We start from the raw sequence: 57214 nt of genomic DNA on the forward strand, positions 1-57214 counted from the left end.
ATGCAGACCAATACCCCAACGCTCGCCATACGCCCCGTGGAAGCGCAGGACAAGAAACAGTGGCTGACCTACTGGGCGCAGTACCAGGCCTTCTACCAAGTCACGCTGAGCCAGGAAACCACCGACAAAACCTGGGCCCGCTTCTTTGACCCCACCGAGCCCGTGCACTGCGCCGTGGCCGCAGACGGCGAGCGCCTCCTGGGCTTTGTGACCTTGGTCTATCACCGTTCCACCTGGGGCCAGAATGACTTTTGCTACCTGGAAGATCTCTATGTCTGCCCAAGCACCCGAGGGCAGTCCGTGGGCAGGCGGCTGATCGAATACGTGCAGCAACAGGCACGCGAAAAGCAGTGCGACCGACTCTACTGGCATACCCAGGAAAGCAACCACACTGCACAGCGCCTGTATGACTGGGTGGCAGAGAAACCCGGAGTGATCGAATACCGGATGACCTTGGACGCTGCCGCATAGCCAGTTGACCCATCCGGCACTTGCAGTGTTTGTTCTTGTCCCGGCCTTCGAAGCAGGATCGATCTCCGTGCTCACAGGCCGGTCGCGGCAGGCGAGATGCAGTACCTGAGGCAATCAGCTGGATATCGGCCTCCCCCAGGGGCAACGCGCAGCACCAGCTGCGCTTTTTATTTGATAGCTGCCTGCGCTTTATGGATAAGCGCGGCAAGCAATTTCCGTGCTCTTCATACGCGGACCTGGCAAACCTCGATCCAGCAAGCCGGCCGGCTTTCGGCCAGGCCACTCCATCCGGCACGCGATCTCTGCTGCGCGACGTCGACTACGATGAAACCATCTATCTCACCTCAAGGAACGCAGCAGAATATGAACCGTCTTACCCGCATTGGAGTCACTCTGGCTGCTGCAGCCGCATTGATGGCCGCCGAAGTACAGGCCTGCACCCGCGTCATCTACGAAGGCCCCAACGGCACTTACCTCACGGGCCGGTCGATGGACTTCAAGGATCCCATGGTCAGCAATCTCTGGGTTTTTCCTCGGGGCATGCAACGGCACGGAGCAGCCGGCCCCCGGTCGGTGCAATGGACTTCCAGCTATGGCAGCCTGATCGTTTCCGGTTACGAGATTTCTGCAGTCGACGGCATGAACGAAGCCGGCCTCAACGCCAACCTGCTGTGGCTGGCCAATGCCAAATACCCTGAAGATGATGGCCGCACACCTCGCATCTCGCTGGCCATCTGGGCACAGTATTTTCTTGACCAGTTCGCCACCGTGAGCGAGGCCGTCAAACATGCACAGGCCATGCCCTTGCAGGTAGTCAGCGGCGAAGTGCCCGGCCGCCCTGGCAGTCTGGCGCCGCTGCACCTGTCGCTGTCCGACGCCACAGGCGACAGCGCCATCCTCGAATGGATCGATGGCAAGCTGAACATCCACCACAGCCGCGACTATCGCGTGATGACCAACGAGCCGGCCTACGAAGACCAGCTCGCCATTCAGCGCTACTGGAGCGGGGTCAACGGACGCACCTTTCTGCCCGGAAGCAACCGCGCCTCCGACCGGTTCGTGCGCGCCAACTACTACACCGATGCGGTCCTCAAGAGCGACGACCCGCGCACAGCCGCCGCCGCCGTGTTCAGCGTGGTGCGCAATGTCTCCGTGCCCTACGGCATCAGCCAGCCCGACGCGCCCAATCTTTCGACCACCCGCTGGCGCATCGTCGCCGACCACAAGAACCGGCTGTTCTATGCCGAATCCGCCATCTCCCCGAATGTGCTGTGGGTCGACATGAAGCGCCTCGACTTCTCCAAAGGAGCACCCACACGCGTCCTGGATCTGGGCGTCGACATGGCCCGCACACTCTCCGGAGAAGTCTCGGGGCAATTCGTCGCGGCCAAGCCATTTACCTTCATGGAAGCACAATAAAGGCCTGCTGCTCCTCGTTGATGCGAAGCCTTGCCTGCTGGGGCAAGAGTGCTTGTAAAGGACTCTCTTGATCTCCACCCGCCCCATCGCCCCTCACGAATGGGCCCCATACCGGGACCTTCGCCTGCAAGCACTGCGAGACGCACCCCATGCCTTTGGCAGCACCTGGGAGGCGGAGGCCAAAAGAGCGGATGAAAGCTGGTCCACACAAATCACCTCCGCGACCTCGGGCGAAATGGACTTGCCACTTTTTGCCTTTAACGAAGCACAAGCCTGTGGCCTGATCTGGTGCAAGCTGTCCGCCACCGAGCCCGGCGTGGCCTACATCTACCAAATGTGGGTACACCCCGCCGCGCGCGGCCAGGGCGCGGGTCGCGCCCTGCTAGTGCAGGCACTGGCCTGGGCTGAAGGCCGCGGTGCACGCTGTGTGCGCTTGGGCGTCACCCATGCAGACTCCCCCGCCATGCGCTTGTATCGTGCGCATGGTTTTCGCCCTGTTGGGGATATAAAGCCACTGCGCGAAGGCTCCGAGCTGATGGCGCAGACCATGGAGCGGGTATCGAGCGAGCCTGTTGCACGTTGACGAAGAAGCTGGCCTGGCACCAGCCGCCCTCAGAGCGTGTTCACGCCCTCAAGGCAGACTCAAATCCATACCGAGCATCCTGGCCAGACCGAAGGTGAAAAGCACGACGACCAGAACCCCCAGCATGAAGATGATCATCAGCTTGCCGCCTGTGCGCAGCAAGGCGCGTTTGTCCGCCCCCTTCTTGCCCTGGTCGTAATGCCATTTGATGGCGAAGAACATGCAGGTGCCGAAAATGAGCACCTTGAACGTAAGAAAGACGACGGGGACCCAATCGATCATTTGAAAATTTCCAGCCTATGACTTGACACTGTCCATCGTGACGGCGCATCAGCCCCAGATGAGAGACAAAACGTCAGCAGCGCCATACAAGAACGGTTTGGCTGTACGTTCTGGTCCATGTTACTCAAAAGCAATTTCCATACATCGAGACAAAATGTCCTCGCCAAGAACCCTGCTGGATGACAGTTTGCCGCTTTGGCTGCCGCGATTGGCCATGCACGGCGGCCCCCGCTTTCTGCAGATTGCGGATGCCTTGCAGGCCGCGATGGCGGACGGGTCCCTGGCTCCGGGTGACCGCCTGCCTCCGCAGCGCTGGCTGGCAGCACAACTGGGCATCGATCTGACGACGGTCACACGTGCCTATGACGAAGCCAGACGCCGCCACTTGCTGGAGGGGCGCGGCGCCCGGGGCACTTATGTGGCAGCGCCCAAGGTCGAGTTGACCACGGTTCTCGATCTGAGCATGAACACTCCGCCACCGCCGGATGGCGTGGACTTCGACGACATGCTCAAACAAGGCTTGTCCCAGGTACTGATGAGGACCGACGCGGAATTGCTGATGGCCTACCACCTGGGTGGCGGAAGCGACGTTGGACGCAAGGCCGGCGCCCACTGGCTTGCGCCCATGTTCGGTCACCTGGATGCAGAGCAGGTACTGGTCTGTCCGGGGGCGCAGGCGGCGATTGCGGCCTTGATTCTGGCGCTCACCGAGCCTGGCGATGCGATCTTTGCCGAGCCCGCAAGCTACCCCGGCCTGCATGCAGCAGCCACCCAATTCGGCCGGCGCCTGGTTGTGGTGGAGGCGGACCAGCACGGAATGCGGCCCGAGATGCTGGAGCAGGCATGCCGCCAGCACCCGCCTGGGCTGGTCTACCTCAATCCGACCTTGCAGAACCCGACCGCCATCACCATGCCCGAACATCGGCGCAAGACACTGGCCAGCGTCGCCCAGCGCTGCCGTATACGCATCATTGAAGACGACCCCTACTGGTTGCTGGCCGAGGCACCGCCGCCGCCGATTGCCCATTGGGCGCCGGAACAGGTGTGCTACATCTCCACCCTGTCCAAATGCCTGACGCCGGGTTTGCGCGTTGCCTTTGTGCTCCTGCGTAACCCGCAGGAACGCGAGCGTTTTCTGGTTGCGCTCCGATCATTTGCGCTGATGGTGGCGCCGATGACGGCGGCACTGGCCACGCAGTGGATTTTCGACGGCTCGGCAGCGGGATTGATGGAAGGCGTGCGCAAGGAGGCTCGCCTGCGTCACCGGATGGCCTGGGATATTCTGGCGGGCCGCTACAGCGGCGCTGGAGACGGCCTTCATGTATGGCTTGAACTGCCGGGATACTGGAGCTCTGCACAGCTTGCGCAGGCAGCCGGGCGCGAAGGCATTGCGGTCACGCCGGCGCAGGTCTTCGCCACAGACGCCACACACAGCGCATCCGTGAATGCCATCCGGATTTCCCTGGGCAGCATCAAGAACCGTGCTGGCTTGCAAGCCGGTCTTCAACGGCTGTCCCAACTGCTGGCGCGGCAGCCCTAGCCGTTCAATGCTTGGTGATGTAAGCCTCCAGAAGACACGGCCGCCATTCAGGCGCTCTCCCAATGCCATCGCACCTGGGCTGCCTGCCTCGGCGCCGATGTGCCCAGAAGATCACGCGAAAAATTGAACCACCAGCAAGAGCACTACGCAAGCCGTGCAGGCAAGACCTGCTTTGGCCCACGGCCCCCACCTCCAGCATTCAACCCGGCCCAAGCGCAGATCCAACTTCACTTTTTTGATAGCATCCAGCGCTTTCCACATAATCGCTACAGCCAATTTCACTCATAAACAGCCCTCAGCCCACTGAGCGAATGCCAGTTGGCTCACACAAATCACATCAACGACTTCTGGTGATATGGAGCTGGCAATTTTTGCCTTCAACAAAGCACAAGCCTGCGACTGGTACAAGCTGCCCGCCACCAAGCCCGGCGTGGCCGGTACATCCCGCTGCGCTTGGCCTGGGGGCCGGCAATGCCCTGCTCACGCAGGCGCTGGCCTGGGCGAAAAGCCACGGTGCGCGCCGTGTTCGGCTGGGGGTCACCCACGCAGACTCCCCTGCCATGCGCTTGTACCGTGTACATGGCTTTCGCCCTGTGGGAGACATGGAGCCGCTGCGCGAAGGCTCTGATCTGATGGCGCAGGCCATAGAACTTGTGTGCGGCGAGCCGGTTGCAGGCTTAAGCTTGGGAATGGGCTCAGGGGGCTGCTTCAGGCTGTAAGCTGCCCTTCGATATGCAGGCCCAGATGGCGGCTATCCTAGCGCCGCACGCGCGTAGGTGACGCTCTGTGCAGAACGGGAGCAACTAGAAAAACCATGTACCTGAAGACACTTCGCATCCAGGGCTTTCGTCGCTTTGACGACCTATCACTCAGTTTCAAGGATGGCCTGAACGTTATCGTTGGCCCCAACAACGCGGGAAAGACCGCAGTTGTCGATGCGCTGCGCGTACTTCTGGCGGCAAGCGACGAGGGCAACCTCCGCCTCACGGAGCTGGACCTACACGAGAGGCCAGGCGAACCGCCGAGCCCAACAGCAACGTTCACGTTCGTGTTCAGTGGCCTATCCGAGCAGAACGAGGCAGACTTCTCCAACGCCCTCATCGCCATAAAGGGCACAGACGGCAAAGCGATAGAGCGCTACGACGCGCAGTTCTCCGTGCAGTACACCCAAGCCGAGCCCGGTGGTCGACTCCGCCTACGTCGTTGGGTTGGCCTGCACGAAGAGAACTCGATGACTACCGAGATGCTTGAAGAACTTCGGGCCATCTACCTGCAACCGCTGCGGGACCCAGAGCAGGGGCTCAAACCTGGTCGGCTGAGTCAAATTTCAAAGCTCATACAAAACATGATGCCTGACAAGGCGGCTCGGAAGGAGTTGGTCGAGAAGCTAACAGCCATCGATGAAGAACTGGCGAAGAACGAGCCCATTTCAACGACCAACACGGCCATATCGACCAAGCACGAGTCGATGCTCGGGGCAGTGCTTTCCCAAGACCTCAAGCTTGACCTGACGACTAGCGACTTCAACAGGTTCGCAGCGCGGGTGGGCATGGCAGTCGGCGGCCGAGATGTCGCGCAGAACGGTCTTGGATTCAACAACCTCATTTACATGGCAGTGGTACTCAGCGAACTGGCCTTCAACAAAACCGCGGCTTACTGCGGATTGCTTGTCGAGGAACCCGAAGCGCATCTCCACCCGCAGCTACAGGCCATCCTTCTCGACCATCTGAAGACTGTCGAGCAACCGGTCGCCAGCGAGCGGCCAGTTCAAGTTTTCGTCACAAGTCACTCCCCAAATTTCGCAGCACTCGCAGACATCGACTCGATTTGCTGCGTCTACGACGGCCCAAACGGGCCAGTCGCTTTTGCGCCACGTGACGTGGAATTCGGCAAAGGCAAGAAAGAGAAGTTGCAGCAGTACCTCAACGTGACCCGCGCGGAACTGTTCTTCGCTCGTCGCATTGTCTTCGTCGAGGGTGCGGCAGAGCTGTTCCTCGTTGAGGCCTTGGCTAAGAAGACGGGGTACGACCTGCGCAAGCACTCCATCAGCGTCATCAGCACCGACGGTTTGAACTTCGATGCATTTCTTCCACTGTTCGGAGACAAGGCGATACAGATTCCTGTGGCGATCGTCACCGACGCCGACCCGGCCGCGCCAGACCAGTTCCCTGCAGCCGAGGACGCACTGAAGCTCTCCGCAGCCGCCACCGCAATCTCAAAGGCTGAGGACGAGTACGTGAAGTGCTTCTTCGCGCAGAAAACCCTGGAGTACGACCTCGCCTTGGACGCGACGCGCAGGGGGCTCATGGTCGAAGCCTTGACTGAGATTCACCCAATGATTGGTGCCGACCTAAAGGTCGTTGTCGACAGCGCCGCTACAGACCAGGAGAAGGCAAAGCTTCTCTTCACCGGGATGTTCGACCGACCGGAAGGCAAGGCCAATGTGAAGAAGGGCCAGTTTGCTCAAGCGCTTGCGCAGGGCATCTCTGAGTCGAACACCGCGATAGAACTGCCGGCCTACCTGAAGTCCGCGCTAGACTCAGTGACCGGCATCGTCTCGAAGGGGCCTGCTGGTGTCTGAGTTCCAGGCTACGCCCGAGCAGCAAGCAATCATCGATGCGCCCCTTAAGCCCCTTGCGGTTGTTGCCTGCCCTGGAAGCGGAAAGACCGCTACTGCGGTCCGTCGCGTAGCTGAGATACGTCGCCGGCTTGAGGTGGCGGGCTCGCGCGGTCACGTTGCCTTGCTTTCTTTCTCCAACATCGCAGTCGACACTTTCCGAGACGAGTATCGGCAGTTACGAGGACGGTGTGGCGATTCAGACCGAGTTGTCATCCAAACCGTCGATTCGTTCCTCACTACCTTCATCCTGCGCTCACATGGCTCCCGCACGATGAATTGCCCTCGAACGCCATACTTGGTGCTGGGCACTGAGCCCTTTCTTTCCAGCTTCCGCTTCGGCGACCCGAAGCATCCCATCGGAGTGGATGAACTTGCGTTCGACCTCGAGAACGGAAAAGTCGTAGTTCACCGTAGGTTCAAGAGCGGCGGGGCTCAGCGTCTTGATGACACCCTTGCTAAGGTCGCTAAGCAGAAGGTTGTCGCACTTGCCGCGAAGGGCGCTTACACCTACGGAGCCGGGCGCATCTGGGCGTTGCTCCTCCTCAAGAATGAGCCGCCAATTACCAAGGCCCTCGCGCGCAGATTTCCTCACATCCTGGTAGATGAAGCACAGGACATCGGACCATTTGAAGGTGCCTTGCTCGATAGGCTGAGCGCCGCAGGAAGCACCATATCTCTCGTCGGAGACTTTCATCAGAGCATCTACAGCTTTAACTTCGCAACAGGCGAGTACCTCCGCAAGTTTGCTGATAGCGCCGATGTCCTCAGGCTGCCACTCACACAGAACCGTCGTTCGGTGAAATCTATCGTCAGTGCCGCAAACTTGCTCGCGGGGACAGATTCGACCCACTCCCGAACACCGCCCGCACGCCTGACCGGGGCGTATTTCTGGCGTTACGACGTGAAAACCCTCCCTGAGTTCATGTCGTCCTGGGTATCTACCCTGAATACTGCCGGCTACTCCATCGACGAAGCTGCCGTTCTGTGCCGCGGCAGTGGCCTGCTGGCTAAGCTAACGACTGAGACCAGTGAGATTGGCCGGTCGGCGGTCAAACACTTTGCGAGCGCTGCCATCGAACGAGAGCAAGCCGCTGATATTTCGAAGGTCTTGGAGCACTGCGCAAAAGGCGTCCTGGCTATCGTGTCGGGCCTGCCGGATAGCTTCATCTCCGATCTCAAGAACATGCGTGGCGACGCTGATGTGAAGACGCTTCGCCGACTCATGTGGCCTCTGATTCGGACGCCTGCAATCGGTATCCCCCGAGCAACACTAGCGGCCAGGACCTCATGGTTAACCGGGCTGAAGAAGAACTTGAACAATTGGCTGACGCTGGTTGAGCAGAGAACCACCTTCAAGCGTGAGCCGACCTGGAGCAAACGAGTAACTGCTGCGGAACTCCCCAGCACAGGACCACTCATCGCTGTCGACATCGGCCAGCACGATTGGTCTGCGTTGCGGTGCGGGACGGTTCACTCGGCGAAGGGTGAAGGCATACCCGCGGTCATGTATCTGACCAACAAGGGAGACCTCGAAGCACTCGTGGCCGGCACGGGCGATGAGGAGGGCCGCATCGGCTTCGTGGCCGTCACACGGGGCCGAGATTTGCTCGTGGTGGCTATCCCTTCTAGGACGCCCGATGAGACCAGCGAGAAGCTGAAGATGCGTGGCTTTACGGAGTCAGGGCCTGCGCAATTAGCGGCTGCAGCTGCAGCGATGGCTACGTCGGTGGTCCCCGGCACTGCTGTAGCCGTTGCTTGACTAGAGCCGCGCTTCAACTTGGCATGAAATCACGCGTGCATGTGCTGACGCGTCCGGCGTTCGACTAAAGCCCGCCCACGCTGCACAGCAGGCATAGCCCGACAGCCTTCAAACACCCACAACAAGCCCCTCCCCCACAAAGAAAAAGCGCAGACCCCGTCTGCGCTTTTTTTGATAGCTTCCAGCGCCCGCTACACAAGCGCTACAGCCTTTATTTACCCTAAACCGGCCCTCACCGCGCCGTGGTGTCCGAGGCGATGGGGATGTAGAAATCCCCTCCCGCCTTGTTGAACTCGGCGGCCTTGGCCTGCATGCCCACGGCAATGCCTTGCTCGGCGGCCACACCTTGTTGTTTGGCGAAGTCGCGCACTTCCTGGGTGATCTTCATGGAGCAGAACTTGGGGCCGCACATGCTGCAGAAATGGGCCACCTTGGCGCTGTCCTTGGGCAGGGTTTCGTCGTGGTAGGCCTGGGCGGTGTCGGGGTCCAGGCCCAGGTTGAACTGGTCCTGCCAGCGGAAGTCGAAGCGGGCCTGGCTCAATGCATCGTCGCGCGAGCGGGCACCCGGGTGGCCCTTGGCCACATCCGCAGCGTGGGCGGCAATCTTGTAGGCAATGATGCCTTGCTTGACGTCATCACGGTTGGGCAGGCCCAGGTGTTCCTTGGGCGTGACATAGCACAGCATGGCGGTGCCAAACCAGCCGATCATGGCGGCGCCGATGGCCGAGGCAATGTGGTCGTAACCGGGGGCGATGTCGATGGTCAGCGGGCCCAGGGTGTAGAACGGGGCCTCGTGGCAGTGCTTGAGCTGCTCCGTCATGTTCGCCTGGATCATGTGCATGGGCACATGGCCGGGGCCTTCGATCATGGTTTGCACATCGTGCTTCCAGGCGGTTTGCGTCAGCTCGCCCAGGGTCTTGAGCTCGGCAAACTGGGCTTCGTCGTTGGCATCGGATGCGCAGCCGGGGCGCAGGCCGTCGCCCAGCGAGAAGCTGACGTCATACGCCTTCATGATGTCGCAGATGTCTTCGAAATGCTCGTAGAGGAAGCTCTCGCGGTGGTGGGCCATGCACCACTTGGCCATGATGGAGCCGCCACGCGAGACGATGCCAGTGCGTCTGCTCGCCGTGAGGTGGATATAGGCCAGGCGCACGCCGGCGTGGATGGTGAAGTAGTCCACGCCCTGCTCAGCCTGTTCGATCAGCGTGTCGCGGAAGATGGGCCAGGTCAGGTCTTCGGCAATACCGCCCACTTTTTCCAGGGCCTGGTAGATGGGCACGGTGCCAATGGGCACGGGCGAGTTGCGCACAATCCAGTCGCGCGTGGTGTGGATGTTTTTGCCGGTGGACAGGTCCATGACGTTGTCCGCACCCCAGCGAATGGCCCAGACCAGTTTTTCCACCTCTTCTTCGATGCTGGAGGTGACGGCCGAGTTGCCGATGTTGGCGTTGATCTTGACCTTGAAGTTGCGGCCAATGGCCATGGGCTCGATTTCAGGGTGGTTGATATTGGCCGGGATGATGGCGCGGCCGCGTGCCACCTCGTCGCGCACGAATTCGGGGGTGATGATTTGGGGGATGCTGGCGCCCAGGCTGTTGCCGGCCAGGCGGGCCTCGCGGGCCGCGTCCTGCATGTACTCGGCCATCCACTCGCGGCGGCCGTTTTCACGCAGGGCCACGTATTCCATTTCCGGCGTGATGATGCCGCGCTTGGCATAGTGCATCTGGGTCACGTTCTGGCCGCTCTTGGCGCGGCGCGGCTGGCGTTGCAGGGCTGCGGCCTCGGCGCGCAGCTGGGCCACGCGGGCATCTTCCTCGCCGCGCTTGCCGCCGTCGTCCAGGGCCACGCGCTGGCGGCCCACATAGAGCTCGCTATCGCCTCTGGCCTCAATCCAGGCGCCGCGCACGCTGGGCAGGCCTTGGCGCACATCGATGTTCACCGCCGGGTCGGTATAGGGGCCGGAGGTGTCATAGACGCTGACCTGCTCGCCGTTGGTGAGCGCAATATCGCGCACCGGCACGCGCAGCTCTGGGTGCACCTGGCCCTGCAGATAGCTCTTGGTAGAAGCCGGAAACGGCTGGCGCGACTGGGCCAGCAGCTCCGCAAAACGGGTGGCGTCCGGCGCATTGCCAGCGGCGGGGGTGAAGATGGAATCAGGGGCGTTCATCGCGGTCTCCTCAAAGCGGTGGAAATGCATCAACGCTCCGTGGAGTGCTGGACCGCTCTGATTGGGTGTGCCAGGGCTGTTTGCCATTGCACACCACCACCTGGGTCCGGCGCTGCAGCAGATCCAGAGATCCATCTGTGCTGCGCTTTTCCTCTGCCATACAAGATGACAGCCATGGCCGACACGCCCCAGGGTCAGCCCATCAAAGACAAAACCCCAGTGCGCGAGGCGCCTGGGGTGGGCAAGGCAGCGCGGATGGGGGCATGTGCAGCGGTTTCTCCAAACCCACTTTGCCTGTTGTCCTTGCGCCCTGCTTCAGGGTCCCGCTCTTCTTCCGCCGGTATGAACCGGATCAAGTTCGTCGGGTTCGTTTGCAGCCATTTTTCAATGGCTGCTCACATCTCAGCGCTTTCGCACACCCCGGAGCAGTGGGCAGTATAGGACATGAACTCATGCGCCAGGACAAAGACCCGTTTGTGCAACCCGCCTATGCGGTGGCAAGCCAGGGTTGTCGCGATGCCGATTTGTCCCCCGCCCGAAGAAGGCGGGGGCAGCGTCCAGCCGCTCAGCGCGTGTTCACGATCTCAGAACGTGTTTACGTTTTCAGAAGGCGAAACCTTTTAGCTCGCCCCACTGCTCCATGGACGCGCGCGAGGAGCGCCAGCTGTTGATGGGGGCGCTGCAATCCTCATAGCCCAGGGCCATGCCCACGGCTATTTGGTAGCCCTGGGGCAACTCCAGCCTTTCGGCCAGAAGATTGCTGTAGCGGCGCCAGAATCCCTGAGCGCAGGTGGCCAGGCCCTTGGCGCTGGCCAGCAGCATGAAGGACTGCAGGTAAATGCCCAGATCCATCCACTGAGCCGGGCCCATGCGCTGCTCCATGGCCACGAACAGGCCGACGGGGGCGCCGAAGAAGCGGCCGTTCCTGGCCAGTTGCTCCAGGCGCGCAGGTTTGTTGTCGCGCCCTATGCCGATGGAGCGGTACAGGTCTTCGCCGTTCTCGAAGCGCCGGCTGCGATAGGGCTCCCATAGCTGGGGCGGGTAGCTGATGCTGGACTCTTCGGGCTCGGCTGCGGCCACGGCAGCCAGCACCTCGGCCAGGGGCTCGCCCGTCAGCGCCAGCACGCGCCAGGGCTGCATGTTACCGCCCGATGCGGCCTGGGCCGCCTTTTCCATCAAGTCGCTCACCGTGGCCGCATCGGGCACCCGGGGAAGAAAGGCACGCACCGAATGGCGCGCCTGCAAAGCCTGTTCTACGTTCATCACTTACCGTCCATCAATCAAGCAAACACTGCGAGCCATCTGAGTCTGCAACGCATAAAATTGGCGTGCCCCAAAACGAAGGACAGCAAGCAAGGGCCGCCCCGCAGCGTGGCTGTCGTCCCCCTTAAGAACGTGTTTACGATCTAAGAACGTGTTTACGATCTCCTCAGTGCCGCGCCAGTGTCTTTGCGGGATGGGATACAAGGCGCGACACCGCAGCAATAGCCGTGCTATTGCGAGGATTCGCAACGCTGTAGACCACCCGCAAAGGCACTGGCCCCAAGAGTTGGAGCGAAATCGGGCGATTTCTTCGCGCTGGCCCTTGCTTGCACCCCGGTGCAAGCTGCAGCCCATCGACTCGAACTCATCCCGATTGCGCTCCAACGCGGCAGCGTAGAGATCGTAAACACGTTCTAAGGGGGAAGGCGCGTAAGCGACTCAGGGGGTCTCATTTATTTCCCCATGATCTTGTCTATGTTGTCCTTGTCAAAGGCCTGGGGCCGTTGGGATTCGCAGGGCACGCAGTCCTCGACCTTGCTGCGCTCGGAGAGCTTGGCAATGGCTTCCCAGAGCAAGGCGATCTGTTGCTCGTGCGCCAGCGTGCCTTCGCTGAGACTCTTCATGGCCTGGGCCACGGGGTCCAGGTCCTGGGTGATGCCGTAGGCGGTAAATGGCGTGGGCACAGCCTGGGCGCTGCCTGCCTGCTCCTGTGCGGGGCCGGCCTTGTGCGCGGGCTGGGCATCGCTCTCGGTCACGTCGGCGCTGTGGCCGTTCTTGCTGGGGATGATGCGCGCAGGTATGCCCACGGCCGTCGCACCTGCAGGCACGGGTTTGATGACCACGGCATTGCTGCCGATCTTGGCGTCGTCGCCCACCTCGAAACCGCCGAGCACCTTGGCCCCGGCACTGACCACCACGTTCTTGCCCAAGGTGGGATGGCGTTTGGCGCCCTTGTACAGCGAGGTGCCGCCCAGGGTCACGCCCTGGTAGATGGTGCAGCCGTCGCCGATCTCGGCGGTCTCGCCCACGACCACGCCCATGGCATGGTCGAAGAAGACGCGCTCGCCGATCTTTGCGCCCGGATGGATTTCGATTCCTGTAGCCCAGCGCGCCAGATGCGAGATGAAGCGCCCCAGCCACTTGAAGCCCCTGTTCCAGCACCAGTGCGCAGGCCGGTGCAGCCAGATGGCATGCAGGCCCGGGTAACAGGTAATCACCTCCCAGGTGCTGCGGGCCGCTGGGTCGCGGTCAAGAATGCACTGGATATCGGAGCGCAGGCGTTCAAGCATTAATCGACGGCAAAGTTATATGTTTCTAGGGGCGCCCAGTCTAACGGCTCGGCGGCTGGCTTTGCAGCATGGCCTTGGCAACACCGCGCAGGATATGGATTTCCTCGGCCGTGAGCTGCGCGCGATTGAAAAGCTGGTTAAGCCGCGGCATGAGCTTCTTGGGCGCGGCCGGGTCCAGAAAACCGATATGCGCCAAGGCCTGCTCCCAGTGACCGAGCATGCCGCCCACTTGGGCTGCATCCGCACGCTGGGCCTGGACCGCAGGCTCTGGTGCGGCAAAGCCACCCAGAGCCTGGCGCCACTCATAGGCCAGCACCTGTATCGCCGCTCCCAGGTTGAGGGAGCCGAACGCGGGGTTGGACGGAATGGAGAGCGCCACATCGCAGCGGTAGACATCCTCGTTGCTCATGCCAAAGCGCTCGCAGCCAAACAAAAAGCCCACGCCGCTCTGATTGCAGCGCGGTCTGTTTTCAGCATTCAAATCAGCCTCTAGCGCTTGCTCATCAAGCGCTTCCAGCTCTCCTTTCAGGAGCATTTCGAAATGCTGGCGTGGCCAGCGCGTGGGCGGTCCGAAGTCGCGCGGCGTCATGGCCGTGGCGCACAGATGGCTGATGCCGTCCAGTGCCTCGTCCAGTGTCTCCACCACACGCGCCTGGCCCAGCACGTCCAGGGCACCGCTCGCGCGCTGGATGGTCTCTTCCTTGCGCAGCACATTGGCCCAGCGCGGACGCACCAGCACCAGATCATCAAACCCCATGGTCTTCATGGCGCGCGCCGCCGCGCCCACATTGCCAGCGTGGCTGGTTTCTATCAGTACGAATCTTGTCTTCATGGACATGCAAGCCGCCACCCTGTGCGCACAGACTTAAAGCCCCTTTCTGGGGCTGGCCTCGCGCACAGCGCAGCAAAAAAATGATCAAGCCGGTTAAAATCGCGCGCTATTGTCGCCGCCCCGTATCGCCGGACGCGGTTTTTGCGCTCTTACCCGCGTTGCACAGCCCACTTTGGCGGCTGATACCTCCACGCCTCACAATTTATGTCGTCTACCCTGCACCCCATGCTCAACGTGGCCATCAAGGCTGCCCGCGCCGCCGGCGCCATCATCAACCGTGCCGCTCTCGATGTGGAATCCGTGCGCGTTGCGCAAAAACAGGTAAACGACTTTGTGACCGAAGTGGACCGCGCCGCCGAAGAAGCCATCATAGAGACGCTTTTGGGCGCCTACCCAGGCCACGGCATTCTGGCCGAAGAGTCGGGCCGGGATCACGGGGCCAAGAATTCCGACTACGTATGGATCATCGATCCGCTGGACGGCACGACCAACTTCATCCACGGCTTTCCCGTTTACTGCGTGAGCATTGCCCTGACCTTCAAGGGCAAGGTCGAGCACGCCGTGGTCTATGACCCCACGCGCAACGACCTGTTCACTGCCACGCGCGGACGCGGCGCCTATCTCAACGACCGCCGCATACGTGTCTCCAAGCGCACCCAGCTCAAGGACTGCCTGATTTCCACGGGCTTTCCGTTCCGCCGTGGCGACAACTTCCGCCAGTACATGCGCATGCTCGGCGAGGTCATGCAGCAAACTGCCGGCGTGCGCCGCCCGGGCGCTGCAGCCCTGGATCTGGCCTATGTGGCAGCCGGCTTTGCCGATGGCTTTTTCGAAGCCGGCCTGTCCATCTGGGACGTGGCCGCAGGCTCGCTGCTGGTGACCGAGGCCGGCGGCCTGGTCGGCAACTTCACGGGCGAAGCCGACTTCCTCGAGCAAAAGGAATGCCTGGCCGGCAACCCGCGCATCTATGGCGCCCTGGTTCCTCTGGTCGGCAAATACAGCAAGTTCGCGGCCGCCGGCGAAAAGGCTGAAGTGCGCCAGGCCCTGGCCGATGAAGCCGGCCAAGCCCATGAGGGCCAGGCCTCCGAGCCCGAAACCGGGGCCGGCGAGCAGCCCCAGGCCTGACAGCCCCAAAACTAAATCCAGAGCCGGTACGGCCAGAACGATTCGTCCTGCTCGTACCTGCGTGCGAATTCGGCCGGAGAAAACCCCGTAATCCTGCGCACGGCCCGGCTCATATGGGCCTGGTCGGAGAAACCGCCCTGCAGCGCCATGTCGGCATAGTCCAGCGCCAGGCCTTGCTGCTGGCGCCGCACGCCCTCCTCGAACAAGGCCTCGGTGCGCACAATCGCCTGCCACTCACGCACCGAGCGCCCGCTGAACCGCTTGATGCGCCTCTCCACCTGGCGCGGCCCCAACTCGCTGCGCCAAGCCCGTGCCTTGAGCCCCAGACGCATCAGCCAATGCCGGCCAAACATGGCCAGCGCCGGCAACGCATCCGCCTCGCGTCCTCGCAACTCGCACCAGCACGGTGCCAGATGCTCGACCAGGACGGCCATGGTGGCCGCATCGTCCTGTACGGACAGCACGGCTTCGCACAAGAGCTGCCAAGCAGGCCCCAGCGCCTGAACGGCCGGCACAAAGCGGTCCTGCGTGACCTGCAGGTCCAGGCCGAACAGCTCGCGCGCCGCATCGGGTGAAAAGCAGGCCATGCAGCCGCGCCCCGCCTGCGGCATCCAGCTCACCGTCGGCCGGGTCTGGCTGCCCGAGAGCATGACGGGGCTTGCATCTTCCAGCCATAGGCTGCGCGCCCCCTCCTCCTGCACCACCCGGCCGTTGCGGCCTTGCTGAGTCCAGGAAAGACAGACCATGGGTGTGGCCGGGAAGTGGGAAAGCCTTTGTGCATCGCCGAGCTCCAGCCCTCTGGTATCCCGGCACACCAGGGCCAGCAAGCACCCCTGCAAGACTGGTGGCGGCAGATACAGCCGCGCATGCGGGGCGGACAAAGACAGGCGTGGTGCCCTGGCCTGGGCCTGGGGACAGGCCGATAAGAGATGAGAGGCAGCGCTCATGGGCCGAGTGTAGAGGCCTGTGCGCAGCCTGGCAGCAAGCACTGCGGATGACGTTTTCGTTCAAGACCTGGGCTCGCACCAGGCCCAACATGAGGCCATGCAACACAACCCTCACCCCGGCGATGACGCAGAACGGCACTGCCCTTTTTCCGCCCATCCACCTTCGGCGATCACCGCCAATCCAACAGCGACCTGGCCGCCTGGCCCGCCTTCGGGACTTACGGGCTGGGGCCTGCTCAGGCAGATGGAGCGCGATCTGCTGGGCACGCTGGCCGCATGGCAGCGGCTCTATGGCGATATCTTTCATGTGCGCACCTGGCCCGAGCACCAGATCATGGTTCTGGATCCAGCCCTGGCCCGGGAGCTGCTTGCAAGCAGACATGAGGAGCTGATCCGCTGGGAACACGGACTCAAGGTGCTTTCCCAGCTTCACGGCAGCAGCGTTCTGATCAGCGAAGGCCAGGCCTGGCGTGCCAAGCGCCAGGCCCTGCTGCCGGCCTTTGCACCCAAGGCCGTTCAAGCCGGCCTGCCCGACCTGGTCGCCACCGCCGAAGCCGCACTCAAGAGCTGGCCTGCGCAAAGCGAGGACTGGCCCATGGAGGAAGCGCTGACCACCTTGACCATGGACATCATCATGCGCCAGGTCTTTTCCCTGCCCATGGGCAGGCATGAGCAACAAGCCCGGCACAGCCTGCGCACGCTGAGCCAGGCGGCCGACCGCGAGTTCTACCACCCGCTGCGCTGGCCCGATTACATGCCCTGGAAAAGATCCAAGCGCCAGGCCAAGGCCTGGCTGCATGGCTTCATAGACCACCAGGTCCAGACACGCCTGGGCCAGGAGGGCGGGCCCGAGGACCTGCTCGGCCGCCTGCTGGGCCTGCACCGCGAGCAACCACAAGTCTGGAGCCTGCAAGCCGTGCGCGATGAATGCATGACGGCCTTCCTGGCCGGCCATGAAACCGTGGCCAGCACCCTGACCTGGTGGGCCTGGTGCATGGCCGCTCATCCTGAGGCCCAGGAAGCTGCGGCCCAGGAAGTGCTGGATTCCCTGCAGCACAGCCCACCCATGGCCCAGGGCCTGGGCCAGTTGCGCCAGCTCGGTCTGGGCCTGCAGGAGACCATGCGGCTCTACCCCGCAGCCCCCGTGCTCATCAGCCGGCGCAACACCCGGCCGCTGAAGCTCGGGTCCTGGCACTTTCCCGCACGCACCATGTTCATGGTTCCTCTAGGCCTGATACAGCGCGATGCACGCTGGTTTGCCGAGCCCGAGGCCTTCAGGCCCCAGCGCTTCGAAGAAGCGGTGGAACGCGGCAGCCATATGCCGTTCGGCACAGGCCCCCGCGTCTGCCTGGGTCAGCACCTGGCCAGCACGGAAATGAGCGTGATCGCAGCCATGCTGCTGCAGCGCTTCAGGCTGCTCCCCCTGCCCGGGGCTCGGCCACCACGACCTCTGCTGCACATCACGCTGCGGCCCGCCACGGCCCTGCACCTGCGGCTTGAGCCGCGCCAGCCGAAGAGCTGCTGACCCGGGACGACCTGAGCCGGCTCCATGACCGGTGCACACGATCTCCATGCGGGCATGTTTGAATCCGGGTTTTGACGACTGTTTTGTACTTCCCGCTTCAAGCATGGCCCGATTGACCGATTTGTGGAGCTCAGCCATCGACTGGCTAGCTGCCCATGGAGTAGCCCCTGTTGTGCACTGGCTGGATGTCGCCCCCCTGGTGGGCGACGTCCGGGAGATTGCCGAATCCGTGCTCATTGCAGCCTTGCAGTTGTTCCTGATTGCCTGCGTGATGCGGCCGCTGGAGCGGCCTGGTCCCGGCCGAGCGCTGGAGCGACCGGCGCCTGACGACGGTGGACCGCAATTACACGCTGCTCATGCTGCTGGGGTTGTTTCCGCTGTTCAGCTTCTTGGTGCTCATGCCCTTTGCCAGCCTGCTGGGCGGCGGCCCGGCATCGGGCGAGCCCTCCGGGCTGATCCGCTGGCTGCCCTGGTTTGCAGACCATCCGCTGGCCGCGTTTGTGGTGTATTACCTGGTCTACGACCTCTGCTATTACTGGATGCATCGCGCCCAGCACGTGATTCCCTGGTGGTGGGCCATGCACAGCATGCACCACAGCCAGCGCCAGATGAGCTGCTGGACCAACGACCGCAGCCACTACCTGGACGGCATGCTGCAGTCCTTCATCCTCGCGGGCGTGGGCCTGATCATGGGCGTAGAGCCTTCGGAATTTGCGCTGCTGGTGCTGCTCAGCGAGCTGGTGCAGAACTTCTCGCATGCCAACATCCGGCTCGACTTCGGCCGCCTGGGCTGGCTGGGGCGCGTGGGCCAGCGCCTGCTGGTCGGCCCCCTGTTTCACCGCCACCATCACATGCTGCGCGACCCCGAGCGCCCCGCGCGCCACAACTGCAATTTCGGCCAGGTCCTGCCCTGGTGGGACATGCTGTTCGGCACCGCGCTCTACACCGACGAGCCCGTGCGCCCTACGGGCGTGAGCGACCCCGAGGTCGATGCCGACAACGAGCGCGGTCTGATTGCCATGCAGTGGTTCACGCTCAGGCGCTTCTGGGGCGCGGTGAGCTGCAAGGCCGGCTGGCGGCTGGGTGACGTATCCTTTGGCCCCGGCTACAGACCCATCCACGACGAGCTGCCCCGCCTGCACACCCCAGACCAGGAAGTGCCCCAGCCGGACTCGACAGCCAGGCAGTCACGCAGTTGATGGCAAGAGGCGCAGTGCAGGCCGCCGCAAGCCTGCCCGCATGCAACGGCTCTTCAGTTTCAGGCGCGCTCATACATATAGCGCCGTGACCAGGGGATCTGGCTGGCACTGCGCCCGGCCTTGCGGCACAGCACCTGGAAGATGGAGATCTCGTCGCTCTCAAACGCATGCGCGCAGCCTGCGAGGTAAATGCGCCAGATGCGGTATTTCTCCTCCTCCACCAGATTCCTTATCTGCTGGTCGTGGGCCTCGAAGTTCTCCACCCACAAGGCCAGCGTGCGCGCATAGTGACGCCGCAGACTCTCCACATCCAGCGCCTCCAGCCCGCCTTGCTGCATGGCCTGCAAGGCCAGGCTGATGTGCGGCAGCTCACCCTGGGGAAACACATAGCGGTCTATGAAGCGCCCGCCGCCCAGGGCAGTCTCCCCGCCGCTGGCATCGGTGGAGGTGATGCCATGGTTGAGCACCAGGCCTTCGTCGCTCAGCAACTCGTTGATGCGGGAGAAATAGCGGGGCAGTTGCTTGCGGCCCACATGCTCGAACATGCCGACGCTGGTGATGCGGTCAAAGCGCCCCTGCACCTCGCGATAGTCCTGGAGGCGGATCTCCACACGATCCTCAAGACCTGCGGCCCTGACTCGCTCGGTCGCCAGATCGAACTGGTTCTGCGACAGCGTGACTCCCAGGCAGTGGGCACCGAACTTCTGGGCGGCACGCAGCACCAGCGCCCCCCATCCACAGCCGATGTCCAACAGGCGCTGACCGGGCTGCAGCCGGACCTTGGTGAGTATGTGGTCTATCTTCTTGATCTGGGCACTGGCCAGATCCTCATCGCCGTTTTCGAAATAGGCGCAGGAGTACACCATGGCCGGGTCCAGCCACTGCTGATAAAACGCGTTGGAGACGTCGTAGTGGTACTGGATGGCCTTCTTGTCCGACGCCTGGCTGTGCCTGAAATGGCGCACCAGGCGCTCCATGGGGCTCTGGCCCGCCGCCTTGCGCGCCAGCGCATAGCCCATGTCCACGATGTCCGTGAGCCGCCCCTCGATATCGAGCAGGCCCTTGACATAGGCCTCGCCCAAGCGATCCAGACTCGGGGAGAGCAAAAAGGGCAGGGCCGAAGCTGCGCGCGCCTTCAACGTGACCCTGGGTGAGGCAAAGTGGCCCAGGTCCAGTTGCTGCCCGTTCCACAGCACGAGCCGCAGCGGGAGATCGAGCTTGGCTCTCACCTCGCCAGCCCATTGCTTGAGCCTTTGTTCCCCTAACATGACAAGTCCTCCTTGAATTCCGGGCATGCCCGTAAAGCCTTGCTGGTTCTGTCTGCTGCACTTGCCGATGACGGCTCAGCCTTCTCCAATTCCCAATCGTTTCATGACAGCCCCATGTCCGGACCACGGCCCTGGGACTCGAGCAGACTCGCCACTCTGAGCTGGTTGTTCTCATGGGCTTGCTGCATGTCACCGAGCTCCTGGCGCAGGCCCGGGTCTTCGACCATGACCAGCAGCTCGCACAGCTTGCGGATCACCCAGTTCTGCCCATGGTTCAACAAGGCCAGGCGCTTGTGCAGGTCGGGAACGGCCATGGCCTGTTCATAGAAAGCACCGGTGCGCATGCCAGGCTGGCCTTTCAGCCTGCGTATGGCCTGCATGAGCATGGCGCACCAGCGTACGGCGTCGCGATGCATGGCATCCAGCACCTTGCGCAGCACCGGGTCGGAAGACTCGGCCAGGCTGCGCAAGGCCACGCGCGCACCCGCGCGCTCGGCCGCCAGCAGTTCATCGAGCCGCACGATCAGCGAAGCATTCCTGTCACGCTCCACATCGGCGGCATAGCAGACCGGGGAAGACAGCTCCATCTCGTCCTCATGAATCAAACGCCAATGGGCGACGGCCTCGCCCAGAATGCGCTGCAGGCAGCGCCCCGCGGGCTCCAGCTGGTTGATACGGCCTACGCCCTGCCCCGCATACAAGGCCATGGCCTCGAAATCGCCCGTCGTGGAGCGCAGCGGCGAATCCGTGCCGAACAAATACACGGGGCGACCAGACTCCTCACCAATCACCTGCAGTCTGGATGCTCGCGAATCGCCGCGCTCGCCCCGGGTCACGCTACTGGCCAGAACACGCACCCGCGCATGCGACGGCCAGTTCAGATGGAAGTCTTCGCTGAGCACGGCGTCCTCCGCACGGGCCTGTACCAGGCGCTGCTTGTAATAGTCATGCGCATAGGATTCTTGCGTGGCCACGAACACCGTTCCCAGCACGGCGGCCTGCGCCCCCTGATCCAGCACCCTGGCCACATCGCGGCCATCGACCAACCCGCCTGCCGCTGCCACGGGGACATGAGCCACGGCCAGCACTTCGGGCAGCAACTGGCGCAAAGGCTTTTGTCCACGCACATGGCCGCCGGCCTCCACTCCCTGGGCAATCAGCAGTTGGGCCCCGGCCTCCTGGGCCAGCAAGGCCTCGACTGCCGAGCCCACCTGGTGCACCACCACAATGCCCGCAGCCCTGAGCCTGGCAACAACCTCCTGATCCACGTCCCAGAACAGGCCGACCACGGGCACGGCCAGCTCCACGCACAAGGCCAGTTGCTCGCGCAGCAGCCGGGCCGGGGTCGCAGCCGGCACCAGGCTGACGCCGAACAAGGCTCTGGTCCTGCTGCGTACCAGCTCGAGCTCGGCGCGTATCAGCGCCGGAGATTCACGCGCCATGCCCAAAAAGCCGAACCCCCCGGCCTCGCTCACGGCCACCACGAGATCCGATCGCGAAATACCTCCCATGCCGGCCAGCATCAAGGGATGGCGGCAGCCTAGCAAGTCGCATAACGGGGTATGCAAGGCGGAATCTGTAGCTAGTGCCCGGCTCGGCATATCTGGACTCCTTGGGAATCACACAATGATGCGCATCCCCCAGGATTAATGCAAACAGAACCCATTTATTCCCGGATTTTCATTGGCAGTGCAGCACGTCCAATACAAGACCGCTGAAGCATTCAAAGCATCCAGCCCTGCTGTACCCGGCCCCCATCAAGGCATGCAAGCGGTTGGGCGGCACCCTTCACGCGCGACATGCGCTGGCGCGCAAGACCGCAGGCAAGCATCAAGGCTGTCAAGAATGGATTTCCTCGGCAGGCCAACTCAAGAATGCTGCCGGCAGATACCGAGGAGTCACTGAGCGCCAGCGGGCGCATGCATGCGTTCTCCTGAGTTTCACACGGCCATGAATGCCCCGCAATTGGGCAGGTAATCACTGCGCACGGGATGGGGCAGGGATTCGTCCATGCATTGGTTCAGGAAAGGGTGAAGTATGGATTCGGCATCAAACCGGTGCATGGGTTCAATCCATTTTGAATTCTGGCTCTTGAATAAATGTTTTCTATTAAAAGATTGGAATTGATCGCATTAATTCAAGGAAACAAAAAATTTCCATGTTACCGAGACAAGCTCTTTCGAGAGGTATCTCTAGAAGAGACTTCTTCCGGAGCACCTGAAGTTTTATAACATTTTTTTTCGAAGGTTAATTATTTTTTTTATAGATTTATCCGAACACATAAGACATATCCGTATCCATTTTTTCCATGAGTCTGGATCGGCATATAAAGCAGCGCCATTCATGAAGCGGATTTCATGAATGGCATTTATCTCAATCCCTTTGTGGGAGGTGCCTGATCATGAAACCATCCATCATTTCCATTCTGACCTTTGCAAGTCTGGCCAGCATCTCGCAACTGACGCTGGCGGCTGGCGGCATGATCTCGTTCGCGGGCTCGGTCACAGGTCAAACCTGCACCATCAATGGCAATGGCAGCGGCTCCAAGGATTTCACCGTCTCCCTGCCCACCGTGCTCACGACCCAGCTTGCAGCTGCGGGCAATACGGCTGGCCAGATGCCGTTCAGCATCGACCTGACGGATTGCATGCCAAGCGCCGGCAAGGTCCATGCGTTCTTCGAGCCCGGGCCAACGGTCTCATTGGCCAGTGGCCGTCTGATGGTCAGCGGTGGCGCTGGCAATGTGGAGATAGGCCTGCTCAACAGCGACCGATCCGTGATCAGAATCGGCGCCCAGGAAGCTGCGCAGAATGCCAAGCCCGTGGCCATCGACGCCAAGGGGCGCGCCAACCTGCCGTTCTATGCGCAATATGTGGCCACGGGCCGCGCGACCTCGGGCACGGCCAATTCCAGTGTTCTCTATACCCTCGTCTATCAATGAGCTGACCGCCACGCTCAGCACCAGGGGCTCAAATGCCCCTTTTTCTCGCCCATGGCTGGCTGCCATTCATGCAAAAGCTCGAATGGGGCATTGACCATCAAAAAGGCAGTGCACACCAATTTGCATCACTGCCAGTCTTTCTACGCGTCAATTGGGGAATAATGATTTTTATCGGGATATTTCAACAATGGAAATCCCAGATATTCATTTTTCATTCATTCCCCATTAATTACCCACTCATATCCACGCCAAAAATGGAAATTGCTTTTTGATGCATGTCAAAGAAGCGTTCTTTGCAATGAAAATTCCCTCTTCGCCAGGGTTCAGATGAAATAATCTTGACTCCAGGCTGAAGGCCCGGATCCGCACTGCCCGTGGACAACATGAATCTCTCCAAAGCTCGGCCATGCACTTCCTCGGATCGACTTGATTGTCGTGTTCACAATATTTTCAGCCGCTGTTTTGCAGGATATATCCTACGCACGCATCATCCTCTGGACTCTTTCCTCTATGGCGGCCATGAAGATATTCAATCGCAAGCAGCTTGTTCAAAAAATCCAATACACCAATAATAAAAGCAATTACAAAAAGTTATTGATTGAAAAATTAGAAGCCTCTACCAGCCTCCCCTCACCGCTGTCTAACCAGGAGACCCCATGACACACAAGCTCACCACCGCTGCCGGCGCACCGGTCGCCAACAACCAGGATTCACTGACGGCCGGCCCTCGCGGTCCCATGCTGCTGCAGGATCTGTGGCATCTGGAAAAGCTCGCGCACTTTCACCGTGAAGTCATCCCCGAGCGCCGCATGCACGCCAAGGGCTCGGGCGCCTACGGGCAGTTCACCGTCACGGGCGACATCACCCGCTATACGCGCGCCAAGCTGTTTTCCGAGATCGGCAAGAAGACCGAGGTTTTTGCGCGCTTCTCCACCGTGGCCGGCGAGCGCGGCGCGGCCGATGCCGAGCGCGACATCCGCGGCTTTGCGGTCAAGCTCTATACCGAGGAAGGCAACTGGGACCTGGTGGGCAACAACACGCCGGTGTTCTTCTTTCGCGATCCGCTCAAGTTCCCCGACCTCAACAAGGCCGTCAAGCGCGACCCCTATACCAATCTGCGCTCGCCCGAGAACAACTGGGATTTCTGGACCGGCCTGCCCGAGGCCCTGCACCAGGTGACCATCGTCATGAGCGACCGTGGCATCCCCACGGGCTACCGCCACATGCACGGCTTTGGCTCGCACACCTACAGCCTGATCAACCACCAGGGCGAGCGCCACTATGTGAAGTTCCACTGGGTCTGCCAGCAGGGCATCAAGAACTTCAGCGACTCGGAAGCCGCAGCCGTGGTCGCCCATGACCGCGAAAGCAGCCAGCGCGATCTGCTCGAGGCAATCGAGCGCGGCGACTTTCCCAAGTGGAAGCTGTGCGTGCAGATCATGACCGAGGAGCAGGCCAAGACCTATCGCTTCCACCCGTTCGATCTGACCAAGGTCTGGAGCAAGAAGGACTTCCCGCTGATCGAGGTCGGCGTCATGGAGCTCAACCGCAACCCCGACAACTACTATGCCGAGGTCGAGCAGGTCTCGTTCGCGCCCTCCAACTTCGTGCCCGGCATCGGCCCCTCGCCCGACCGCATGCTGCAGTCGCGCCTGTTCTCCTACACCGACGCTGCCCGCTACCGCCTGGGCGTGAACCACCACCAGATCCCGGTGAACGCGCCGCGCTGCCCCGTGCATCACTACCACCGCGATGGCGCAATGCGCGTGGACGGCAACTTCGGCCGCACGATTGCCTATGAGCCCAATACCAAGGGCGAGTGGCAGGAGCAGCCCGAGTTCGCCGAGCCCGTGGAAAAGCTCTACGGCGATGCCAACCGCTGGAATTACCGCGAGGACGATGCCGACTACTTCACCCAGCCTGGCGATCTGTTCCGCCTGATGACGCCCGAGAAGCAGCAACTGCTGTTCGAGAACACGGCGCGCAACATCGCTGGCGTCTCCGAGCACATCGTGCAAAAGCACATCGAGCACTGCACCAAGGCCGACCCGGCCTACGGCAAGGGCGTGGCCGATGCCATCGCACGCCAGAAAGCCGGCAAGCTCTGATAGAGAGCAATTAGATAGAGAGCAATTAGATAGAGAGCAATTAAAGTGAGCTGCCAGCGCTTGCTGCTATTGGATTTCAGGCATGAAGACACCTGAAATCCATGTGTACCAAGCGCTGGCAGCTTCTTTTTTGATATTTCCTGCGCTCTTGCCATCCTGCCCCTGCAACCGCAGGCCCAGGACATGAAGGTCTTGCTTTCGCCCAAGCCCGTGCAGAGACATTAAACTGCTGCCCTTGCGTGATTTGCGCGATGGCTGGCCGTGCCGGCCATCATGGCTTTACGACGTTTTGAGCAACCGCTTTCACAGGCGGTTTTTTGTTTTGACCCATGCCTTCGAGGCTGCTCAAGACCCCCAGACCAACAACGGATTTCCATGGCAGCTGACAACTCCAGCACCGCAGCCCCGGCTCCCTCGCTGCGGCGCGACCTCAAGGCCCGGCACTTGTCCATGATCGCCATCGGCGGCTCGATAGGCACCGGGCTGTTCGTGGCCTCGGGCGCCACCATCTCCCAGGCCGGCCCCGGAGGGGCGCTGCTCGCCTATATGGTGATCGGCCTCATGGTCTATTTTCTGATGACCAGCCTCGGCGAGATGGCCGCCAACCTGCCCGTCTCGGGCTCGTTCGCCACCTATGGCGCGCGCTATGTGGACGAGGGCTTTGGCTTCGCCCTGGGCTGGAACTACTGGTACAACTGGGCCGTGACGATCGCCGTGGACCTGGTGGCCGCCCAGCTGGTCATGCAGTACTGGTTTCCCGACATCAACGGCATGTACTGGAGTGCGGGCTTTCTGGCCATCATGTTCGGCCTCAACGCGATCTCGGTCAAAGGCTTTGGCGAGGCCGAGTACTGGTTCGCAGCCATCAAGGTGGTCACGGTGCTGCTCTTCATCGGCATCGGCGTGCTCATGATCTTCGGCATCGTGCGCGGCGGCGCGCCCGAAGGCATCTGGGGCAATATCGCGCTCTGGTCGCATGGCGATGCGCCGTTTGCAGGTGGCTTTGCGGCCCTGATCGGCGTGGCCATGATCGTGGGCTTTTCCTTCCAGGGCACGGAGCTCATAGGCATTGCAGCGGGCGAGTCGGAAAACCCCGCGAAGAACATTCCGCGCGCCGTGCGCCAGGTGTTCTGGCGCATCCTGCTGTTCTATGTGTTCGCCATCCTGGTCATCAGCCTCCTGATTCCCTATACCGACCCGCAGTTGCTCAAGAACGATGTGGGCGACATCAGCGTCAGCCCCTTCACCCTGGTGTTCGAACGCGCAGGCCTGCTGTCGGCTGCGGCCGTGATGAATGCCGTGGTGCTGACCTCGGTGCTGTCGGCGGGCAACTCGGGCATGTATGCCTCCACGCGCATGCTCTACACCCTGGCCTGCCAGCGCATGGCGCCGCGCATCTTCGCCCGGGTCAACGCCAATGGCGTGCCGCTGATGGCCCTGCTGGCCACGACGCTGGTCGCCGCGCTGTGCTTTCTGACGAACATCTTCAGCCCGCAACTGGTCTACATCTGGCTGCTCAATCTCTCGGGCATGACGGGCTTCATCGCCTGGCTGGGCATTGCCATCAGCCACTACCGCTTTCGCAAGGGCTATGAAACCCAGGGGCTGGACCTGAGCCAGCTGCCCTATCGCGCCGCCTGGTTTCCGTTCGGCCCCATCTTCGCCTTCGCGCTGTGCATGATCATCACGCTGGGCCAGAACTACGAGGCCTTCATGGCCGACAGAATCGACTGGACCGGCGTCATCGCCACCTATATCGGCCTGCCGCTGTTCCTGCTGATCTGGGCCGGCTACCGCCTGGTCAAGGGCTCGCGCATCGTCAGGTACCAGGAGATGCAGCTGGCCGGAGGCCAGTAGGCTCCAGGGCCTAGGCTGCCAGGGCCCGGGCCAGTCGGGCGACGGCGCTGACGATCTCATGCTCGCTCATGGCTGCATAGCCGAGCAGCCAGCCCTCGCGCTTGCGCGGCCCCTGGTAGAGACGACTCAGGCCAGAAAGATGCAGGCCTGCCGCAGCCGCCTGCCGGATGGTTTTTTGCTCGCTGAAACCGGGCCGCAGGTAGCAAGGCAGCTGCATGCCGCCCTGGGGCAAGGCGGCTTGCACCACAGGCTGCAGATGCCGGCCCACAGCCTCGAACATGGCCTGGCGTCGCGCCGCATACAGCTTGCGCATGGCGCGTATGTGGGCGTTGTAGTGCCCTTCCTCCATGAAGCGCGCCGCCGTCAGCTGCAGCGCCTGGGGCGTATGCCCGTCCATGATGCTGCGCGCATGGGCAAAGGCCTGGATCAGCGGCGGTGGCAAGACCATGTAGCCCATGCGCAGGCCCGGATAAAGCGTCTTGCCGAACGTGCCCACGTAGAGCGTGCGCTGCTGCGCATCCAGCCCCTGGACGCAGGCCGTGGGCAGGCCGTCGTAGTGGAACTCGCTGTCGTAGTCGTCCTCCACGATCCAGGCACCGCTCTCGGCGGCCCAGCGCACGAGCTCCAGCCGGCGCTCCAGCGACAGGGTCACGCCCGTGGGATATTGGTGCGAGGGCGTCACATAGACGCAGCGCACACCACGCCCCAGTGCGCGCAGCGCATCCATGCGCAGACCCTGCTCGTCCACGGGAATGGGAACCAGGCGGGCCTGGGCCGCTTCGAAGGCTTTTCTGGCGCCAAAGTAGCCGGGGTCCTCGATCGCCACGCCCTGCCCCGCATCGGCCAGCAGCAGGCCGCACAGGAACAGCGCCTGGCGCGTACTGCTGAGCACCAGGATCTGCGCGGCATCGACACGCGCGCCGCGCTCCAGGTTCAGATAGGCAGCAATCGCCTCGCGCAGCGGCTGCGCACCCAGGGGGTCCCCATGCAGCAGCACCTGGCTGCGGTGATCTCTGAGCACCTGGCGCTGCAGGCGCTGCCAGACATCGGCCGGAAAGCTGCGGGTCTCGGGCAGGCCCGTGGCAAAGGCCCGCGCCACCTGCTGGTCGGCAATGCCGCCGCTGTCGAAAATTGCCTGCCCGCGCTGGCTCAGTCCGGCGCCTGCCGCTCCCGCCATGGCAGGGCCGGCAGGCGCCGAACGGCCACGCGCCATGCCTTTGAGCGGCGCGCCCAGGCTGTCACGCACATAGCTGCCCGAGCCCTGCCGGCGCACGATGAAACCGTCGCGGTGCAACTGCTCGTAGGCACTCTCCACCGTATCTCTTGCCAGCCCCAGGGAAGACGCCAGCACGCGCGTGCCGGGCAGCTTCTGCCCCGGCGCCAGCGCGCCTTCGAGCACCAGCGAGCGCAGGGCGCGCTGTATGCGCAGATGCAAATCCAGATGCGCGAGGGCCGCATCGCCCAGGCGCATCTTCAGGGTTTCGAGTTCGAAGGTCTTGCTCATGCTCGGCAGTCGTGCAGCAAAGTGGTCTGCCATATATTCTAAAAGTGACATGTAGCCCCAGTCCACTTTCAATCTATAAACACACACTCCCCCGCTCCTGACTGCGGTGAAGAGACTGCTGTTTTGTCCTCGACCATGTCCAAGCCCCTGACCACCGCGCGCTCCGCGCCACGTTTCTCCGATCTTCTGCACCCCTGCATGGCGGGGCTGATTTCGGTCATCGTCAACTACGGCGGCACCTTTGTGCTGGTGCTGCAGGCCGCGAGACTTGCAGGCCTGAGCCCCGAGCTCACGGCCTCCTGGGTCTGGTCGGTATCCATAGGCGTGGGCGTGACCGGCCTGCTGCTCAGCTGGCGCTACCGCGAACCCATCATCACCGCCTGGTCGACACCGGCGGCGGCCTTTCTGGTCGTCGCCCTGGGCTCGGTGCCCTACGCCCAGGCCGTGGGCGCCTACATGCTGTGCGCCGCAGCCTTTGTGCTGCTCGGCTGGTCGGGCTGGTTCGACAGGCTCATACGCCTGGTCCCCGCAGGCGTGGCTGCCGCCTTGCTGGCCGGCATTTTGCTGCAGTTCGGCATAGCCGCTTTCGGCAGCCTGAGCCTGGATCCGCTGCTCGCGGCCCTGCTGGTCGGCGCCTATGTGGTGCTCAAGCGCCTGATCCCGCGCTATGCGGTGGTCGGCATTTTGCTGCTGGGGCTTGGCTTTTTACTGGTTCAAGGCCGGCTCGATCTCTCGGGCGTGCAGCTCAGCCTGGCCGCCCCCGTCTTCACCCGGCCCGAGTTCTCGCTGAACGCCGTGCTGAGCCTGGCCTTGCCGCTGTTTCTGATCACGCTCACCGGCCAGTACATGCCGGGCATGCTGGTGCTGCGCAATGACGGCTTCAAAACCAGCGCCAACCCCATCGTGAGCGTCACGGGCCTGGGCTCGCTCATCATGGCGCCCTTCGGCTCCCATGCGTTCAATATCGCGGCCATCACGGCGGCAATCTGCACGGGGCCGGAGGCACATGCAGACCCGGACAAACGCTGGATCGCCGGCCTGGCCGCAGGGGTCTGCTACATCCTGGTCGGCATCTTTGGCGTGACCCTGGCCGCGCTCTTCATGGCCTTGCCCGCGAGCTTCGTCGCCACACTTGCCGGTCTGGCGCTGCTGGGCACGATAGGCTCCAGCCTGGCCAGCGCCATGGCCCGGCCCGAATCGCGCGAGGCTGCGCTGATCACCTTTCTCGCGGCCTCGGCCAACATCCAGCTCCTGGGCATAGGCGGCGCCTTCTGGGGACTGACCATAGGGCTTGCGGCCTCGGCCGTGCTCAACGGCCGCATCCCCAGCCTGGCCCGGCTCCACCAGCGCCTCAGGCCCACCCAATCCCTGCACACAGGAGAAAAACCATGACCAGCCCGCTCCCCATGGCGCCCGACACCACGACCCGCCACGACCAGCACGGCCTCTATTCCAAAGCCACCAGCGTCGAGGACTTTGAGCGCAATCTCGCTGCCGTGCACAAGCGCATAGAGCAGGCCTGCGTGCGCAGCGGGCGCGATCCAGCCGAAGTGCGCCTTCTGCCCGTGAGCAAGACCATGGACGAGGCCAGCATTCGCCTGGCCTATGCCGCGGGCTGCCGCGAACTTGGCGAGAACAAGGTGCAGGAAGCCCATGGCAAATCACAGGCCATGGCCGACCTGACCGATCTGCGCTGGTCCGTCATAGGCCATCTGCAGACCAACAAGGCCAAACTCGTGGCCGGCTTTGCACATGAGTTCCAGGCCCTGGACAGCCTGCGCCTGGCCGAGACCCTGGACCGCAGGCTCCAGGCCCTGGGCCGCTCGCTCGACGTCTTCGTCCAGGTCAACACCTCGGATGAAGACAGCAAATACGGGCTGCCGCCCGAGCAGGTGCCGGCCTTTCTCAAGGCCTTGCCCGCCTATGGCGCCCTGCGCGTGCGCGGGCTGATGACGCTGGCCATGCTCAGCGTCGATGCCCCGCGCGTGCGCCAGTGCTTCATCCAGCTGCGCGATCTGCGCGAGCGCTGTCGCGAATCGGCGCCTGCAGGCATGACACTTGAGCACTTGTCCATGGGCATGTCCGGGGACTTCGAAATCGCCGTGGAAGAAGGCGCCACCGTGGTCCGCGTGGGCCAGGCCATCTTTGGCGCCCGCGCCCTGCCCGACAGCTATTACTGGCCGGGCTGAGGCAGAAACTGCAGGCGCTCTGACGAGCGCACCGGTGCGCGAGCCGCCAGACCTGGCCGCGCCCCGGCATCAAATGCCCAGCGGCAAATCCGCCTTCTTGAGCGTGCGCAGCACAAAGCTCGACTGGCTGTGGCGTATGCCCTTGATCTTGTAGAGCTTCTCGCGCAGCAGGCGTTCGTAATCGCGTGTGTCCTTGACGACCACGCGCAGCAGATAGTCGTAATCGCCCGAGACCAGATGCGCCTCCACGACCTCGGGAATGCTGGCCAGCATTTCGCCGAACTTCTCCAGCGTATTGTCCGAGTGGCTGTCCAGCGTGACCATGACCAGCACCGTATCGCCCAGACCCAGGGCCAGGGGGTTCAGGCGCACGGTATAGCCCTCGATGGCGCCGCTTTCCTCCATTTTTTTGATGCGCGCCCAGCACGGCGACGGGCTCAGGCCCACGGCCTGGCCGATCTCCTGCAGGCTTGCGCGCGCATTCGCCTGCAGCACGCAGAGAATCTTCTTGTCCAGCCTGTCCATGCACCTTGCTTTCTTTGAAATTCAATAATTCAGAATATTTTGCTTCAATAACAGCTTTTCAACAGAAAAAAGAGTAAATACAACTGCAGGCAATAACGCATACTTGCTACACACAAGTCGCTCTTACCGGAGCGCACAGCAGGGCAAGACCCCGGCAGGCTACCGCACGCCAGAGGGTACTTTCCAGACCAGCGCCATACCTGGCGTCATCACGGTCGGCTGTATCGCAAAGCGCCCCGGGCCCGGGGCGCTTTTCTTTTTTCCGAGAAGCTTCGCCAAGAGCTTCCAGGCCAGGCAAGACAAGCGCAATGAGGGGCACAGTGCGGGGGCCCCGTGCGGGCGCACACTGCACACAAGCGCTCTCGTCAAAGACTAGGCAGCGCGGGTGCGGTACTGCGCTATCCAGCTGACAGACTGTGCAATGCCTCCAAAGGGAAAAAAGTGCAGGCTCACCCTGCCATGTGCCTCGGTGAGGCCTGCGGCCAGGCGGTCCACCAGACGGTCCGGCCCTGCTGTGCCGAACAGCTTGCCGATGGACACGCCGTACTTGGACCATACCGATGCGCAGGCGCCGACGCCGCACAAGGCGGCATAGCGTGCCAGCACCGCGACGCCCGCAGGCCCTGGCACACCGATGCGCACGGGATGGTGGACACCACGCTCGCGCAGGGTTTGCAGCCAAGCCAGCACGGCGTCGGCATCGAAGGCAAACTGGGTGACGATCAAGGGCCTCATGCCGCGCTGCTCTATGCTGCGGCACTTGCTTTGCAACACATCCCAGCCGTCGGACATGCCCATGGCGGGATGGCCTTCGGGGTGGCCAGCCACACCAAGCACCTGGATGCCCGAGCGCTCGAATACGCCGGTTTCGATCAGCGAGGCGCTGTCGGGGAAGGGGCCAGCCGGGGTGGATGGATCTCCCGCGATCACAAAGCACTGCCTGACACCGGCCTCGGCCACCGCACACTGAACGAAGGACTCCAGTTCGGCCAGTGAAGTCATGCGGCGCGCAGAAAGGTGTGGCATGGGCTCCAGGCCAAGCCCGCGCACGGCCTGCGCTGCGGCCAGTCGCGCTGCATTGTCCTGGTTTGCCAGGTAGGGAATGGAAATGGTGGAGCCGGGCACTATCTGGGGCGCTGCGGCGGTCAGGGCTGCCATGTCTTTGGCGCTGACTTCCAGCGAGTAGGCGTCGGTGACAGGGGCTGCGCGCCTGGAATTCTCGGGATGCATCAAGGGTCTTGCCATGTTTGGCGGGTCTGGGGGATGTGTTGGAGATGCCAGCACTGAGCGCACTGGCAAGACGCCTCAGTCTTTCGGGGAGCCTTCCTCGCCGTAGAACAGCACGCCCAACTGGATGCGCTCGCGGCCAGTTTCCACCCGGTGCCGGTTGGTGTCGCGCAGCGAGTAGACGCAGCCGCAGTACTCCTGCTGGTAGAAGTTCTCGCGCTTGCTGATCTCGATCATGCGCGCCGAACCACCACCCTTGCGCCAGTTGTATTCCCAGTACATCAGGCCGGGGTACCTGGCCGCCGCACGCACGCCGCAGTCGTTGATCTGCTGCATATTCTTCCAGCGCGAAATGCCCAGCGAGCTGGTGATTACCGGAAATCCATGTTCATGCGCATACAGCGCTGTGCGCTCGAAACGCATGTCAAAGCACATGGTGCAGCGCACGCCGCGCTCGGGTTCGTGCTCCATGCCCCTGGCGCGCTCGAACCAGTTGTCCCGGTCGTAGTCCGCATCGATAAAGGGCACGCCGAACTGCTCGGCAAAGCGGATGTTCTCGTTTTTGCGCAGCTCGTATTCCTTGAGCGGGTGGATGTTGGGGTTGTAGAAGAAGATGGTGTAGTCGATGCCGGAGGCCAGCATGGCCTCCATGACCTCGCCCGAGCAGGGCGCACAGCAGGAGTGCAGCAGCACCTTGTTGTGGCCGCCGGGCAGGGGCAGCGCTTGGCGTTCAGCGGTGTTGTGCATCAGTGGGTCTCCTGCACCATGGTGGCCGTGGCAGATTGGCGGGCCAGCTCGATAAAGGCCCGCACGTAGTCGATGGCGGTGTCCGTCTCGCGTGCGCCCAGAAAGATCTGCTTGGCGATGCCGCGCGCGCCCAGGCGCACGGGCACCACGTCCATCTTGGTGGCGTATTCCTCGACCAGCCAGCGTGGCAGCGCGGCGACGCCGCGCCCGCTGGCCACCATCTGCAGCATGATGTCGGTGGTCTCTATGGCCTTGTGGCGCCTGGGCGTGACGCCGGCGGGCAGCAGGAATTGGTTGTAGATATCCAGGCGCTCGATGTCCACGGGATAGCTGATGAGCACTTCCTGGGTCAGTTGCCGGGGCTTCACATAGGCCGCCGTGGCCAGGGCATGGCCTTTGGGTACGACAAGCACCTGCTCGTAGTCGAATACCGGCTCGAACTTCAACCCCGGCTTGAACAATGGGTCGGGCGTGACCAGCAGGTCGATCTCGTAGCCGAAGAGCGCACCTATCCCGCCGAACTGGAACTTCTGCTTGACGTCCACATCCACGTCCGGCCACGCGGTCAGATAGGGGGCAACGATTTTGAGTAGCCACTGGTAGCAGGGATGGCATTCCATGCCTATGCGCAGCGCACCGCGTTCGCCCTGCGCAAATTGGCCCAGACGCTCTTCGGCCAGATCCAGCTGTGGCAACACCCGGTTGGCCACTGCCAGCAGGTACTGGCCGGCCTGCGTCAGGCGCAGGCTGCGGCCTTCGCGCAGCCAGATGTCGGTGCCCAGTTGCTGCTCCAGTTTCTTCATGCTGTGGCTGAGGGCGGACTGGGTCAGGTGAAGCACACCGGCAGCTGCGGTCAACGAGCCTTGCTTCTCGACCTGCTGGACGATGCTGAGATGGATGCGCTCAAGCATTTGAATGATTCAAATTAATGGATGTATGAGATAAGACCATTTTACTTCATTGATCAATATCAATACGATCGGCCCCTCTTGTGCACTTGCATGCCGAGGCGCAGTCATGGAGACCCGTGACTGTCTGAGGTTGCGAGGGGCAGGAGCCAATCTCGACGCTGCGCCACAGCTCTCGTTTTGTCCTTGATTGAAAGCAGAAATGACACGTCCACTCCGCGTCGTAGCGGTTTCCGGCGGATTGCAGCGCCCCTCCAAGTCTGCCGCCCTGGCTGCACATCTGGTGGACCTGATAGCCCACGAAGTTCCGTGTGAGCCACACATGGTCGAGTTGGGGCAGCTTGCACCGCAGCTTGCTGGCGCAGTCTGGCGCTCGCAGCTGCCCGACGCGGTCGAGCAGGAGCTGGCTGAAGTCGAGAAAGCAGACGTGCTGGTGGTGGTGACGCCGGTTTTTCGTGGCGCCTATACGGGCCTGTTCAAGCATTTCTTCGACTTCATTCACCAGGATGCATTGATCGACAAGCCTGTGTTGCTGGCTGCCACGGGCGGCAGCCAGCGCCATGCCCTGGTGATTGACCACCAGTTGCGGCCACTATTCAGCTTTTTCCAGGCACGCACATTGCCGCTGGGTGTCTATGCGACCGACCAGGATTTTGTGGACTACCGCCTGCAAAGCGAGACCTTGATCCAAAGGACCCAATTGGCAGTCCAACGCGCATTGCCTTTGATAGAGCTGGGCTGCCATGCAAGCCTTGCCAGCGCCGAGGAGATGGCTGCGGCCTGAAGCCTTGTAACCCGACTGCCAACGATCACCTGCCAATGCCCAGATTCCCCCACTGCTGTGGAAATCATGCGCAGCGCGAGGTTTAAAAGCACCGAATAAACATATTCATATTTTTCAGATAATTCAGCCTAGGCAAGCACAATGAGCAAAGATTTCGCATTCAGCATCAAGAGCATTTGTTTTGATGAGAACTACCATCCATCGGACAGTACGCGCATCACGACCAATTTTGCCAATTTGGCCAGAGGTGTCAGCCGTCAGGATAATCTGCGCAAGACGCTCAGGATGATTGACAACCGCTTCAACAGCTTGGCCTACTGGGACAATCCAAAGGGTGATCGCTATGCGGTGGGAATAGAAATCATCTCCGTTGAGATGAATATTGAATCAGAAGCCCGCAGCAACGCATTTCCGTTGATCGAGATATTGCAGGCAAAGATTTTTGACAAGAAAACAGGCAAGCATATTGACGGCATTGTTGGCAACAACTTTTCCTCTTATGTACGCGACTATGATTTCAGCGTACTTCTGCTGGAGCACAACAGCAACAATTCCACGTTCAGCACGCCGGCTGAATTTGGTGTGCTGCATGGAAAGCTGTTCAAACACTTCATAAGCTCCAAGGCCTACCAGCAGCATTTCAGCAAGCCGCCAGTCATCTGCATCAGCGCCTCCACCAGCAAGACCTATCAGAGGACGGAAAATCGCCACCCCATACTGGGGATTGAATATCGGCAAAATGAGCTTTCTTCAACGGACCAGTATTTTGAAAAAATGGGGCTGAAAGTGCGTTATTTCATGCCGCCCCATAGTGTTGCTCCATTGGCTTTTTATTTCCAAGGCGACCTGCTTGGTGACTACACCGATCTGGAGTTGATTGGCACCATCAGTATGATGGAGACTTTTCAAAAAATTTACCGACCCGAGATTTACAACGCGAATTCTGTGGCAGGAAATTTTTACCAACCAAGCCTCAAGAACCAAGATTATTCTTTGACTCAGATTGTCTATGACCGCGAAGAGCGCAGCCAGTTGGCGGTGAAGCAAGGAAAATTCACAGAGGAGCACTTCATCAAGCCATACAAGAGCATGCTTGATCAATGGGCCGCCAATTACGCTCTCTAATCAACCCAAATACACGAAAGCCCTGATCATGAAGAAATTACTGCCCACCTCAACAGCCGGCAGCCTGCCGAAACCCTCTTGGCTCGCACAACCCGAGAAGCTCTGGTCGCCCTGGAAATTAGAGGGCGATGAATTGCTTGAGGGAAAACAAGATGCTTTGCGCCTGTCGCTGCAGGAGCAGCAGCACGCTGGCATTGACATCGTCAGTGACGGCGAGCAAACCCGTCAGCATTTTGTCACCACATTTATCGAACACCTTGACGGAGTCGACTTTGAGAAACGTGAAACCGTCAGGATTCGCGACCGCTATGATGCGAGCGTGCCGACCGTTGTGAGCGCGGTAAGCCGCCCAAAGCCTGTATTTGTAGAAGACGCCAAGTTTTTGCGCCAGCAAACCAAGCAGCCTATCAAGTGGGCTTTGCCTGGCCCGATGACGATGATCGATACGCTCTATGACGCACACTACAAGAGCCGTGAAAAACTGGCCTGGGAGTTTGCCAAGATCCTCAACCAGGAAGCTAGGGAACTGGAGGCTGCAGGCGTTGACATCATCCAGTTTGATGAACCTGCATTCAATGTCTTTTTTGATGAGGTGAACGACTGGGGTATCGCCACCCTGGAACGTGCGATTGAAGGGCTCAAATGCGAAACTGCCGTGCATATTTGCTACGGCTATGGCATCAAAGCCAATACCGATTGGAAAAAAACGCTGGGCTCGGAATGGCGTCAATATGAAGAGTCTTTTCCCAAACTGCAGCAATCCAATATCGACATCATTTCACTGGAATGCCAGAACTCTCATGTCCCCATCGACCTCATCGAGCTCATTCGTGGCAAGAAAGTGATGGTCGGAGCCATTGATGTGGCTACCGAGAACATTGAAACGCCCGAAGAAGTAGCCAACACCCTGAGGAAAGCACTTCGGTTTGTCGATGCCGACAAGCTCTACCCTTGCACCAACTGCGGCATGGCGCCTTTGCCCCGTCATGTGGCCCGAGGCAAACTCAATGCACTCAGCGCAGGCGCAGCCATCATCCGGGCTGAGCTTTCGGTTTAAGACCGTATTTTCGGTCTCCTCGGCGCCGCGCCAGTGTCTTGGCTCGATGGGATGCGAGATGCGATACCGCACGATAGCCCAGCTATTGCAAGGATTCGCTTTCGACGCAGACCACCTGCAAGGGCACTGGCCCGCAGGGCTGGAGCGAAGTCAAGCGGGGCCGACAGTCTGGCAACCCGCAGGGCCACATAACGCCTGATCCTCCACGATGGCGGCATGAAGTCATGGATATCACCTAGACCTCTTGGATTTCGCCAAAATTGCACGGTCGGTCCGCACAAAATAGTTAGAATTTTTTGCGTCAGGAGAGAGTCCGCATGGCGCGGGCCGCCGAAGGCGCAGGGGCAGTCCCGAACGCTCAGGCAAAAGGACTGACACCGCCTGCCGCCACGGCCACAGGCGTTCCCAGCTGGAGAGAGATGGCCCAGGCCATCCACCGAAGGAGCAAACCCCGCGCATGGAAGGCGAGGGCGAATCTCTCAGGTAAAGCGGACAGCGGGACCAGGTACTCGGCATGCCGAGCTGCACCCCATCCCTGCTCTTACGGAAAGAAAGTGCCCTTGTCCTCCTCCACTGCTTCCAACTGCGCCCCGGCCCTGCTCCAGACTCCACTCTTTGCACTGCACCAGGAACTGGGTGCACGCATGGTGGGCTTTGCCGGTTACGCCATGCCTATGCAATACGGTCAGGGTCTCATGGCCGAGCATTTGCACACGCGCCGGGCCGCAGGCCTGTTCGATGTCTCCCACATGGGGCAGATCCGCTTGCTCGGCGAACAGGCCGATGCAGCCCTCGAATCCCTGATTCCGATGGATGTGCTGGGGCTGGCCCGGCACCATCAGCGCTACGGCCTGCTGCTCAATGACGAGGGCGGCATTCTTGACGATCTGATGCTGGTGCGCCGTGAGCAGGATCTGCTTCTCATCGTCAACGGCGCCTGCAAGAAAGCCGACCTGATCCACATGCTGGCCCACATAGGCCAGCGCTGCGACATCCGGCCCGAATTCGATCGCGGCCTGCTGGCCCTGCAGGGGCCTCTGGCCGCGACCGCACTGGCGCGCCTTCTGCCCCAGGTGCAGCAACTGGTCTTCATGACGGGCGCGCACTTTCAGTGGCAGGGAAGCGATCTCTACATCACGCGCAGCGGCTATACCGGCGAGGATGGTTTCGAGATTTCCGTGCCCGCAACCCAGGCCGAAGCCCTGGCCCGCGCCCTGCTGGCCCAGCCCGAGGTTGCGCCCGTGGGGCTGGGGGCACGCAACTCCCTGCGGCTGGAGGCCGGCCTGTGCCTGTATGGCAATGACTTGGACAGCTCGACCACGCCTGTGGAGGCCAGTCTTTCCTGGTCCATGCAAAAGTCCCGGCGCGCTGGCGGCGAGCGGGCCGGCGGCTTTCCTGGCGCCGACCGCGTGCTCGCGCAACTGCAGTCGCCCGAGTCACTCACGCGCAGGCGCGTGGGTCTGATCGCACAGGAGCGCGTGCCTGTACGCGAACCCGCAGAATTGCAAAACGCCCAGGGACAGCGCGTAGGCCAGGTCAGCAGCGGCCTGCTGTCCCCCACGCTGGACCTGCCGATTGCCCTGGCCTATGTTCAACCCGGCCACGCAGTCGCAGGCAGCGAGCTGTTCGCTCTGGTACGCGGTAAGCGCATTCCCATGAAGGTCACAGCCACGCCTTTTGTGCCTGCGCGCTACCACCGGGGCTAGTTGGGGATGCTCCTCAGCAATTGCAGCCCCTCCGACTTGCCCTAAAGTTCGGACAGACCTTTCTCCAACCCTTTTCACGATTTTTCATTCCGGAGCACGCCATGAGCATTCAATATTCCAAGGATCACGAGTGGGTAGACGCCAGCGACCCTGCGGCCACCGTCGTCGGCATCACGGTCCATGCCCAGGACGCGCTGGGCGACGTGGTCTTCGTCGACCTGCCGGCCGTGGGCACCACCTTTGCCCAGGGCGAAGTGGCCGGTGTGGTGGAATCCGTCAAGGCCGCAGCCGACGTCTTCATGCCTGTGAGCGGAGAGATCGTGGCCGTCAATGAAGACCTGCGCGCCGACCCTTCGCTGGCCAACAGCGATCCCTTGGGCGCCGGCTGGTTCTTCAAGATCAGGCTCAGCGACGCCGGCCAGTTGAGCGCACTGCTTGACGAGGCCGCCTATACGGCCTTTGCACAGAACGCATGATGAACTCCAGGGGCGCGCAAGCGCCCTTGTTCTTTTGCCGGGCCTGAGAAACCTCCCAGGCCGGTGCTTGGTACAACACTTTCTTGAGACAGGTCTGCCATGCTGATGATCGGCCCCCATCCTCTTGCCGCCCTCGAAACCCCCGGAGAGTTCCAGGCCCGCCACATAGGGATCGCGCCCGAAGACGAGGCCCGGATGCTGAGCGTCATAGGTGCAGCCTCGCGCCAGGCCCTGGTCGATGCCGTGGTGCCGGCAGCCATACGCAAAAGTGGGCCCATGGCCCTGCCCCCCCCTATGGGTGAGGCCCAAGCCCTGGCCGAGCTCAAGGCCTTGGCGCGCAGAAACCGCGTGCTCAAGAGCTTCATAGGCCAGGGCTACTACGGCACGCATACGCCTGGCGTGATCCTGCGCAACATCCTGGAGAATCCGGCCTGGTACACAGCCTATACGCCCTACCAGGCCGAGATCAGCCAGGGTCGCATGGAGGCGCTGATCAACTTCCAGACCATGGTCTGCGATCTCACGGCCATGCCGATTGCCAATGCCTCCATGCTCGACGAGGCCACGGCAGCGGCCGAGGCCATGACCCTGGCCAGGCGCATGGTCAAAAGCCCCAGCCAGCGCTTTGTGGTCGCAGGCGATGCACACCCGCAGACCATTGAAGTCATCCAGACCCGGGCCCGCCCGCTGGGCATCGAGGTCGTGCTCGCCGACTCGCGCCAGGAGTGGGATGCCCTGCTCGCAGGTGACTACTTCGCGGTGCTCGCCCAGTACCCGGCCACCAGCGGTCGCCTCGAAGACCTGGGCGCCGATGTGCAGACCGTGCACGCCAGGCAGGCGGCCTTCATCGTGGCGGCCGATCTTCTGGCCCTGAGCCTGATCAAGCCGCCCGGTGAATGGGGGGCCGACATCGTGATCGGCAGCAGCCAGCGCTTTGGCATGCCCATGGGGGCGGGCGGCCCGCATGCGGGCTTCATGGCCTGCCGCGACGAATACAAGCGCTCCCTGCCGGGACGACTGGTCGGCGTCAGCCTGGACAGCCAGGGGCAGCCTGCCTACCGGCTGGCCCTGCAGACGCGGGAGCAGCACATACGCCGCGAAAAGGCCACCTCCAACATCTGCACGGCCCAGGTGCTTCCGGCCGTCATCGCCAGCATGTATGCGGTCTACCACGGCCCGCAGGGGCTGGCTCGCATTGCACGTCGCGTGGCCACCTATACGGCCATACTCGCCAAGGGACTGGCCCAGCTGGGAGCGCCCTTGCGCTCCATCCCCTGCTTCGACACCCTGAGCCTGCACACTGGAGAAGCTACAAAAAAAATAGCTGACCGCGCTGTATCCATGGGCGCGAACCTCAGAATCTACTTTGAAGAGTATCTGTGCATCTCGCTGGACGAGACCACGACGCGCGCCGATGTCGAGCTGATCTGGCAGATCTTCGCCCAGGACGGACAGCCCCTGCCGCGCTTTGCGGATTTCGAGCATGGCCTAGAGCCCCTGATCCCCCAGCATCTGTTGCGCAGCAGCCGCTTTCTCACCCACCCGGTCTTCAACAGCCACCATAGCGAGACTGCCATGCTGCGCTACATACGCAGGCTCGGCGACAAGGACCTGGCCCTGGACCGCAGCATGATCCCCCTGGGCTCGTGCACCATGAAGCTCAACGCCACCAGCGAGATGATCCCCATCACCTGGCCGGAGTTCGCCCACATCCACCCCTTTGCCCCGGCCGACCAGTTGCAAGGCTATGCCGCGCTGGATGAGCAGTTGCGCGCCTGGCTTTGCGAAGCCACCGGCTATGCAGGCGTCAGCCTGCAGCCGAATGCGGGCTCGCAAGGTGAGCTCGCGGGCCTGCTCGCGATTCGCGCCTACCACCAGGCCCAGGGCCAGGAGCAGCGCGACATCTGCCTGATCCCCAGCAGTGCCCATGGCACGAATCCGGCCAGCGCGCAGATGGCCGGGCTGCAGGTCGTGGTCACGGCCTGTGATGCCCGGGGCAATGTGGACCTGGCCGATCTGCGCGCCAAGTGCGCGCTCTACGGCGAGCGCCTGGCCTGCGTGATGATCACCTACCCCAGCACGCATGGCGTGTTCGAGACCCGGATTCGCGAGCTCTGCGAGCTTGTGCATGCGCACGGCGGCCGGGTCTATGTGGACGGGGCCAACATGAATGCCCTGGTCGGCCTGGCTGCGCCCGGCGAGTTCGGCGGCGATGTGAGCCACCTGAACCTGCACAAGACCTTTTGCATCCCGCATGGCGGCGGCGGCCCCGGCGTGGGGCCGGTCTGCGTGGTCGAGGACCTCGCGCCCTATCTTCCCGGCCATGCCACGGCGGCCGGGAACAGCAGCGACAGCATGCATGTCGGCGCCGTGTCTGCGGCGCCTCTGGGCAATGCCGCAGTGCTGCCCATCAGCTGGATGTACATCCGCATGATGGGGGAAGCCGGCCTGAGGCAGGCCAGCGAGACCGCCATCCTGAGCGCCAACTACATCAGCGCCCGACTCGCAAGACATTACCCCACGCTGTATGCAGGCGACAGCGGCCATGTGGCCCACGAGTGCATTCTCGACCTGCGCGACCTCAAGAGCAGCAGCGGCGTGCTGGCCGAAGACGTGGCCAAGCGCCTCATGGACTACGGTTTTCATGCCCCCACCCTGTCCTTTCCCGTGCCCAATACGCTCATGGTCGAGCCCACGGAAAGCGAGAACCTGGACGAGATCGATCGCTTCATCGCCGCCATGATGGCCATACGCGAGGAGATCCGCGAGATCGAACAGGGCTTGCAGCCCCAGGACGACAACCTGCTCAAGAACGCCCCGCACACCGCAGCCAGCCTGCTCAAGCAGGAATGGACACACCCCTACAGCCGCGAGCGCGCAGCCTACCCACTGGCCTCGCTGCGCGAGACCAAGTACTGGAGCCCTGTGGGGCGTGTGGACAACGTGCATGGCGATCGCAACCTGTATTGCAGCTGCATTCCCGTGCAGGACTACGCATAGCAGGCCTGGGCGCTTGTGGCTGCTGCAACCTGCGCTTACACTCCAAAGCCGTCCGCGCCCCTGCGCCCAATTGCCGCGCCATGAGTTCTCCGACAACACCAGACGCATCAGATGACAGCAGCGGACTTCCGCTGCATGCGCTGTTGATGCCCACCCCTCAACAGCCTGCCCCCCCGCCCCGTCCACCCGAGCCCGACCCATTGCAGGCCTTGGTGGTCGAGTTGCGCAATTACCAGCGCGAGCTGGAAATCCAGAACCGTGTTCTGGACTACAGCCAGGCCGTGGCCGAGAGCGCATCCGAGCGCTTTGAGGCACTGCTCGCCAGCATCCCCCTGCCCTTGCTGGTACTCGACGAGCACGACATGGTGGTGCAGGCCAACGCCATGGCCCACAGCGCCTTTCAGCCCACGGAGCGCGACCGGCTGCTGGTCTCCTTCATGCCTTTCGTGCAGGAGCAGGATCTGGACCGCGTGCGCAGCGCCTTTCTTGCGGCGCGCGACTTTGGCCGCAGCGAGGTCAACGAGGTCTCGTTCAGGATCACCGAAGAGAGAATGCTGCGCGGCGACCTGCACATTGCCTGCGTCGCCATTCCCCAGCAGGACGGCCAGCCCGTGGCCCAGTACCTGTGCGCCGTGGTCGACCAGGGCCCGCTGCTGGCCGAGCGCCAGGCCCTGCAGCAGCGCAACCAGCAGCTCTTCTCCAGCGAGCGCCGACTGGAGTCGGTGATCAACTCGGCGCTGGATGCCATCATCTGCCTGGACCAGGACCAGCGCATCACGGTCTTCAACCCCGCCGCCGCCGCCTTGTTTCTGTGCCCGCCGCACGACGCTCTCGGATCGGAACTTGCGCGCTTTCTACCGGATGCAGCCCATGCCCTGGCGTTTGCGCCCCTGGCGACACAGGCCGTTCTGGGAGAGATGAGCGCACGCACGGCCAGCGGCCGCGAGGTGCCGGTCGAGGTCAGCATCTCCTTCGAGCACCACAGCGGCGGCGAGACCACGACCGTGTTCGCGCGCGATCTGACCAGCCGCAAGAAGGCCGAGGCCCAGCGCAACGAACTCGAAGCGCAATTGCGCGAATCCCACAAGATGCAGGCCCTGGGCACGCTGGCCGGGGGCATAGCCCATGACTTCAACAACATCGTGGGTGCCATCCTCGGCAATGTGGAGCTGGCCAAGGCCGACAGCCAGAACAATCAGGCCGCCTTGGAAAGCCTGGGAGAAATCGAGAAAGCCGGACGCCGGGCGCGCGACCTGGTGCGCCAGATACTGACCTTCAGCCGCAATGAGCCGCCTCAGCGCCGCCCCGTACAGGTCAAGGAAGCCATGCACGACACGGCCAAACTACTGCGCGTGACCCTGCCTCCGGCCATCGAGCTCCTGGTGCACGTACCCGAGCAGTTGCCCCCCATCCTGGCCGATGCCATGCAGGTGGAGCAAGCCTTGTTCAACCTCTGCTCGAATGCCGTGCACGCGCTGGCCGACAGGCGCGGGCTGGTGCAGATGGAGGCCGAGCTGCTGCGCCCCGACCAGCGGCTGTGCGAGCGCCTGGGCCTGTCCCAGGTCAGCTACCTGGCCCTGTCCGTGCAGGACAACGGCCCCGGCATGGAAGCCCAGACCGTGCGGCGCATCTTCGAGCCCTTCTTCACCACCAAGCCCGTGGGCCAGGGCACGGGCCTGGGTCTGCCTGTGGTTCACGGCGTAATGCGCACCCATGGCGGCGCCGTCGACGTCTACAGCGTGCCCGGCCAGGGCAGCCGCTTCACGCTGTACTTCCCATTGGCCGATCTGCCCGGGGGTGGCGAAAGCCCGCCCCAACCGGCGGCGGCATTGACAGCGCCTGCACTGGCTCCCGCTGCGGCGCCCGTCCTGGCCAGCGCCGCCTCGGCCGCTCCTCCCTCGGGCCATCATGTGATGTATGTGGACGACGACCAGGCTCTGGTGCTGCTGCTGCAGCGCCTGCTGGGCCGGCGCGGCTACCGGGTCAGCGGCTTCACCGATCCGCATGCTGCAACCGCAGCCCTGCGCGAGGCGCCTCATGCATACGACCTTCTGGTCACCGACTACAACATGCCCGGCTACAGCGGCATCGACCTGGTGCGCGAGGCTCTGGGCATACGGCCCGAGCTACCCATCGCCCTGGCCTCGGGCTACATCACGGCCGAGATCGAGCAAGCCGCGCTGGCGGCAGGCGCCAGAGCCCTGATCTACAAACCGAATGACGTGGAAGAGCTGTGCTCCACCGTGCACCGCCTGCTCAATGAACCAGGCCCCTGATTTTCTGCGCTGCCTGTATGCCGATGATGACTTGCTGGTGCTCGACAAGCCTTCAGGCCTGCTGTGCGTGCCCGGGCGTGGCCCCGACAAGCAGGACTGCCTGAGCGCACGCGCCGCCAGCCGCTGGGCCGATGCCCTGGTGGTCCACAGGCTGGACCAGGCAACCTCGGGCCTGGTGCTGATGGCGCGCAACCCGCCCGGCCAGCGCCGGCTCAGCCAGGACTTTGCCGAGCGGCGCGTGCACAAGCGCTATGCGGCCGTGGTCCACGGCCGTCCGCCAGCCAAGGACTGCGGCCTGCTAGCGCCAGCTAGCGAGACTGCTTCGGCCTGTGGCCCGGAGCCCGGCTGGCACTGCATCGACCTGCCGATTGCAGCCGACTGGGAGCGGCGCCCCCTGCGCATCATCGATGCCGAGCGCGGCAAGCCCAGCCAGACCCTGTGGCGCACCATGGAGCAGATGTCGCCCGACCGCACCCGTGTGGAACTGCAACCCCTGACCGGGCGCACCCATCAGTTGCGCCTGCACCTTGCGGCCATCGGCCACCCTATTCTGGGAGACGCACTCTATGCGCCACCCCAGGTCCAGCAGGCCGCCACGCGGCTGCTGCTGCATGCTCAGGCCCTGGAGTTTGCGCATCCGGCAACCGGTGCCTGGATGCGGTTCGAGGCCGCTGCCGATTTCTGAAACCTGCTGCATTGGCCCGTAAAATGTAGTTGTGATAGCGCTACAACGACAGAAATCATATCCCCCGAAGGCACTTGGGCATTCATGCTTTCATCGCAAACCGGCATTCTTTTGTGCCGGACATGTCGTCTAAGTATCCGATTTGTTTAATTCTTTTTTCAGCATCAGCGGCTAGCGAAAAGCATTAATCCACGCCACCCCCGGATACCCTGTTGCGATTTATTACTAGTCGATTACTCTGGAACTCTTTGCGCGACCTGTCCCTACAGGGGCTGTCGCGTTTTTCAGAACACTTTACCCAAAGTTGAAGGAAATCCTCATGCAGATTCCGTTTCGCATGCACACCGTTGTCGCTGCACTGGGCCTGGCCGGCGCAGCCCTGTTTTCCACAGCGCATGCGCAAGTCAAGATCGCGCTGGTGATTCCCACCACAGGTCCCCTGACCCAATATGGCGACATGGTCAAGGAAGGCGTGAATACCGCTGTCGAACTCGCTAATGCAGGCGGTGGCATCAATGGCAAGAAGATCGAGCTCGTTCCCGTGGACGATGCCTGCGAGCCCAAGCAGGGCCCGGTTGCCGCCAACCGCGTGGTCAATGCCAAGATCGGCTATGTGATCGGCCCCGTGTGCTCGGGTGCATCGATTGCCGCAGCGCCCATCTACAACAACGAAGGCGTGGTCGTGCTCACGCCCTCGGCCACCGCACCGGCCCTGACCGACGGCAAGAACTACCACTTCATCTTCCGCACCATCGGCCGCGACGACCAGCAGGGTCCGGCCGCAGCCAAGTTCATCCTGGACAAGGCCAAGCCCAAGAAAGTAGCCGTGCTGCATGACAAGCAGTCCTACGGCCAGGGCATTGCCGCTTCGGTGCGCGACGACCTCAAGAAGGCTGGCGTGCAGGTGGCCCTGTTCGAAGGCATCAATGCCGGCGACAGCGACTACTCGGCCGTGATCACCAAGCTCAAGAGCGCAGGCGTGGACTTCGTCTACTACGGCGGCTACCACCCCGAAATGGGCCTGCTGCTGCGCCAGGCTTCGGAGCAAGGCCTCAAGGTGCGCATGATGGGCCCCGAAGGCGTGGGCAACCCCGAGGTGAATGCGATTGCAGGCAACTCCGTCGAAGGCATGCTGGTGACCCTGCCTGCGGACTTTGCCTCCAACGCCAAGAACGCGGCCGTGGTCAAGGCCTTCCAGGACAAGAAGCGCAATGCCTCGGGCGCCTTCCAGCTCACGGCCTTTGCCGCCACCCAGGCCTTGATCGAAGGCATCAAGGCCGCAGGCGACAACCCTGCCAAGGTGGCCGATCACCTGCACAAGTCCACGGTGGAGACCGTGCTCGGCCCGATCTCCTGGAACAAGCAGGGTGACCTCAAGTCCTTCGATTTCCAGGTCTACCAATGGCACAAGGACGGCAGCAAGTCCATCGCAGCCAAGTAATCCACCTCTAAGAGTGTGTCCGGGGCATGTCTTGTGTGCATGCCCCGGATCATTGCATTTTGGCCTTTCAGGCCTTTTCCTGTTTAGGGGTGGCAAAACATCATGTCTGAATTTTTACCTCAGCTGTTGCAACAGCTGTTCAACGGCCTATCCCTGGGCGCAATTTATGCGCTGATCGCCATTGGCTACACCATGGTCTACGGCATTATCGGGATGATTAACTTCGCCCATGGCGACATCTACATGATCGGTGCCTATATCGGCCTGGTCACGCTGTCGGCCATTGGCACGCAAAGCGGATTGCCGGTCTGGGCGATTATCGGACTCATGCTCGTGGTTTCGGTTTTCATTACCGGCGCCTATGGCCTGGTGGTCGAGCAGGTGGCCTATAAACCGCTGCGCCGCAGCCCGCGTCTGGTGGCCCTGATATCGGCCATTGGCATGTCCATCTTTTTGCAGAACTGGGTGGCCCTGGGCCAGGGCGCGCGCGACATGGCCGTGCCCTCGCTGATTCCCGGCGCCCTGCGCTTTGGCGCCGAGGGCGGCTTCGAAGTCTATGTGCCCTACTCTCGCATTCTCATCATCGTCGTGGCCGTGGTGCTCATGGTGCTGCTCACGCTGTACATACGCCACTCGCGCATGGGCCGTGCCTCGCGCGCCTGCGCCCAGGACATGCACATGGCCAACCTGCTGGGCATAGACACCAACCGCGTGATCTCGTTCACCTTTGTGCTGGGCGCCATGCTGGCCGCCGTTGGCGGGGTGCTGATTGCGCTAGCCGTGGGCAAGCTCAATCCCTTCATCGGCTTTCTGGCCGGCATCAAGGCCTTTACCGCAGCCGTGCTGGGCGGCATAGGCTCGATTCCCGGCGCCATGCTGGGCGGCGTGCTGCTGGGCGTGGCCGAGACGTTTGCAGCCGCCTATATCTCGTCGGAATACAAGGACATCGTGGCCTTCGGCCTGCTGGTGCTGATCCTGCTGTTCCGTCCCACGGGCCTGCTCGGCAAACCCGAGGTGGAGAAGGTCTGATGCGCAAGAAGATCAATCTGCAAGGCGCCCTGATCGCCACCGTGATGACGGCCCTGGTCGTCATTCCCATCTTCGGCCTGCACCTGGAGCGCGCAGGCAGCCGCACCGTCATCAATCCCGAGTGGAGCACGGTGATCTGGGCCTGCGCCCTGGTGTTCGTGGCGCAGTTGCTGCGCCCCCTGCTCGCGCGCGTGCTGCCCAGGATCAGCCTGCCCGCCCTGCCCCAGGCCCGTCCCTCGCACCGCAACGGGCTGATCCTCGCGGCGCTGCTGATCGCCGTCTCCTGGCCGTTCTTCGCGGGCCGCAATGCGGTGGACATCGCCACCCTGGCCATGATCTACGTGATGCTGGGCCTGGGCCTGAACATCGTCGTGGGCTTTGCCGGCCTGCTGGACCTGGGCTTTGTGGGCTTTTACGCCGTGGGCGCCTATACCTACGGCCTGCTGTTCCACTGGGCCGGCTGGTCGTTCTGGGAGGCCTTGCCGCTGGCCGGTGCAGCCGCAGCCCTGTTCGGCTTTGTGCTGGGCTTTCCCGTGCTGCGCCTGCGCGGCGACTATCTGGCCATCGTGACCCTGGGCTTTGGCGAGATCATCCGCCTGCTGCTGGTGAATCTGACCGACTGGACCGGCGGGCCCGACGGCATCTCCAGCATTCCCAAGCCCACGGTCCTGGGCCTGGAGATGACGCGCAGCCCCAGCGTGGAAGGTGGCACCACGTTCCACCAGTTCTTCGGCCTGGAGTTCAACTCGCTGCACATGGTGATCTTTCTCTACCTCATGGCCTTGCTGCTGGCCCTGGCCACGCTGTGGGTGTCCAACCGCCTGGTGCGCATGCCCATAGGCCGCTCCTGGGAGGCGCTGCGCGAGGACGAGATCGCCTGCCGCTCGCTGGGCCTGAACCCCATGCGGATCAAGCTGTCGGCGTTCACGCTGGGCGCCATGTTCGCGGGCTTCGGCGGCGCCTTCTTCGCTGCGCGCCAGGGCATCGTCAACCCCGAGTCCTTCACCTTCATCGAGTCGGCGCTGATCCTGTCCATCGTGGTGCTGGGCGGCATGGGCTCGCAGCTGGGCGTGATCGTCGCGGCCATCGTGCTGACCGTGCTGCCCGAGCTCGCGCGCGAGTTCTCCGAGTACCGCATGCTGATCTTCGGCCTGGTCATGGTGCTGATGATGATCTGGCGCCCCCAGGGGCTGCTGCCCATGCGCCGCCGCCATGTGGAGGTCCAGCCATGAGCGAGTATCTGCTGCAAGTCAAGGATCTGAGCATGCGCTTTGGCGGCCTGCTGGCCGTGGACCAGGTGAGCTTCGAGGTGCGCCCCCAGGAGGTGTTTGCGATCATCGGCCCCAACGGCGCGGGCAAGACCACGGTGTTCAACTGCATCAGCGGCTTCTACCAGCCCAGCGGCGGCACCGTGCTGCTGGACGGGCGCTCCATCGCGGGCGCGAGCAGCCACCAGGTGGCCAACCACGGCGTGGTGCGCACTTTCCAGAACGTGCGCCTGTTCAAGTCCATGACGGCGCTGGAAAACCTGCTCGTGGCCCAGCACGGCCAGTCACGCGCCTCGCTGCTGGCCGGGCTGTTCAACACCGCCGGCTACCGCCGCAGCGAGGAGGAAAAGATCGAGCGCGCCCTGCACTGGCTGGACTTCATGGGCCTGCGCGAGTTCGCCAACCGCGAGGCCGGCAACCTGGCCTACGGCCATCAGCGCCGCCTGGAGATCGCGCGCTGCATGATCACCCAGCCGCGCGTGCTCATGCTCGATGAGCCCGCCGCCGGCCTCAATCCGCAGGAGAAGAAGGACCTGCAGGCCCTGATCGACCGGCTGCGCCGCGAGTACGGCGTGGCCGTGCTGCTGATCGAGCACGACATGGGCCTGGTCATGGGCGTGTCCGAGCGCATTCTGGTCATGGAGTACGGCAAGCCCATCGCCCTGGGCCTGCCCGAGGCGATTCGCAATGATGAACGGGTCATCAAGGCCTATCTGGGAGAAGCCTGATGGCCATGCTGGAACTGGAAAACATTAGCACCCACTACGGCGCCATCTGCGCGGTCAACCAGGTCAGCCTGCACGTGAACCAGGGCGAGATCGTCTCGCTGATCGGCAGCAACGGCGCGGGCAAGACCTCGCTGCTCATGACCGTCTGCGGCAACCCGCGCGCAAGCTCGGGCCTGATCCGCTTCGAGGGCGAGGACATCACCCAGCTGTCCACGCACCACATCATGCGCAAGGGGATTGCGGTCTCGCCCGAAGGGCGGCGCGTGTTCCCCGACCTCACGGTCACCGAAAACCTCAAGATGGGCGGCTTCTTCCTCGACAAGCAGGGCATAGAGGCCGGCATCGCGCATGTGTTCGAGCTGTTCCCGCGCCTGCGCGAACGCGCCCACCAGCGCTCGGGCACCATGAGCGGCGGCGAGCAGCAGATGCTGGCCATAGGCCGGGCCCTGATGAGCCGGCCGCGCCTTTTGCTGCTCGACGAACCCACGCTGGGCCTGGCGCCGCTGATCATTGCGCAGATCTTCGAGATCATCCAGATGATCCGCTCCGAGGGCGTGACCGTGTTCCTCGTCGAGCAAAACGCCAACCGCGCGCTGCAGATCGCGGACCGCGGCTATGTGCTGGAGACCGGCGCCGTGGTGCTGGAGGACACGGGCGCCAACCTGCTGCGCAACGACGCGGTGCGGCGGGCATACCTGGGCGCGTAGCGCCCCTGGTCTTGAGGCATTAAAAAATGAGCTGCCAGCGCTTGATTCCATTGGATTTCAGATCGTTTTCAACCTGAAACCCAGAAGGGGCAAGCACTGGCAGCTCTTGTTTTGAGTAGCGACGGGTTACTGGGTCAAAGCGATGGCATCTAAATCCCCAGCCTGAGCCTTTGCCCCCATCCCCGGCCCCGAAGAGGAGGGCTTTGACGGCATCGATTGTGAGATGCCATCGCCCTGTTTACTGGATGCTTGCGCCCGAGGATTCCACCAGCTGCCTGGACTGGCTGAAATCCAGCTTGAACATCTTGTCGAACTCGGCCACGCTCATGGCCTGAGGCTCGGCGCCCTGGGTCTGTATGGCCTCGCGCACTTCGGGCAGGGCCAGCAGCTTGTTGACCTCGGCATTGACCTTGGCGACCACGGCTGCAGGCGCATTCCTGGGCATGAACAGGCCATACCAGGTGCTCACGTCAAAGCCCTTGAGGCCGGTCTCGGCCAGCGTGGGCGTGTCGGGCAGGGAGGACGAGCGCCTGGCCGAGGTCACGGCCAGCGCGCGCAGCTTGCCCGACTTGATCTGGCCTATGGCCGAAGGCACGGACGAGACCAGCAGGTCCACATTGCCGGCCAGCGCGTCCATGAGCGCGGGGTTGGAACCCTTGTAGGGCACATGGGTGAGCTCTATGCCAGCGGCCTTTTCCAGCAACACGCCCGCAATATGGATGCTGGTGCCGTTGCCCGGCGAGCCATAGGTGATCTTGCCCGGCTGCTGCCTGGCCGCGGCCACCACATCGGCCATGCTCTTGTAGGCCGAGTTCATGCTGGTCGCGATGACGATGGGCGTGTAGGCCACATGGGCCACGGGCGTCAAATCCTTGACCGGATTCCAGGGCAGGCTCTTGTAGAGGTAGGGGCCCAGCACCACGTTGTCCTTCTGGCCCATGACCATGTCATAGCCCGTGGGCGCGCTCCTCACGGCCTCGGTGATGCCTATCGTGCCGCCCGCGCCCGCGCGGTTGTCGGGCACCACGGTCCAGTGGCTGATCTCGGTGAGCTTGTTGGAGATCACGCGCGCCAGAATGTCCGTGCCGCCCCCGGGCGGAAACGGCACGATGAGGCGCACGGGCTTGTTCGGATAATCGGCGGCCGCATTCTGGGCGGCGGCACCAAAGCTCATGCCCATGGCGGCGGCCATGGTGGTGCAGGCAATCAGTTGGCGAAACATGAAAAGGCAACTCCCGAAATTTTGAAATCCGGCCCCGGATCAGGGCCCGGCCGGCGCGCGGGCCGGCCTGCAGGCAGGTGTGGCACACAAGCATGTGTCGTGCTTTTCGGGCCGGCCGGATCAGGCCTGACCGGACGCGGCGCCTGTAAGCCCCGGCCCGGCACCCATGAGTGCGTCTAGGACCTGCATTGTCGCCGCAGCCGCATGCCCCGAGGCCGACACTGCGCCATGGTGCAGGTTTTTGCTCTTAGAACGTGTTTACGATCTGAGAGTCTGCTCAGGCCTGCCGCACATCCGCCACAGGCTGCTCGCCGAAGTCGGGCCGCTCCAGCCAGGCCAGCACGCGCTGCGCCGCCTCTTCGGGCGATGTCAGGCTGCCGGTCTGCTGGAGCCGGGCAAAGTTCGCCAGATCCGGGAAATCCTGGGCCGCAGCGCTGCGCAACTGCACCTGCATGTCGGTGTCGATCACCCCCGGCGCCAGCGAACAAATGCGCGCGCCATGGGGCTTGAGCGCCTCATCCATGGCCACGCTGCGGCTGAAGTGGTCCATGCCGGCCTTGGCCGCGCAATAGGCGGCCTGGGAGGCGATTGCACGCCGGCCCAGGCCCGAGGAGATGTTGAGCACCTTGCGCGGCCCGTTCCAGTCTTCGGTGGCCGCCAAAAAGGCCGCCGTGAGCAGCATGGGCGCCTCCAGGCCCACGCGCATGGCCTTTGCAATGTCTGCCGCGTCCAGCCGCGACAGCGGCGCGATCTGCGGAATCACGCCCGCGTTGTTGATCAGCGTGGCGCTCGCATAGCGGCCCGGCTGCTGGCCCGCCAGCCATTCGCCCAGGCGCCGGGCCGCAGCCTCGGGCTGGGCCAGATCAAGACTCCACTGCTCGATCCCGCCACCGGACTGCGCGGCCACGCCGGCCAGCTCCTCGCTGGTGGAGCGCGACAAGGTGATCAGCAGCCGGTCTGCGGCCAGCAACTGCCTGGCCATGGCCAGGCCCATGCCGCGCGAAGCGCCGGTCAGTATCGTCAAATGCTTGCAAGAGGATTCAGTCATGGGCGCCATGGTAGCGCCCGCAGATGCGCGGCAGCAGCACCGGTCCAACACCATCCTCGCAATGCGTGAATCGTGGCCTGCGCCGCAGCGCCAGGCCGTAGCCCGCACCACAGCTCGCGCATATGCTTATCCGCATAAGGGCAGGACAAAACAATCGTTGGGTTTTATATGGGGCTTGCCTAAAGTCCGGGCCATACGGGGTTGGGCGCCAGGGCCCAAAGGCCTGCAGATGCCGCACCGACCCCGATCCAGCCGCAGCCGGGCTGCACCTCACGACCTAGCGCCATGTACCAATACACAGAATTCGATACCCAGTTCCTACGTCTGCGCGCCCAGCAGTTTCGCGACCAGCTGGAGCGCTGGCAGCGCGGCGAGCTCAGCGATGAGCAATTGCTGCCGCTGCGCCTGCAAAACGGCTGGTACATACAGCGCTATGCGCCCATGGCCCGCATCGCCGTGCCCTATGGCGAAATCAGCAGCCGCCAGCTGCAGGTGCTGGCCCACATCGCGCGCGAATACGACAGGCCCGAGCCCGAGCTGCTGGCCCATGCCCAGACCTCGCAGGACGCATTGCAGGCCGCCCAGCCCGGCCTCACGCTGGCCGCCGCGCCGCTGCAATACGGCTACGGCCACTTCACCACGCGCACCAATGTGCAGTTCAACTGGATTCCCATCACGCGCGCAGCCGATGTCATGGACCTGCTGGCCGAGGTCAACATGCACGGCATACAGACCAGCGGCAACACCATCCGCAACATCACCTGCGAAGCCTATGCGGGCATTGCGGCCGACGAGATTCTGGACACCCGGCCCTTTGCCGAAATCGCGCGCCAGTGGAGCACGCTGCATCCGGAGTTCGCCTTTTTGCCGCGCAAGTTCAAGATTGCCTTCAACGGCGCCGAGGAAGACCGCGCGGCCACGGGCTGGTACGACATCGGCCTGCAGGCGCGCCGCGCGGGCGAAGGCCAGGACCCCGACGCCGTGGGCTTTACCGTCAAGGTCGGCGGCGGCATGGGACGCACGCCCGTGATCGGCAGCGTGCTGCGCGAGTTCCTGCCCTGGGACCAGTTGCTCAACTACATGGAAGCCATCATCCGCGTCTATAACGGCTATGGCCGACGCGACAACAAGTGGAAGGCACGCATCAAGATCCTCGTCAAGTCCGAGGGCCAGAAATTCGTGGACGCCGTGGAGGCCGAGTACCGCGCCATCATCGAGCAGGACGGCGCGCCCCACACCATCAGCCGCGCCGAGCTGGAGCGCGTGCAGGCCAGCTTTGTCGTGCCCGAGCTCAAGCCCGCGAACCAGCCCAGCCAGGTCAAGCCCGAAGGCCAGCTCTACCAGCGCTGGCTCCAGCAGAACGTGCGCGGCCACCGTCTGCCCGGCATGGCCGCCGTGACCCTGTCGTTCAAGCGCGTGGGCTTTGCGCCCGGCGACGCCGATGCCGACACCCTGGACGCACTGGCCGAGCTGGCCCAGCAGTTCAGCGCGGGCGAGGCAAGACTCACGCACGAGCAGAACCTGCTGCTGCCCTGGGTGTTCGAAAGCGACCTGCCGGCCCTGTACGAAGCCGCACGCGCCCTGGGCCTGGCCCAGCCCAACATCGGCCTGCTCACGGACATGATTGCCTGCCCCGGCGGCGATTACTGCGCGCTGGCGAATGCGCGCTCACTGCCGATTGCAGCCGCCATCACCGAGCGCTACCAGGACCTGGACGAGGTCGCCGACCTCGGCCCCATCGATCTGCACATGAGCGGCTGCATCAACTCCTGCGGCCACCACCACAGCGGCCACATCGGCATTCTGGGCGTGGACAAGGACGGCAAGGAGTGGTACCAGGTCACGCTGGGCGGCTCGGACGGCTCGGCCCTGTCGGGCCCGGCCCTGGCCGGCAAGGCCGTGGGGCCGGCCTTCTCCGCCGCTGAAGTACCCGACGTGATCGAGGCCGTGCTCGCCACCTTCCGCGAGCTGCGCCAGCCCGGCGAATTCTTCATCGACGCACTGCGCCGCCTGGGCCACGACCCCTTCAAGAGCGCAGCCAATGCCGCGCGCCAGCCCAAGGCCGAAGAGGCGCTGGCCGAGTAAGCACAAGGACTTCCACCATGAACATCATTGCCGCCAACGCCCTTGCCGAAAGCGATGCGGGCGTGAAGACGCTCAAGATCGCCAACGATGCGGATCTTGCCGAGATCGCCACGCCCGAGGCCTTGCAAGGCCTCACGCGCATCGAGCTGGAGTTTCCCAAGTTCACCGACGGCCGCGCCTTCAGCCAGGCCGTGCTGCTGCGCCGCCGCCATGGCTTTGCGGGCGATATCCGCGCCACGGGCGATGTGCTCATAGACCAGCTCGTGCAGATGCAGCGCAGCGGCTTCAGCAGCGCCGTACTCGCCCCGGGGCTGGACGCGGATGCGGCCCGGCAGCAGTTGCAGCGCTTTGGCAGCTTCTATCAGGGCGACGCTCTGGAGCCGCGCCCGCTGTTTGCACGCCAGGCCGGCACCGCCACCACGCCCGCGCAGGAGGCCGCATGAGCCAGCTCGCCCCTGCTCTGGATCTGGAGCGCATCAACGCCAAACTCGGCCACGACGCAGCCGCCCTCGTGCAATGGGCTCTGGGCCTGGGCCAGACGTCCATAGTCACCACCAACTTCCGCCCCTTCGAGGCCGTGATCCTGCACCTGGTCACCCGGGTGCGGCCCGATGTGCCCGTGGTCTGGATGGACAACGGCTACAACACCGAGGCCACCTACCGCTTTGCCGACCAGGTGAGCCGCCAGCTGGGCCTGAACCTGCTCACCTACCTGCCGCTGCGCTCGCGCGCCCACCGCGAGGCCGTGGACGGACCCACGCCGGCCCTGGACGATCCCCGCCATGCGGCCTTCACCGAGGAGGTCAAGCTCGAGCCCTTTGCGCGTGCGCTGCGCGAGACCGCGCCCCGTGTCTGGTTCACGGCTCTGCGCGCCAGCGACAGCGCCGTGCGCGCGCAAATGCAGCCCGTGAGCGTCAATCCCGACGGGCTGATCAAGGTCGCGCCGCTGCTGCACTGGTCGTCCAAGGACCTGCACGAATACTGCGCAAAGCACGGCCTGCCCAACAACTTCGACTATGTGGACCCGACCAAGGGCGAGGAGCAGCGCGAATGCGGGCTGCATATCGTGCATTGAGATGCTCCCCCTGAGCGGCTGCGCCGCGGGGCGGCTCTTGCCCGGCGTCCCAGGGTGGGCCGTGCCAGTTTCTGGCGCCGCGCATGAAGACATCAAAAAATATAGCAGCCAGCGCAGTCCCTATAAGCGCTACAAACGATTTGAATGGAATAAGCCATGAACGCCCGTGTTGACAACTCCGTGCTCGGTCATTTGAGCAACCGCCATCTGGATGCTCTGGAAGAGGAAACCATTTTTGTGCTGCGCGAAGTCGCGGCCACCTTCGAGCGCCCGGCGCTGCTGTTCTCGGGTGGCAAGGATTCGCTGGTCATGCTGCGCTGCGCCGAGAAAGCCTTTGGCGCGGGCCGCCTGCCCTATCCGCTGCTCATGATCGATACCGGCCACAATTTTCCCGAGGTCACGGAGTTTCGCGACCGGCGTGCCAAAGAGCTGGGGGCCGAGCTCATCGTGCGCAGCGTGGAGGACTCCATGGCACGCGGCACGGTGCGCCTGGCCCATGCGGGCGAATCGCGCAATGCCCACCAGTCGGTCACCCTGCTCGAAGCCATAGAGGAATTCCGCTTCGACGCACTCATCGGCGGTGCACGCCGCGATGAGGAAAAGGCGCGCGCCAAGGAGCGCATCTTCAGCCACCGCGACAGCTTCGGCCAGTGGCAGCCCAAGGCCCAGCGGCCCGAGCTGTGGACGCTGTTCAACACGCGGCTCGCGCCCGGCGAGCATTTCCGCGTGTTCCCCATCAGCAACTGGACCGAGCTCGACGTCTGGCAATACATTGCGCGCGAATCCATCGACCTGCCCAGCATCTACTACACGCACCAGCGCGAGGTCGTGGAGCGCCGCGGCCTGCTCGTGCCCGTGACCGAGCTCACACCGCCACGCGAGGGCGAGAGCGTCGTCAGGCGCGACGTGCGCTTTCGCACCGTGGGCGACATCACCTGCACCTGCCCCGTGGAGAGCACGGCCGCCACGGCCGCCGACATCGTGCTCGAAACCCTGGGCGCCGAGGTCAGCGAGCGCGGCGCCACACGCATGGACGACAAGACCAGCGATGCCTCCATGGAAAAGCGCAAAAAGGATGGGTATTTCTAAAACGCCCCCTGCGCGGCTGCGCCGCGGGACGGCTCTTGCGCTACGGCCCTGACCTGGGTCGAGCCTGATCGTAGAAAGAATTCGATGACCGAAACTATTACTTCCATAGCTGCCAGCA

The 57214-nt window shown here is 62.9% G+C and carries 51 protein-coding genes and 3 riboswitches (1 of these 54 only partly in view); of the genes, 35 read left to right on the forward strand and 16 right to left on the reverse strand.

The genetic code is table 11. The features are described 5' to 3' along the window. From G486_RS0107360 to G486_RS0107370, 3 genes are all read left to right on the forward strand, one after another. Entirely contained in the window at window positions 1–471 is a 471-nt protein-coding gene (locus G486_RS0107360; protein ID WP_027014963.1) for a GNAT family N-acetyltransferase, read from the forward strand. Window positions 472–834: 363 nt separating this feature from the next. Beyond that, window positions 835–1890 carry a linear amide C-N hydrolase gene (locus tag G486_RS0107365; RefSeq protein ID WP_027014964.1) on the forward strand — a complete coding sequence of 352 codons (1056 nt, stop codon included), beginning with the start codon at window positions 835–837 and terminating at the stop codon, window positions 1888–1890. Between the two features lie 67 nt (window positions 1891–1957). Continuing rightward, a complete protein-coding gene (locus G486_RS0107370; protein ID WP_027014965.1) occupies window positions 1958–2473 on the forward strand; it encodes a GNAT family N-acetyltransferase in 516 nt (171 codons plus the stop codon). A gap of 48 nt (window positions 2474–2521) precedes the next feature. Here the strand turns inward: G486_RS0107370 and G486_RS0107375 are convergent, their stop codons facing one another. After that, on the reverse strand, window positions 2522–2755 hold the full coding sequence (locus tag G486_RS0107375) for a hypothetical protein (protein WP_027014966.1): 234 nt from the start codon (window positions 2753–2755) through the stop codon (window positions 2522–2524). 154 nt (window positions 2756–2909) lie between these two features. Here G486_RS0107375 and G486_RS0107380 point away from each other — a divergent pair, with 154 nt between their 5' ends. The 4 genes from G486_RS0107380 (at window position 2910) to G486_RS21730 (ending at window position 8674) form a co-directional block, all read left to right on the forward strand. Next, window positions 2910–4295, forward strand: coding sequence for an aminotransferase-like domain-containing protein (locus tag G486_RS0107380; RefSeq protein ID WP_211233757.1), 1386 nt, complete (start codon window positions 2910–2912; stop codon window positions 4293–4295). 311 nt (window positions 4296–4606) lie between these two features. Further along, window positions 4607–5014, forward strand: coding sequence for a GNAT family N-acetyltransferase (locus G486_RS23390; RefSeq protein ID WP_084455110.1), 408 nt, complete (start codon window positions 4607–4609; stop codon window positions 5012–5014). A 95-nt stretch (window positions 5015–5109) separates the two neighbouring features. Beyond that, window positions 5110–6876: an ATP-dependent nuclease gene (locus G486_RS0107385; protein WP_027014968.1), complete on the forward strand. Its 1767-nt coding sequence runs from the start codon at window positions 5110–5112 to the stop codon at window positions 6874–6876. After that, window positions 6869–8674: a UvrD-helicase domain-containing protein gene (locus G486_RS21730; RefSeq protein WP_169728582.1), complete on the forward strand. Its 1806-nt coding sequence runs from the start codon at window positions 6869–6871 to the stop codon at window positions 8672–8674. The genes G486_RS0107385 and G486_RS21730 overlap by 8 nt, the downstream gene beginning before the upstream one ends. 232 nt (window positions 8675–8906) lie before the next feature. On the opposite strand, the gene thiC is transcribed toward G486_RS21730, so the two are convergent. From thiC to G486_RS0107410, 4 genes are all read right to left on the reverse strand, one after another. Then, entirely contained in the window at window positions 8907–10841 is a 1935-nt protein-coding gene (thiC, locus tag G486_RS0107395; RefSeq protein ID WP_027014969.1) for a phosphomethylpyrimidine synthase ThiC, read from the reverse strand. 312 nt (window positions 10842–11153) lie between these two features. Continuing rightward, window positions 11154–11274, reverse strand: a riboswitch (TPP riboswitch). A gap of 170 nt (window positions 11275–11444) precedes the next feature. Further along, window positions 11445–12104, reverse strand: coding sequence for a nitroreductase (locus G486_RS0107400; RefSeq protein ID WP_027014970.1), 660 nt, complete (start codon window positions 12102–12104; stop codon window positions 11445–11447). Window positions 12105–12556: 452 nt separating this feature from the next. Then, window positions 12557–13393 carry a serine O-acetyltransferase gene (cysE, locus tag G486_RS0107405; protein ID WP_027014971.1) on the reverse strand — a complete coding sequence of 279 codons (837 nt, stop codon included), beginning with the start codon at window positions 13391–13393 and terminating at the stop codon, window positions 12557–12559. Between the two features lie 40 nt (window positions 13394–13433). Continuing rightward, entirely contained in the window at window positions 13434–14225 is a 792-nt protein-coding gene (locus G486_RS0107410) for an RNA methyltransferase (protein ID WP_027014972.1), read from the reverse strand. 204 nt (window positions 14226–14429) lie between these two features. On the opposite strand from G486_RS0107410, the gene G486_RS0107415 reads away from it, so the two are divergent. Further along, window positions 14430–15350 (forward strand): inositol monophosphatase family protein, encoded by a 921-nt coding sequence (locus G486_RS0107415; protein WP_027014973.1) that lies wholly within the window; start codon window positions 14430–14432, stop codon window positions 15348–15350. An 11-nt stretch (window positions 15351–15361) separates the two neighbouring features. On the opposite strand, the gene G486_RS0107420 is transcribed toward G486_RS0107415, so the two are convergent. Beyond that, window positions 15362–16297, reverse strand: coding sequence for an AraC family transcriptional regulator (locus G486_RS0107420; protein WP_027014974.1), 936 nt, complete (start codon window positions 16295–16297; stop codon window positions 15362–15364). Window positions 16298–16541: 244 nt separating this feature from the next. Here G486_RS0107420 and G486_RS0107425 point away from each other — a divergent pair, with 244 nt between their 5' ends. Further along, a complete protein-coding gene (locus G486_RS0107425) occupies window positions 16542–17822 on the forward strand; it encodes a cytochrome P450 (RefSeq protein WP_027014975.1) in 1281 nt (426 codons plus the stop codon). A gap of 332 nt (window positions 17823–18154) precedes the next feature. Further along, the gene (locus G486_RS21735) at window positions 18155–19021 is read left to right on the forward strand and encodes a sterol desaturase family protein (protein ID WP_245587264.1); all 867 of its coding nucleotides are present in this window, start codon (window positions 18155–18157) and stop codon (window positions 19019–19021) included. 59 nt (window positions 19022–19080) lie between these two features. Here G486_RS21735 and G486_RS0107435 read toward each other — a convergent pair whose 3' ends face one another. The 3 genes from G486_RS0107435 to G486_RS24695 form a co-directional block, all read right to left on the reverse strand. Then, window positions 19081–20289: an SAM-dependent methyltransferase gene (locus G486_RS0107435; RefSeq protein WP_027014976.1), complete on the reverse strand. Its 1209-nt coding sequence runs from the start codon at window positions 20287–20289 to the stop codon at window positions 19081–19083. Window positions 20290–20390: 101 nt separating this feature from the next. Then, the gene (locus tag G486_RS21740; RefSeq protein WP_051303269.1) at window positions 20391–21890 is read right to left on the reverse strand and encodes a nitronate monooxygenase; all 1500 of its coding nucleotides are present in this window, start codon (window positions 21888–21890) and stop codon (window positions 20391–20393) included. A 339-nt stretch (window positions 21891–22229) separates the two neighbouring features. Next, window positions 22230–22352 carry a hypothetical protein gene (locus tag G486_RS24695; protein WP_281171903.1) on the reverse strand — a complete coding sequence of 41 codons (123 nt, stop codon included), beginning with the start codon at window positions 22350–22352 and terminating at the stop codon, window positions 22230–22232. Between the two features lie 338 nt (window positions 22353–22690). On the opposite strand from G486_RS24695, the gene G486_RS0107450 reads away from it, so the two are divergent. The 5 genes from G486_RS0107450 (at window position 22691) to G486_RS0107465 (ending at window position 27195) form a co-directional block, all read left to right on the forward strand. Next, complete coding sequence (locus tag G486_RS0107450; protein ID WP_027014977.1) at window positions 22691–23230, forward strand: fimbrial protein; 540 nt, start codon at window positions 22691–22693, stop codon at window positions 23228–23230. 68 nt (window positions 23231–23298) lie between these two features. Continuing rightward, window positions 23299–23502: a hypothetical protein gene (locus G486_RS24270; protein WP_169728583.1), complete on the forward strand. Its 204-nt coding sequence runs from the start codon at window positions 23299–23301 to the stop codon at window positions 23500–23502. 163 nt (window positions 23503–23665) lie between these two features. After that, window positions 23666–23890, forward strand: coding sequence for a hypothetical protein (locus tag G486_RS0107455; protein WP_156919940.1), 225 nt, complete (start codon window positions 23666–23668; stop codon window positions 23888–23890). Then, on the forward strand, window positions 23887–25338 hold the full coding sequence (locus G486_RS0107460) for a catalase (RefSeq protein WP_027014979.1): 1452 nt from the start codon (window positions 23887–23889) through the stop codon (window positions 25336–25338). The genes G486_RS0107455 and G486_RS0107460 overlap by 4 nt, the downstream gene beginning before the upstream one ends. Window positions 25339–25713: 375 nt before the next feature. Next, entirely contained in the window at window positions 25714–27195 is a 1482-nt protein-coding gene (locus tag G486_RS0107465; RefSeq protein ID WP_027014980.1) for an amino acid permease, read from the forward strand. A gap of 10 nt (window positions 27196–27205) precedes the next feature. On the opposite strand, the gene pdxR is transcribed toward G486_RS0107465, so the two are convergent. Then, a complete protein-coding gene (gene pdxR, locus G486_RS0107470; RefSeq protein ID WP_027014981.1) occupies window positions 27206–28699 on the reverse strand; it encodes a MocR-like pyridoxine biosynthesis transcription factor PdxR in 1494 nt (497 codons plus the stop codon). 198 nt (window positions 28700–28897) lie between these two features. Here pdxR and G486_RS21745 point away from each other — a divergent pair, with 198 nt between their 5' ends. Together G486_RS21745 and G486_RS0107480 are read left to right on the forward strand one after the other, a co-directional pair. Continuing rightward, window positions 28898–30091 carry a benzoate/H(+) symporter BenE family transporter gene (locus G486_RS21745; RefSeq protein WP_211233761.1) on the forward strand — a complete coding sequence of 398 codons (1194 nt, stop codon included), beginning with the start codon at window positions 28898–28900 and terminating at the stop codon, window positions 30089–30091. Then, complete coding sequence (locus G486_RS0107480; RefSeq protein ID WP_034386867.1) at window positions 30088–30888, forward strand: YggS family pyridoxal phosphate-dependent enzyme; 801 nt, start codon at window positions 30088–30090, stop codon at window positions 30886–30888. Before G486_RS21745 ends, G486_RS0107480 begins: the two co-directional genes overlap by 4 nt. 69 nt (window positions 30889–30957) lie before the next feature. On the opposite strand, the gene G486_RS0107485 is transcribed toward G486_RS0107480, so the two are convergent. The 4 genes from G486_RS0107485 to G486_RS0107505 all read right to left on the reverse strand — a co-directional run bounded on the left by G486_RS0107485 (window position 30958) and on the right by G486_RS0107505 (window position 34298). Beyond that, window positions 30958–31413: an Lrp/AsnC family transcriptional regulator gene (locus G486_RS0107485; protein WP_027014983.1), complete on the reverse strand. Its 456-nt coding sequence runs from the start codon at window positions 31411–31413 to the stop codon at window positions 30958–30960. A 372-nt stretch (window positions 31414–31785) separates the two neighbouring features. Continuing rightward, complete coding sequence (locus tag G486_RS0107495; RefSeq protein WP_027014985.1) at window positions 31786–32643, reverse strand: methylenetetrahydrofolate reductase; 858 nt, start codon at window positions 32641–32643, stop codon at window positions 31786–31788. 75 nt (window positions 32644–32718) lie between these two features. Beyond that, window positions 32719–33387 (reverse strand): epoxyqueuosine reductase QueH, encoded by a 669-nt coding sequence (locus G486_RS0107500; protein WP_027014986.1) that lies wholly within the window; start codon window positions 33385–33387, stop codon window positions 32719–32721. After that, window positions 33387–34298: a LysR family transcriptional regulator gene (locus tag G486_RS0107505; protein WP_027014987.1), complete on the reverse strand. Its 912-nt coding sequence runs from the start codon at window positions 34296–34298 to the stop codon at window positions 33387–33389. Before G486_RS0107505 ends, G486_RS0107500 begins: the two co-directional genes overlap by 1 nt. A gap of 199 nt (window positions 34299–34497) precedes the next feature. Here G486_RS0107505 and msuE point away from each other — a divergent pair, with 199 nt between their 5' ends. The 13 genes from msuE (at window position 34498) to G486_RS0107570 (ending at window position 50577) form a co-directional block, all read left to right on the forward strand. Next, the gene (gene msuE, locus G486_RS0107510) at window positions 34498–35079 is read left to right on the forward strand and encodes an FMN reductase (protein WP_027014988.1); all 582 of its coding nucleotides are present in this window, start codon (window positions 34498–34500) and stop codon (window positions 35077–35079) included. A gap of 141 nt (window positions 35080–35220) precedes the next feature. Next, window positions 35221–36204 (forward strand): DUF1852 domain-containing protein, encoded by a 984-nt coding sequence (locus G486_RS0107515; RefSeq protein WP_027014989.1) that lies wholly within the window; start codon window positions 35221–35223, stop codon window positions 36202–36204. A 28-nt stretch (window positions 36205–36232) separates the two neighbouring features. Beyond that, entirely contained in the window at window positions 36233–37261 is a 1029-nt protein-coding gene (locus G486_RS0107520) for a methionine synthase (protein ID WP_027014990.1), read from the forward strand. 292 nt (window positions 37262–37553) lie between these two features. Then, window positions 37554–37645: riboswitch (glycine riboswitch) on the forward strand. Between the two features lie 15 nt (window positions 37646–37660). Then, a riboswitch (glycine riboswitch) is annotated at window positions 37661–37767 on the forward strand. A gap of 54 nt (window positions 37768–37821) precedes the next feature. Continuing rightward, entirely contained in the window at window positions 37822–38967 is a 1146-nt protein-coding gene (gene gcvT, locus G486_RS0107525) for a glycine cleavage system aminomethyltransferase GcvT (protein WP_027014991.1), read from the forward strand. Window positions 38968–39068: 101 nt separating this feature from the next. After that, window positions 39069–39443: a glycine cleavage system protein GcvH gene (gene gcvH / locus G486_RS0107530; RefSeq protein WP_027014992.1), complete on the forward strand. Its 375-nt coding sequence runs from the start codon at window positions 39069–39071 to the stop codon at window positions 39441–39443. A 99-nt stretch (window positions 39444–39542) separates the two neighbouring features. Next, window positions 39543–42443, forward strand: a complete 2901-nt coding sequence (gene gcvP, locus G486_RS0107535; protein WP_027014993.1) for an aminomethyl-transferring glycine dehydrogenase — start codon at window positions 39543–39545, stop codon at window positions 42441–42443. An 80-nt stretch (window positions 42444–42523) separates the two neighbouring features. Then, window positions 42524–44719 carry a PAS domain-containing hybrid sensor histidine kinase/response regulator gene (locus G486_RS0107540; protein WP_027014994.1) on the forward strand — a complete coding sequence of 732 codons (2196 nt, stop codon included), beginning with the start codon at window positions 42524–42526 and terminating at the stop codon, window positions 44717–44719. Further along, window positions 44703–45404: an RluA family pseudouridine synthase gene (locus tag G486_RS0107545; protein WP_027014995.1), complete on the forward strand. Its 702-nt coding sequence runs from the start codon at window positions 44703–44705 to the stop codon at window positions 45402–45404. Before G486_RS0107540 ends, G486_RS0107545 begins: the two co-directional genes overlap by 17 nt. A gap of 319 nt (window positions 45405–45723) precedes the next feature. After that, the gene (locus G486_RS0107550; RefSeq protein WP_027014996.1) at window positions 45724–46845 is read left to right on the forward strand and encodes a high-affinity branched-chain amino acid ABC transporter substrate-binding protein; all 1122 of its coding nucleotides are present in this window, start codon (window positions 45724–45726) and stop codon (window positions 46843–46845) included. Between the two features lie 102 nt (window positions 46846–46947). Next, window positions 46948–47874 (forward strand): high-affinity branched-chain amino acid ABC transporter permease LivH, encoded by a 927-nt coding sequence (gene livH, locus G486_RS0107555; protein WP_027014997.1) that lies wholly within the window; start codon window positions 46948–46950, stop codon window positions 47872–47874. Further along, a complete protein-coding gene (locus G486_RS0107560; protein WP_027014998.1) occupies window positions 47874–49106 on the forward strand; it encodes a high-affinity branched-chain amino acid ABC transporter permease LivM in 1233 nt (410 codons plus the stop codon). Before livH ends, G486_RS0107560 begins: the two co-directional genes overlap by 1 nt. Further along, on the forward strand, window positions 49103–49870 hold the full coding sequence (gene livG / locus G486_RS0107565) for a high-affinity branched-chain amino acid ABC transporter ATP-binding protein LivG (protein WP_027014999.1): 768 nt from the start codon (window positions 49103–49105) through the stop codon (window positions 49868–49870). Before G486_RS0107560 ends, livG begins: the two co-directional genes overlap by 4 nt. A 5-nt stretch (window positions 49871–49875) precedes the next feature. Further along, complete coding sequence (locus G486_RS0107570) at window positions 49876–50577, forward strand: ABC transporter ATP-binding protein (RefSeq protein WP_034386931.1); 702 nt, start codon at window positions 49876–49878, stop codon at window positions 50575–50577. A gap of 238 nt (window positions 50578–50815) precedes the next feature. On the opposite strand, the gene G486_RS0107575 is transcribed toward G486_RS0107570, so the two are convergent. Beyond that, the gene (locus G486_RS0107575; protein WP_027015001.1) at window positions 50816–51799 is read right to left on the reverse strand and encodes a Bug family tripartite tricarboxylate transporter substrate binding protein; all 984 of its coding nucleotides are present in this window, start codon (window positions 51797–51799) and stop codon (window positions 50816–50818) included. Window positions 51800–52076: 277 nt separating this feature from the next. Next, window positions 52077–52847, reverse strand: coding sequence for an SDR family NAD(P)-dependent oxidoreductase (locus G486_RS0107580; RefSeq protein ID WP_027015002.1), 771 nt, complete (start codon window positions 52845–52847; stop codon window positions 52077–52079). Window positions 52848–53132: 285 nt separating this feature from the next. Between G486_RS0107580 and G486_RS0107585 the strand changes: the two genes are divergently transcribed. The 5 genes from G486_RS0107585 to G486_RS0107605 all read left to right on the forward strand — a co-directional run. Next, on the forward strand, window positions 53133–54932 hold the full coding sequence (locus G486_RS0107585; RefSeq protein WP_027015003.1) for a nitrite/sulfite reductase: 1800 nt from the start codon (window positions 53133–53135) through the stop codon (window positions 54930–54932). 17 nt (window positions 54933–54949) lie between these two features. Beyond that, window positions 54950–55375: a DUF934 domain-containing protein gene (locus G486_RS0107590; RefSeq protein WP_027015004.1), complete on the forward strand. Its 426-nt coding sequence runs from the start codon at window positions 54950–54952 to the stop codon at window positions 55373–55375. Next, window positions 55372–56007 (forward strand): phosphoadenosine phosphosulfate reductase domain-containing protein, encoded by a 636-nt coding sequence (locus G486_RS0107595; RefSeq protein ID WP_027015005.1) that lies wholly within the window; start codon window positions 55372–55374, stop codon window positions 56005–56007. Before G486_RS0107590 ends, G486_RS0107595 begins: the two co-directional genes overlap by 4 nt. 156 nt (window positions 56008–56163) lie before the next feature. Then, window positions 56164–57096, forward strand: coding sequence for a sulfate adenylyltransferase subunit CysD (gene cysD, locus G486_RS0107600; protein WP_027015006.1), 933 nt, complete (start codon window positions 56164–56166; stop codon window positions 57094–57096). 84 nt (window positions 57097–57180) lie between these two features. Further along, a protein-coding gene (locus tag G486_RS0107605) for a sulfate adenylyltransferase subunit 1 (protein WP_027015007.1) crosses the window boundary here: on the forward strand, window positions 57181–57214 show its start. The gene runs 1343 nt beyond the window's last position; 34 of the gene's 1377 nt are visible here — the first part of the coding sequence; its start codon is at window positions 57181–57183; the stop codon falls past the right edge of the window.

Origin of the sequence: Comamonas composti DSM 21721 (assembly GCF_000429845.1) — a bacterium.
Lineage (GTDB): Bacteria > Pseudomonadota > Gammaproteobacteria > Burkholderiales > Burkholderiaceae_C > Comamonas > Comamonas composti.

Excerpts from the sequence above, each read along its gene's own strand:
- G486_RS0107360 (WP_027014963.1), top strand. The coding sequence starts at position 1 with ATGCAGACCAATACCCCAACGCTCGCCATACGCCCCGTGGAAGCGCAG.
- G486_RS0107365 (WP_027014964.1), top strand. The coding sequence starts at position 835 with ATGAACCGTCTTACCCGCATTGGAGTCACTCTGGCTGCTGCAGCCGCA.
- G486_RS0107375 (WP_027014966.1), bottom strand. The coding sequence starts at position 2,755 with ATGATCGATTGGGTCCCCGTCGTCTTTCTTACGTTCAAGGTGCTCATT.
- G486_RS0107380 (WP_211233757.1), top strand. The coding sequence starts at position 2,910 with ATGTCCTCGCCAAGAACCCTGCTGGATGACAGTTTGCCGCTTTGGCTG.
- G486_RS23390 (WP_084455110.1), top strand. The coding sequence starts at position 4,607 with ATGCCAGTTGGCTCACACAAATCACATCAACGACTTCTGGTGATATGG.
- G486_RS0107385 (WP_027014968.1), top strand. The coding sequence starts at position 5,110 with ATGTACCTGAAGACACTTCGCATCCAGGGCTTTCGTCGCTTTGACGAC.
- thiC (WP_027014969.1), bottom strand. The coding sequence starts at position 10,841 with ATGAACGCCCCTGATTCCATCTTCACCCCCGCCGCTGGCAATGCGCCG.
- G486_RS0107400 (WP_027014970.1), bottom strand. The coding sequence starts at position 12,104 with ATGAACGTAGAACAGGCTTTGCAGGCGCGCCATTCGGTGCGTGCCTTT.
- cysE (WP_027014971.1), bottom strand. The coding sequence starts at position 13,393 with ATGCTTGAACGCCTGCGCTCCGATATCCAGTGCATTCTTGACCGCGAC.
- G486_RS0107410 (WP_027014972.1), bottom strand. The coding sequence starts at position 14,225 with ATGAAGACAAGATTCGTACTGATAGAAACCAGCCACGCTGGCAATGTG.
- G486_RS0107415 (WP_027014973.1), top strand. The coding sequence starts at position 14,430 with ATGTCGTCTACCCTGCACCCCATGCTCAACGTGGCCATCAAGGCTGCC.
- G486_RS0107420 (WP_027014974.1), bottom strand. The coding sequence starts at position 16,297 with ATGAGCGCTGCCTCTCATCTCTTATCGGCCTGTCCCCAGGCCCAGGCC.
- G486_RS0107425 (WP_027014975.1), top strand. The coding sequence starts at position 16,542 with ATGGAGCGCGATCTGCTGGGCACGCTGGCCGCATGGCAGCGGCTCTAT.
- G486_RS0107435 (WP_027014976.1), bottom strand. The coding sequence starts at position 20,289 with ATGTTAGGGGAACAAAGGCTCAAGCAATGGGCTGGCGAGGTGAGAGCC.
- G486_RS21740 (WP_051303269.1), bottom strand. The coding sequence starts at position 21,890 with ATGCCGAGCCGGGCACTAGCTACAGATTCCGCCTTGCATACCCCGTTA.
- G486_RS24695 (WP_281171903.1), bottom strand. The coding sequence starts at position 22,352 with ATGCACCGGTTTGATGCCGAATCCATACTTCACCCTTTCCTGAACCAA.
- G486_RS0107450 (WP_027014977.1), top strand. The coding sequence starts at position 22,691 with ATGAAACCATCCATCATTTCCATTCTGACCTTTGCAAGTCTGGCCAGC.
- G486_RS24270 (WP_169728583.1), top strand. The coding sequence starts at position 23,299 with ATGCAAAAGCTCGAATGGGGCATTGACCATCAAAAAGGCAGTGCACAC.
- G486_RS0107460 (WP_027014979.1), top strand. The coding sequence starts at position 23,887 with ATGACACACAAGCTCACCACCGCTGCCGGCGCACCGGTCGCCAACAAC.
- G486_RS0107465 (WP_027014980.1), top strand. The coding sequence starts at position 25,714 with ATGGCAGCTGACAACTCCAGCACCGCAGCCCCGGCTCCCTCGCTGCGG.
- pdxR (WP_027014981.1), bottom strand. The coding sequence starts at position 28,699 with ATGAGCAAGACCTTCGAACTCGAAACCCTGAAGATGCGCCTGGGCGAT.
- G486_RS21745 (WP_211233761.1), top strand. The coding sequence starts at position 28,898 with ATGGCGGGGCTGATTTCGGTCATCGTCAACTACGGCGGCACCTTTGTG.
- G486_RS0107480 (WP_034386867.1), top strand. The coding sequence starts at position 30,088 with ATGACCAGCCCGCTCCCCATGGCGCCCGACACCACGACCCGCCACGAC.
- G486_RS0107485 (WP_027014983.1), bottom strand. The coding sequence starts at position 31,413 with ATGGACAGGCTGGACAAGAAGATTCTCTGCGTGCTGCAGGCGAATGCG.
- G486_RS0107495 (WP_027014985.1), bottom strand. The coding sequence starts at position 32,643 with ATGCATCCCGAGAATTCCAGGCGCGCAGCCCCTGTCACCGACGCCTAC.
- G486_RS0107500 (WP_027014986.1), bottom strand. The coding sequence starts at position 33,387 with ATGCACAACACCGCTGAACGCCAAGCGCTGCCCCTGCCCGGCGGCCAC.
- G486_RS0107505 (WP_027014987.1), bottom strand. The coding sequence starts at position 34,298 with ATGCTTGAGCGCATCCATCTCAGCATCGTCCAGCAGGTCGAGAAGCAA.
- msuE (WP_027014988.1), top strand. The coding sequence starts at position 34,498 with ATGACACGTCCACTCCGCGTCGTAGCGGTTTCCGGCGGATTGCAGCGC.
- G486_RS0107515 (WP_027014989.1), top strand. The coding sequence starts at position 35,221 with ATGAGCAAAGATTTCGCATTCAGCATCAAGAGCATTTGTTTTGATGAG.
- G486_RS0107520 (WP_027014990.1), top strand. The coding sequence starts at position 36,233 with ATGAAGAAATTACTGCCCACCTCAACAGCCGGCAGCCTGCCGAAACCC.
- gcvH (WP_027014992.1), top strand. The coding sequence starts at position 39,069 with ATGAGCATTCAATATTCCAAGGATCACGAGTGGGTAGACGCCAGCGAC.
- gcvP (WP_027014993.1), top strand. The coding sequence starts at position 39,543 with ATGCTGATGATCGGCCCCCATCCTCTTGCCGCCCTCGAAACCCCCGGA.
- G486_RS0107540 (WP_027014994.1), top strand. The coding sequence starts at position 42,524 with ATGAGTTCTCCGACAACACCAGACGCATCAGATGACAGCAGCGGACTT.
- G486_RS0107545 (WP_027014995.1), top strand. The coding sequence starts at position 44,703 with ATGAACCAGGCCCCTGATTTTCTGCGCTGCCTGTATGCCGATGATGAC.
- G486_RS0107550 (WP_027014996.1), top strand. The coding sequence starts at position 45,724 with ATGCAGATTCCGTTTCGCATGCACACCGTTGTCGCTGCACTGGGCCTG.
- livH (WP_027014997.1), top strand. The coding sequence starts at position 46,948 with ATGTCTGAATTTTTACCTCAGCTGTTGCAACAGCTGTTCAACGGCCTA.
- G486_RS0107560 (WP_027014998.1), top strand. The coding sequence starts at position 47,874 with ATGCGCAAGAAGATCAATCTGCAAGGCGCCCTGATCGCCACCGTGATG.
- livG (WP_027014999.1), top strand. The coding sequence starts at position 49,103 with ATGAGCGAGTATCTGCTGCAAGTCAAGGATCTGAGCATGCGCTTTGGC.
- G486_RS0107570 (WP_034386931.1), top strand. The coding sequence starts at position 49,876 with ATGCTGGAACTGGAAAACATTAGCACCCACTACGGCGCCATCTGCGCG.
- G486_RS0107575 (WP_027015001.1), bottom strand. The coding sequence starts at position 51,799 with ATGTTTCGCCAACTGATTGCCTGCACCACCATGGCCGCCGCCATGGGC.
- G486_RS0107580 (WP_027015002.1), bottom strand. The coding sequence starts at position 52,847 with ATGACTGAATCCTCTTGCAAGCATTTGACGATACTGACCGGCGCTTCG.
- G486_RS0107585 (WP_027015003.1), top strand. The coding sequence starts at position 53,133 with ATGTACCAATACACAGAATTCGATACCCAGTTCCTACGTCTGCGCGCC.
- G486_RS0107590 (WP_027015004.1), top strand. The coding sequence starts at position 54,950 with ATGAACATCATTGCCGCCAACGCCCTTGCCGAAAGCGATGCGGGCGTG.
- G486_RS0107595 (WP_027015005.1), top strand. The coding sequence starts at position 55,372 with ATGAGCCAGCTCGCCCCTGCTCTGGATCTGGAGCGCATCAACGCCAAA.
- cysD (WP_027015006.1), top strand. The coding sequence starts at position 56,164 with ATGAACGCCCGTGTTGACAACTCCGTGCTCGGTCATTTGAGCAACCGC.